The 57,464-nt window shown below is 65.0% G+C and carries 49 protein-coding genes and 1 tRNA gene (2 of these 50 running past the window's edge); 19 read left to right on the top strand and 31 right to left on the bottom strand.

Features of this window, described 5'->3' with window-relative positions; all coding sequences use genetic code 11:
- The 4 genes from V6U71_RS07550 to V6U71_RS07565 form a co-directional block, all read left to right on the top strand.
- On the top strand, window positions 1-326 hold the end of the coding sequence (locus V6U71_RS07550) for a M14 family zinc carboxypeptidase (protein ID WP_411341672.1). It extends 988 nt beyond the left edge of the window; 326 of the gene's 1,314 nt are visible here — the last part of the coding sequence; its start codon lies beyond the left edge, outside the window; the stop codon is at window positions 324-326.
- A gap of 156 nt (window positions 327-482) precedes the next feature.
- A complete protein-coding gene (locus tag V6U71_RS07555; RefSeq protein ID WP_411341673.1) occupies window positions 483-2,537 on the top strand; it encodes an alkaline phosphatase D family protein in 2,055 nt (684 codons plus the stop codon).
- A gap of 246 nt (window positions 2,538-2,783) precedes the next feature.
- Window positions 2,784-3,674, top strand: a complete 891-nt coding sequence (locus V6U71_RS07560) for an SDR family NAD(P)-dependent oxidoreductase (RefSeq protein WP_411341674.1) — start codon at window positions 2,784-2,786, stop codon at window positions 3,672-3,674.
- 126 nt (window positions 3,675-3,800) lie between these two features.
- A complete protein-coding gene (locus V6U71_RS07565) occupies window positions 3,801-6,350 on the top strand; it encodes a TonB-dependent receptor (RefSeq protein WP_411341675.1) in 2,550 nt (849 codons plus the stop codon).
- An 89-nt stretch (window positions 6,351-6,439) separates the two neighbouring features.
- Here the strand turns inward: V6U71_RS07565 and V6U71_RS07570 are convergent, their stop codons facing one another.
- The 4 genes from V6U71_RS07570 to V6U71_RS07585 are packed head-to-tail and all read right to left on the bottom strand — an operon-like array spanning window position 6,440 to window position 11,104.
- Complete coding sequence (locus V6U71_RS07570) at window positions 6,440-7,294, bottom strand: sugar phosphate isomerase/epimerase family protein (RefSeq protein ID WP_411341676.1); 855 nt, start codon at window positions 7,292-7,294, stop codon at window positions 6,440-6,442.
- Window positions 7,284-8,183: an ROK family protein gene (locus V6U71_RS07575; RefSeq protein WP_411341677.1), complete on the bottom strand. Its 900-nt coding sequence runs from the start codon at window positions 8,181-8,183 to the stop codon at window positions 7,284-7,286. Before V6U71_RS07575 ends, V6U71_RS07570 begins: the two co-directional genes overlap by 11 nt.
- Window positions 8,180-9,325, bottom strand: coding sequence for a Gfo/Idh/MocA family protein (locus V6U71_RS07580; protein ID WP_411341678.1), 1,146 nt, complete (start codon window positions 9,323-9,325; stop codon window positions 8,180-8,182). The genes V6U71_RS07575 and V6U71_RS07580 overlap by 4 nt, the downstream gene beginning before the upstream one ends.
- A gap of 6 nt (window positions 9,326-9,331) precedes the next feature.
- The gene (locus V6U71_RS07585; protein WP_411341679.1) at window positions 9,332-11,104 is read right to left on the bottom strand and encodes a thiamine pyrophosphate-binding protein; all 1,773 of its coding nucleotides are present in this window, start codon (window positions 11,102-11,104) and stop codon (window positions 9,332-9,334) included.
- A 193-nt stretch (window positions 11,105-11,297) separates the two neighbouring features.
- Between V6U71_RS07585 and V6U71_RS07590 the strand changes: the two genes are divergently transcribed.
- Window positions 11,298-13,832 carry a beta-mannosidase gene (locus V6U71_RS07590; protein WP_411341680.1) on the top strand — a complete coding sequence of 845 codons (2,535 nt, stop codon included), beginning with the start codon at window positions 11,298-11,300 and terminating at the stop codon, window positions 13,830-13,832.
- A 142-nt stretch (window positions 13,833-13,974) separates the two neighbouring features.
- Here V6U71_RS07590 and V6U71_RS07595 read toward each other — a convergent pair whose 3' ends face one another.
- Genes V6U71_RS07595 through V6U71_RS07610 form a run of 4 tightly spaced genes read right to left on the bottom strand, consistent with a single transcriptional unit; the run spans window position 13,975 to window position 17,952 of the window.
- Window positions 13,975-15,255, bottom strand: coding sequence for a cytochrome P450 (locus tag V6U71_RS07595; protein ID WP_411341681.1), 1,281 nt, complete (start codon window positions 15,253-15,255; stop codon window positions 13,975-13,977).
- Window positions 15,252-16,550 (bottom strand): acyl-CoA dehydrogenase family protein, encoded by a 1,299-nt coding sequence (locus V6U71_RS07600; protein WP_411341682.1) that lies wholly within the window; start codon window positions 16,548-16,550, stop codon window positions 15,252-15,254. Before V6U71_RS07600 ends, V6U71_RS07595 begins: the two co-directional genes overlap by 4 nt.
- A gap of 1 nt (window position 16,551) precedes the next feature.
- Window positions 16,552-16,947, bottom strand: coding sequence for a DUF6285 domain-containing protein (locus V6U71_RS07605; protein ID WP_411341683.1), 396 nt, complete (start codon window positions 16,945-16,947; stop codon window positions 16,552-16,554).
- 3 nt (window positions 16,948-16,950) lie between these two features.
- The gene (locus tag V6U71_RS07610) at window positions 16,951-17,952 is read right to left on the bottom strand and encodes a phosphotransferase family protein (RefSeq protein WP_411341684.1); all 1,002 of its coding nucleotides are present in this window, start codon (window positions 17,950-17,952) and stop codon (window positions 16,951-16,953) included.
- Between the two features lie 156 nt (window positions 17,953-18,108).
- Here V6U71_RS07610 and V6U71_RS07615 point away from each other — a divergent pair, with 156 nt between their 5' ends.
- The 7 genes from V6U71_RS07615 to V6U71_RS07645 all read left to right on the top strand — a co-directional run bounded on the left by V6U71_RS07615 (window position 18,109) and on the right by V6U71_RS07645 (window position 26,606).
- Complete coding sequence (locus V6U71_RS07615) at window positions 18,109-19,962, top strand: AMP-binding protein (RefSeq protein WP_411341685.1); 1,854 nt, start codon at window positions 18,109-18,111, stop codon at window positions 19,960-19,962.
- Window positions 19,963-20,052: 90 nt separating this feature from the next.
- Window positions 20,053-20,709 carry a TetR family transcriptional regulator gene (locus V6U71_RS07620; RefSeq protein ID WP_411341686.1) on the top strand — a complete coding sequence of 219 codons (657 nt, stop codon included), beginning with the start codon at window positions 20,053-20,055 and terminating at the stop codon, window positions 20,707-20,709.
- A gap of 159 nt (window positions 20,710-20,868) precedes the next feature.
- A complete protein-coding gene (locus tag V6U71_RS07625) occupies window positions 20,869-21,744 on the top strand; it encodes a phytanoyl-CoA dioxygenase family protein (protein WP_411341687.1) in 876 nt (291 codons plus the stop codon).
- 252 nt (window positions 21,745-21,996) lie between these two features.
- Window positions 21,997-23,508 carry an MFS transporter gene (locus tag V6U71_RS07630; RefSeq protein WP_411341688.1) on the top strand — a complete coding sequence of 504 codons (1,512 nt, stop codon included), beginning with the start codon at window positions 21,997-21,999 and terminating at the stop codon, window positions 23,506-23,508.
- 30 nt (window positions 23,509-23,538) lie between these two features.
- Complete coding sequence (locus V6U71_RS07635; RefSeq protein WP_411341689.1) at window positions 23,539-24,276, top strand: phytanoyl-CoA dioxygenase family protein; 738 nt, start codon at window positions 23,539-23,541, stop codon at window positions 24,274-24,276.
- Complete coding sequence (locus V6U71_RS07640; RefSeq protein ID WP_411341690.1) at window positions 24,273-24,761, top strand: hypothetical protein; 489 nt, start codon at window positions 24,273-24,275, stop codon at window positions 24,759-24,761. Before V6U71_RS07635 ends, V6U71_RS07640 begins: the two co-directional genes overlap by 4 nt.
- A gap of 138 nt (window positions 24,762-24,899) precedes the next feature.
- Window positions 24,900-26,606, top strand: a complete 1,707-nt coding sequence (locus tag V6U71_RS07645; RefSeq protein ID WP_411341691.1) for a DUF885 domain-containing protein — start codon at window positions 24,900-24,902, stop codon at window positions 26,604-26,606.
- Between the two features lie 145 nt (window positions 26,607-26,751).
- Here V6U71_RS07645 and V6U71_RS07650 read toward each other — a convergent pair whose 3' ends face one another.
- The 7 genes from V6U71_RS07650 to V6U71_RS07680 all read right to left on the bottom strand — a co-directional run bounded on the left by V6U71_RS07650 (window position 26,752) and on the right by V6U71_RS07680 (window position 33,894).
- Complete coding sequence (locus V6U71_RS07650) at window positions 26,752-27,582, bottom strand: 23S rRNA (adenine(2030)-N(6))-methyltransferase RlmJ (RefSeq protein ID WP_411341692.1); 831 nt, start codon at window positions 27,580-27,582, stop codon at window positions 26,752-26,754.
- Between the two features lie 353 nt (window positions 27,583-27,935).
- Window positions 27,936-28,011: transfer RNA gene (locus V6U71_RS07655), tRNA-Lys, on the bottom strand.
- A gap of 113 nt (window positions 28,012-28,124) precedes the next feature.
- On the bottom strand, window positions 28,125-29,231 hold the full coding sequence (gene rodA / locus V6U71_RS07660) for a rod shape-determining protein RodA (protein ID WP_411341693.1): 1,107 nt from the start codon (window positions 29,229-29,231) through the stop codon (window positions 28,125-28,127).
- Window positions 29,228-31,147, bottom strand: coding sequence for a penicillin-binding protein 2 (gene mrdA, locus V6U71_RS07665; protein ID WP_411341694.1), 1,920 nt, complete (start codon window positions 31,145-31,147; stop codon window positions 29,228-29,230). Before mrdA ends, rodA begins: the two co-directional genes overlap by 4 nt.
- Before the next feature lie 271 nt (window positions 31,148-31,418).
- On the bottom strand, window positions 31,419-31,940 hold the full coding sequence (locus V6U71_RS07670; protein WP_411341695.1) for a rod shape-determining protein MreD: 522 nt from the start codon (window positions 31,938-31,940) through the stop codon (window positions 31,419-31,421).
- Entirely contained in the window at window positions 31,937-32,830 is an 894-nt protein-coding gene (gene mreC, locus V6U71_RS07675) for a rod shape-determining protein MreC (RefSeq protein ID WP_411341696.1), read from the bottom strand. Before mreC ends, V6U71_RS07670 begins: the two co-directional genes overlap by 4 nt.
- Before the next feature lie 17 nt (window positions 32,831-32,847).
- Window positions 32,848-33,894, bottom strand: a complete 1,047-nt coding sequence (locus tag V6U71_RS07680) for a rod shape-determining protein (protein ID WP_411341697.1) — start codon at window positions 33,892-33,894, stop codon at window positions 32,848-32,850.
- A 195-nt stretch (window positions 33,895-34,089) separates the two neighbouring features.
- Here V6U71_RS07680 and mutL point away from each other — a divergent pair, with 195 nt between their 5' ends.
- Both mutL and V6U71_RS07690 read left to right on the top strand, forming a co-directional pair.
- A complete protein-coding gene (gene mutL / locus V6U71_RS07685; RefSeq protein ID WP_411341698.1) occupies window positions 34,090-35,919 on the top strand; it encodes a DNA mismatch repair endonuclease MutL in 1,830 nt (609 codons plus the stop codon).
- A gap of 127 nt (window positions 35,920-36,046) precedes the next feature.
- On the top strand, window positions 36,047-36,559 hold the full coding sequence (locus V6U71_RS07690; RefSeq protein WP_411341699.1) for a hypothetical protein: 513 nt from the start codon (window positions 36,047-36,049) through the stop codon (window positions 36,557-36,559).
- 21 nt (window positions 36,560-36,580) lie between these two features.
- Here the strand turns inward: V6U71_RS07690 and V6U71_RS07695 are convergent, their stop codons facing one another.
- The 4 genes from V6U71_RS07695 to V6U71_RS07710 all read right to left on the bottom strand — a co-directional run bounded on the left by V6U71_RS07695 (window position 36,581) and on the right by V6U71_RS07710 (window position 41,685).
- Complete coding sequence (locus V6U71_RS07695) at window positions 36,581-38,149, bottom strand: alkaline phosphatase D family protein (protein ID WP_411341700.1); 1,569 nt, start codon at window positions 38,147-38,149, stop codon at window positions 36,581-36,583.
- A gap of 67 nt (window positions 38,150-38,216) precedes the next feature.
- Entirely contained in the window at window positions 38,217-39,269 is a 1,053-nt protein-coding gene (locus V6U71_RS07700) for a copper resistance protein B (protein ID WP_411341701.1), read from the bottom strand.
- A complete protein-coding gene (locus tag V6U71_RS07705; RefSeq protein WP_411342322.1) occupies window positions 39,266-40,945 on the bottom strand; it encodes a copper resistance system multicopper oxidase in 1,680 nt (559 codons plus the stop codon). The genes V6U71_RS07700 and V6U71_RS07705 overlap by 4 nt, the downstream gene beginning before the upstream one ends.
- A gap of 2 nt (window positions 40,946-40,947) precedes the next feature.
- Entirely contained in the window at window positions 40,948-41,685 is a 738-nt protein-coding gene (locus V6U71_RS07710; protein WP_411341702.1) for a MauE/DoxX family redox-associated membrane protein, read from the bottom strand.
- 41 nt (window positions 41,686-41,726) lie between these two features.
- On the opposite strand from V6U71_RS07710, the gene V6U71_RS07715 reads away from it, so the two are divergent.
- The gene (locus V6U71_RS07715) at window positions 41,727-42,125 is read left to right on the top strand and encodes a MerR family DNA-binding protein (protein ID WP_411341703.1); all 399 of its coding nucleotides are present in this window, start codon (window positions 41,727-41,729) and stop codon (window positions 42,123-42,125) included.
- A gap of 49 nt (window positions 42,126-42,174) precedes the next feature.
- Here the strand turns inward: V6U71_RS07715 and V6U71_RS07720 are convergent, their stop codons facing one another.
- The gene (locus V6U71_RS07720; protein ID WP_411341704.1) at window positions 42,175-42,474 is read right to left on the bottom strand and encodes a GIY-YIG nuclease family protein; all 300 of its coding nucleotides are present in this window, start codon (window positions 42,472-42,474) and stop codon (window positions 42,175-42,177) included.
- Window positions 42,475-42,527: 53 nt separating this feature from the next.
- Window positions 42,528-43,625 (bottom strand): redox-regulated ATPase YchF, encoded by a 1,098-nt coding sequence (ychF, locus tag V6U71_RS07725; RefSeq protein WP_411341705.1) that lies wholly within the window; start codon window positions 43,623-43,625, stop codon window positions 42,528-42,530.
- Between the two features lie 126 nt (window positions 43,626-43,751).
- On the opposite strand from ychF, the gene V6U71_RS07730 reads away from it, so the two are divergent.
- Complete coding sequence (locus V6U71_RS07730; RefSeq protein ID WP_411341706.1) at window positions 43,752-44,417, top strand: CAP domain-containing protein; 666 nt, start codon at window positions 43,752-43,754, stop codon at window positions 44,415-44,417.
- Between the two features lie 47 nt (window positions 44,418-44,464).
- Here the strand turns inward: V6U71_RS07730 and V6U71_RS07735 are convergent, their stop codons facing one another.
- From V6U71_RS07735 to V6U71_RS07780, 10 genes are all read right to left on the bottom strand, one after another.
- Window positions 44,465-46,339, bottom strand: a complete 1,875-nt coding sequence (locus tag V6U71_RS07735; protein ID WP_411341707.1) for a PhoX family protein — start codon at window positions 46,337-46,339, stop codon at window positions 44,465-44,467.
- A 145-nt stretch (window positions 46,340-46,484) separates the two neighbouring features.
- Entirely contained in the window at window positions 46,485-47,477 is a 993-nt protein-coding gene (locus V6U71_RS07740; protein WP_411341708.1) for an SDR family oxidoreductase, read from the bottom strand.
- Window positions 47,478-47,532: 55 nt separating this feature from the next.
- Window positions 47,533-47,943, bottom strand: coding sequence for a GNAT family acetyltransferase (locus V6U71_RS07745; RefSeq protein ID WP_411341709.1), 411 nt, complete (start codon window positions 47,941-47,943; stop codon window positions 47,533-47,535).
- On the bottom strand, window positions 47,940-48,509 hold the full coding sequence (pth, locus tag V6U71_RS07750) for an aminoacyl-tRNA hydrolase (protein ID WP_054725677.1): 570 nt from the start codon (window positions 48,507-48,509) through the stop codon (window positions 47,940-47,942). Before pth ends, V6U71_RS07745 begins: the two co-directional genes overlap by 4 nt.
- A 66-nt stretch (window positions 48,510-48,575) precedes the next feature.
- Window positions 48,576-49,217: a 50S ribosomal protein L25/general stress protein Ctc gene (locus V6U71_RS07755; protein ID WP_411341710.1), complete on the bottom strand. Its 642-nt coding sequence runs from the start codon at window positions 49,215-49,217 to the stop codon at window positions 48,576-48,578.
- Window positions 49,218-49,327: 110 nt separating this feature from the next.
- Entirely contained in the window at window positions 49,328-50,227 is a 900-nt protein-coding gene (locus V6U71_RS07760; RefSeq protein ID WP_411341711.1) for a TraB/GumN family protein, read from the bottom strand.
- Window positions 50,224-51,150 (bottom strand): TraB/GumN family protein, encoded by a 927-nt coding sequence (locus V6U71_RS07765; RefSeq protein ID WP_411341712.1) that lies wholly within the window; start codon window positions 51,148-51,150, stop codon window positions 50,224-50,226. The genes V6U71_RS07760 and V6U71_RS07765 overlap by 4 nt, the downstream gene beginning before the upstream one ends.
- Window positions 51,151-51,214: 64 nt before the next feature.
- Window positions 51,215-51,838, bottom strand: coding sequence for a hypothetical protein (locus tag V6U71_RS07770; RefSeq protein ID WP_411341713.1), 624 nt, complete (start codon window positions 51,836-51,838; stop codon window positions 51,215-51,217).
- Window positions 51,828-52,043, bottom strand: coding sequence for a helix-turn-helix transcriptional regulator (locus V6U71_RS07775; protein ID WP_054725688.1), 216 nt, complete (start codon window positions 52,041-52,043; stop codon window positions 51,828-51,830). Before V6U71_RS07775 ends, V6U71_RS07770 begins: the two co-directional genes overlap by 11 nt.
- 184 nt (window positions 52,044-52,227) lie before the next feature.
- The gene (locus V6U71_RS07780) at window positions 52,228-52,539 is read right to left on the bottom strand and encodes a UrcA family protein (protein ID WP_411341714.1); all 312 of its coding nucleotides are present in this window, start codon (window positions 52,537-52,539) and stop codon (window positions 52,228-52,230) included.
- 272 nt (window positions 52,540-52,811) lie between these two features.
- Between V6U71_RS07780 and V6U71_RS07785 the strand changes: the two genes are divergently transcribed.
- From V6U71_RS07785 to ppdK, 3 genes are all read left to right on the top strand, one after another.
- Window positions 52,812-53,693 carry a glycine--tRNA ligase subunit alpha gene (locus V6U71_RS07785; RefSeq protein ID WP_411342323.1) on the top strand — a complete coding sequence of 294 codons (882 nt, stop codon included), beginning with the start codon at window positions 52,812-52,814 and terminating at the stop codon, window positions 53,691-53,693.
- Entirely contained in the window at window positions 53,690-55,891 is a 2,202-nt protein-coding gene (glyS, locus tag V6U71_RS07790; protein ID WP_411341715.1) for a glycine--tRNA ligase subunit beta, read from the top strand. Before V6U71_RS07785 ends, glyS begins: the two co-directional genes overlap by 4 nt.
- A 112-nt stretch (window positions 55,892-56,003) precedes the next feature.
- A protein-coding gene (gene ppdK / locus V6U71_RS07795; protein WP_411341716.1) for a pyruvate, phosphate dikinase crosses the window boundary here: on the top strand, window positions 56,004-57,464 show its 5' portion. It continues 1,200 nt past the right edge of the window; 1,461 of the gene's 2,661 nt are visible here — the first part of the coding sequence; it begins with the start codon at window positions 56,004-56,006; its stop codon lies beyond the right edge, outside the window.

Below are 57,464 nucleotides of genomic sequence, written 5' to 3' on the forward strand. Positions count from 1 at the left end.
TTGCGCTGCGCGAAGCGGCCGCGCTTTCCGACACACAGCTTGCTGCCGCCGAGGCGCAATTGAAGACCGCCGAAACGCAGCGGCGCGAGAGTCTTGCCGACCTTGTGCAGCTTGAGCCCGGAACGACCCAGATGCGTGCGCCCGCCATGCTTGCGCGACTGGCCCGGCGACTGGGCGAGCCTGCTTTGGCTGCGGCCGCAGAGGCACTCACTGCCGACTATATCGGCGAATATCTGCGCCGGTCGTCGCTGCGGCCGGTACCGGTCGCTCGTTCTATCGCGCTCCAGATAGAATCGATCATTCTGTCGGCCCGGCAAGCCGGATAGCCATCGTCGCATCGGCTGTTGCAACGGCCGAGCCGCACCTGATCGGCGTTTCGTCGAAAAGTTACCGGCGCTTGTGTGCTTGTCCTTTCGTGCATGGTCATCGCGGCTCATGCCTTGCGGCACGAAATCGACTTGGGTCGGGATTGGGGGTGAGCGATGGACCGGCGGCAGTTTCTGGCGGGCGCGGCTTCGATCGGGATCAGCGGCATCTGGGCGTCGCGATCGTCCGCCGCGGCTTCGCGTATCGCATGGACGGAAGATCGCGATCTCTTTCCTCAGGGCGTCGCGTCTGGCGACCCCGACGAACACAGCATCGTCCTTTGGACCCGAAGGCCCTTTGACCAGGGCGAACGACATGAACTGACGGTGGAAGTGGCGCTGGACCCCGACTTCCGCAGCGTCGTAGCCGCTGCGCGCGCACCGGTGCTGGCGGCGGCCGACTGGACGTGCCGTGCGCTGGTCGGCGGGCTCTCGCCAGCGACCGCCTATTGGTACCGTTTCACCGATGACGGCGGCGCGGGCAGCCGGATCGGACGCACCCTCACCGCGCCGCGCGCCGACGACACACGCCCGGTTCGTTTCGCCTTCGTGTCGTGCAACAGCGTCAACGAGGGCGCGCAAAACGCCTATCGCCGGATGATCTGGGAGGACGAGCGCGCGGCCGCCGACCGCAAGTTCGGCTTCGTCCTGCATCTCGGCGACTTCATCTATGAGGTGGTCGAATATCCCGAGGAAACCCCGAACCGCTATTCGCGCACCGTCTACGATCTCGGCCATATCCCCGACGCGCGCAAAGTCGGCAATTTCTACGTGCCGACCAATCTCGCCGGATATCGCCACGTCTATCGGGCGCATATCGACGATCCGGACATTCAGGATGCCCGCGCGCATTTTCCGTTCGTGTGCATCGGCGACAATCACGAATTCTCGTGGCAGGGCTGGCAGAGCTTCACCAAATTCGGCGGTCAGATCGAGCCGGCGCAGCCGCTGCGCGTCGCCGCCAACCAGGCATGGTGGGAATATATTCCCTCGCGCGTCCGCAAGGCATCGGGTCCCGGGCTGGAGCAGTTCGATCCGCCCGCGGTCGAAAAGGCGCCGATCGACACATTCGATGATGACGGCTTTGGTACCGAAGCGAACAACCGCGCTGCGGTCGGCAGCATGACGGCGTACCGCGCGCTGCGTTACGGCAGGCATGTCGATCTGGTCCTGACCGACCTCCACAGCTATAAGGAAGCGGACCCGACCGACCGGCCGGAGGCGGCGGCGCTCGATTCGGGCGAGTATCCGGTTGTTCCGCAGGAGTGGATGGAGATCGTCGACGGCGGAAAGGATTATGCCGGCGGTAAGCCGCCAGCGACAATCGCGGTCGGCGAAAAGAGTATCCCCAATTATCGCAAGGACGAGCCCGCATACACCGCGCTCGGCCGCGAGCAGAAGGCGTGGCTGAAGGAGCGGCTGACCCGATCGACCGCAACCTGGAAAATCTGGGGCGCGACCAACGGCCCGCTCGACATGCGCACCGATCCGCAGAATCTTCCCGCCGGGCTGGTCGAAGGGAAATGGCCGGGCCGAGATTACGGGACTTTCGGCGGCGGCGACTTGAGCGGAGCCTTCGCCGAACGTGCCGAGATTTACGATATGGTGCGCGACAACAAGGTGTCGGGCTTTGTCACCGTCTCGGGCGATCGCCACAGCTTCTGGGCCGGCTATGCCGCACCCGCTCTGCCGCCTGCCGCGTTCGCGCCGGTCGGGCTCAGCTTCATCACCGGTTCGATATCCGCGCCGGGCCTTGGCGAAGCCGCCGAATATTGGAAGGATTCGCCCCTGCTGCCGCTCTTCGTCCGCAAGCAGGCGGGCGCCGCGCCCGAGCATACGATCAACCTGACGATCAAGCGCGGAGTGCGCGCGGCGCTCGAATATGCGGCGAGCGGCGATATCGTAAAGGCGCGGGCGATGACCAATCCCGACGTCGCGCCGCATCTGGAATTCGTCGATATGGCCGGGCATGGCTATACCGTGGTCAGCGCCGGTCCCGACGCGATCGAAGCGGAGTTCGTCTGCATCGTCCGCCCGATTGCGCGTGCCGCAACAGCCGATGGTGGCCCGCTTCGCTATCGCGTATCGCATCTCGCACAAATGTGGGAGCCGGGTACACGGCCGAAGCTGGAACAGCGAATTTTGGAAGGCGATGCCAAGCTGTCGATTTGAGGCCGGGCTGGCGCTCTTCTTGCCAGCAATGTCGGGGCTCCGACAAATCGCTTTGTTCGTCGACCAGGCACGTCTCCATTTTCCGGTTTCGCGTTGGGGTCGGCAGGCCGCCATTGAGCCAATGACGTCCCCGGAGATTGCCCTGAACGGACAGTAATGCAATTCGTATTGAATTATCGACTAAGATAGATATTATTCCCGGCATAATGATTCCGGGAACGCGGTCCTCCCGGCGGGGAGGTATGGATGACAGGCAGCAAGCGGCTGGAAGGCAAGGTGGCGCTCATCACCGGCGGCGCGTCGGGGATCGGCCTCTCCACGGTAGAGCGCTTCGTTGCGGAAGGCGCCAAGGTGCTCTTTTGCGATCTCGATCCGGGGCAGGGCAAGGCGCTGGCCGGGCAGATCGGCGATGTGGCGTCCAGCTTGCACCACCGGCGCCGCGAGGTCGGCGGCGACAATGACGGCCATGCGATCGCCCGGCGGCTGGGCCCTGCTGCGAGCTTCATGCCGTGCGACATTACCGATCCCGCAGCGCTGGGCGCGGTTTTCGAGGCGGCGCAGTCGCACTTCGGCGGTCTCGATATTCTCGTCAACAACGCTGGCGTCGGCGGCGGCGAGATCAGCATCGAGAAATGCGATCAGGCGCTTTTCGACCGTACGATCGACGTCAACCTCCGGGCGGTTTGGCAGGGTATGAAATATGCTTTTCCGATGCTCCGGCGGCGCGGCGGGGGATCCATCGTCACGACCTCTTCGATATCGGCGTTGCTCGGCATGCCGGGGCAGGGTGCCTATGGCGCGTCGAAGGCTGGCGTTCTGCAACTGACCCGCGTCGCGGCGATGGAAGGCGCGCGCGACCTCATCCGCGCGAATGCCGTGTGTCCCGGCGGCATCGTTACCCCGATCATCTATGACAGCCCGCTCATGACGGACGGGTTCGGCAAGGCGGCCGTCGAACAAGGTCTCGCGGGTACGCAGCCGCTGCCGATCGCGGGTCAGCCCGAAGATATCGCGAACGCCATATTGTGGCTGGCCTCGGACGAAAGCCGGTTTGTCACCGGGCAGTCGATCGCGGTCGACGGCGGGCTGACGGCGGAGTTCGATTCCCGACATCGGGCTACCGCCCCGGGCAGATAAAATATATCGATGAAGATAATACTATACGAATAGAATTTTATTCGATACCAAGTGTCATCGGGCGAAGACCCGAAAGTGGGATAACGAGCCTCCACCTCTGGCGGAGAGCATCGGAAGGGAGAGATTATGCGCCTGACCAAGCTGTTTCTGTTGTCGACCGCCCTGACCGGGCTTGTGCCCGTCGCGCATGCCCAAACGGCGGATGCGGCGCCGGTAGACGAGGATGCGCGCACCTATCGCGACAACGAGATCGTCGTCACGGCCCAAAAACGCAGCGAGCGCCTCAACGACGTCGCGGAGGCGGTGACCGCCTTTACCTCCGAGACGCGCGAAATTATCGGCATCTCCGATCTTGGCGATATGGCGCAGTTTACGCCCGGGCTGAGCTACAACGCCGGTTCCGACCGGGTATTCCTGCGCGGGATCGGGCGTCAGACCAACACGGCGGGCAGCGATCCCGGCGTCGCCACTTATGTCGATGGTATCTACGACTCGGCGACCACGTCGATCGCCGGCAGCGATTTCTTCGTCGACCGGGTCGAGATTCTTCGTGGTCCGCAGGGGACGCTTTACGGGCGCAACTCGATTGGCGGTGCGATCAACGCGGTCTCGAAACGCCCGACCCGCGAACTGTCGATCGAAGGCCGCGCGACGATTGCCAATTACGACGCCTATGCGATCCAGGGCGCGATCTCGGGGCCGGTCACCGATGGCCTGCGCGTCAAGCTCGGCGGTAGCTGGGCCGACCAGAACAAGGGCTATTTCCGCAACATCGCGGGCGGGCGCAGCGAAGGCGGCGTATCCGAAGGCTATTATATCGAGGGGCAGGCCGAACTCGACCTCGGGCCGCAGGCGACATTATGGCTGAAGGCGACGACGTCGCGTGCCGATCAACGTCCGCGGTCGGTGAACTCCGACACGCCATGGGATTATGCGCCTTATCCGAGCGGCGCGCTGACGCCCGGGTCGCAGTTCGGTTTCCTCTTGCCCGGCTATCAGGCGCTTGGATCTGCGACGACCAATCCCGGCGTCGACAATATCCGGGAAATCTCCACCGACACCGAGGGACGCGCGCGGATTCGCGGTGCATTCAGCGTGCAGGGCCAGCTCGATGTCGAGCTCGATCCGTTCGATATCCGCATTCTCGGCGGTTACCGCGAGATACGCTATGATTCGATCACGGATCTCGATGGCAGCAGCATGAAGTCGTACAATTTTCCGCTCGCGGCGGGAGCCGTCTGCGGCTTTATTCCGGGTTGTACCGCGCTGACCGTCAATCCTTCGGCGACCTTCGGCTATGTCGAGAACCGCTCGTTCGGAAGCGCCGAAATCAACTTCCTGTCGAAGGGCGACGGCCCGCTGAACTGGATCGCGGGCCTCTATTATTACGGAGAAATCCTCGATCAGGAGTCGCACTTCGGCATGCCCGAGCAAGCACAGATGAAGGCGCCTGCCAATGGTCCTGCCAATCCAACCGGCGATACGGTCTTTGCGGGGACCAATCTGGAAGCCGCATCCTATGCGGCGTTCGGACAACTCGACTGGGACGTGACCAGCACCGTCAGGCTCACCGGAGGGCTGCGCTACTCGATCGACGAAAAGCGGGCGATCGAGAGCTTCCGCGCCGTCTGTCTCGGCTGCGCAGCCGGCCTGACCGCCGATCAACTCGGGTCGTTTACGCCCGCACTCGACATCACCTCGTCCATCGCGTCCTTCCTCCCGGCCGACGGGGTCGCCAGTGCGACGACGATCGATCCGGCGACCGGCAGGGCCCGGCGCGTGCTCGACGATACGTGGAAAAGCCTCAGCGGTACCGCGGGGATCCAGTGGCGTCCTTCGGAAGATAGCCTTGTCTATGCCAGCTACAGTCGCGGTTATAAATCCGGCGGTTTCAACGCCGGCGGTATCACCGCTTCGCCGCGGACGGCCTCGGAGCATGTCAACGCCTATCAGGTCGGCGCGAAGCAGGGCTTCGGGCGGGTGCAGCTCAATGTCGCGGGCTATTATTACGACTATCGCGGGCTTCAAATTCCGCTGAGCATTCCCACGCCGCTGATCGATCTCACGGGCTTTTTCAATCTCGAGAAGGCCAAATCCTGGGGCGCCGAGGTGGAAGCGAGCTGGCAGCCGGTCGACGGCCTGCAACTGATCCTGAACTACGCTTATGCAGATTCGAAGATCAACTCGTGCTGCTACTTCGATGGTGCGGACCCGACGGCGACGGCGCCGGGCGCCCAGCCTTCGGGGCCGGTCGTCGGCACGCGCCGCTTCCAGACGCTCGATGGCCAGGAACTGCCGTTGCAGCCGCGGCACAAGATTGCAGCCAACGCCAACTATACGTTCGACGTCGGTCCGGGAGCGGTGACGCTGTCGGCGAGCTATAGCTGGCGCGACAAGATGTGGGCGAGCGTCTTCAATCGCAGCTACTATCGCATTCCGACATCGGAAAGTGTCGATCTGCGCTTGTTGTGGACCGGCAAGGACGACCGTTACCGCATTATCGTCTTTGCCAAGAACCTCCTCGACAAGACGAACTACGACAATATCGGCGGTTTGCCCGGTTCGAGCGTTGCATCGCCCTATGTCTTGCCGCTGACGCCAGGCTATCTCGTCAACCGCAGCGTCGGTGTTGAGGCGCCGCGCACCTATGGCGTGCAGCTTTCGTTCAAGATCTGACGGGCGCTGCCGTGGATTTGATGGGCGCCGGCCGCGTCGCCGGCGCCCTTCCTGTTTGCCTCGGAATTTCCGCCGTCTGTGGGTTCCGATTAGCCGTACGAGATCTCGCGTTCGTCGAGTGATTGCCTGAATTTCCGCAATCCGGCGAGCCCTTTGGACAGGCAATCCAGAGCGTCGGCCTTGGCGTCGTAGCAGGCAAGCCCGATAGGACCGTGATATCCGGCATCGAGCAAGCTCGTCAGCATGCCGAATTCCAGCTCACCCTCGCCAAAGGCGATCGGGCGCGGGTCGGAGGCCGTGACGCCGCCCAGATTGACCGCGTGCAGCCGTGGCAGCAGCGCCGCGGCATGCGCGGCAAATCCGGCGACGTCGTCCTGCGCATGATGGAAGTTGTAGACGATCCCGACATTCGGGCGGTTCGCGGCCGTGACGATCTTTCGAAGCGATCCCGGGCGAGAGAACCAGCCATCGTAATTGTAAAGCGCGACCGTACAGCCAAGCCGCGCTGCCCGGTCGGCAAGCCGCGTGACGGCCTCGCAGGTCAGATCGACCTTCTTGCTTTCGCCCCATTCGTCGATGTCGTGGGGATGCATGAGCGTCGTCCAGAGCGAGATTTCGAGAGCATTGCGCTCGATGAAGCCGAACAACAGATCGAGGTGACCGTCGTTGAGCGGGTAAAGCGAGATCGGCGCCCAGATCGCAGTCGCGGAGACATCATGCCGTCGCAACGCGGACAGCTCGTCGTCGAGCGTTTCGAGTTGCGCGTAACGCCAATCGATCGCGGCGCGGCGGATGCCCAACGTGTCGAGCATCGCCGCGCGCGCTTCGGGATCGCGGCGGCAGACATCGTTCCTGACGGCACCCCATGCGTGGACCGGCCCCGCGTCGAGCTGTGCAATCAGATCCGCCGAGGGCCTTTTGGGGAGCGGACGATTAGTCGTCACGGGGCATTGCCAGAGTCCGTGCCATCAGCAGCGCGCCTTCCAGCCCCGCGTTTTCGAGCGCCGCCCGGCGGAGATAGGTTGCGGGATCGAGGGCGTCTGCGCCGCCGTAGGTCCCGAGTTGGGCATGGAGTGCCGCACGCGTCCGGTCGAACAGGCCCGTGACACCCAAGACGCCGCCGCCGACGACGATACAGTCCGGCGACCAGGCGAGGGTTATGGTGGCGCAAAGCTGAGCAAGATAATCGGCCGCCAGATCGAGAAGTTCGGGCGTATCGGAGAAGTGGGGGGCACCGGCCAGCCGGCGCCCGAGCGCAGGGCCCGCGATTAGACCTTCGGCGCAGTCGGCGTGAAAGGGGCAGGTGCTGGCAGCATGGTCGCCGGGAGAGCGGACGAGGCGCACATGCCCGATCTCGGGATGCGACGACCCCTTGAATGTGACGCCGTTCATCGCAAGGCCACCGCCGATGCCGGTTCCGACCGTCACATAGGCGACCGAGCGTTCGCCTCGTCCCGCGCCGATGGCCTGCTCGGCCAGCGCCGCGGCATTGGCATCGGTGTCGAGCGCGATCGGCGCGTCGAGTGCACGGCCGATGGCGCCGCGAAGATCGTAGCCGCCCCATCCGGGCTTCGTCGTCGTAAGCATGCGCCCATAGGCGGGCGAAGCCGGATCGATGCCGATCGGACCGAAGCTGGCGATGCCGACCGCAGCCAGCTCCCGATTGCGCGGCAGCAAGTCTCGGATCGCCTTGGCGAGAAGAGCAACCGATGTTTCCGGCTGCGCCGTCTCGAACCGTCCTTCGCCCAAGGTCTCTCCCTCGGCGGTTGCGACGCGGTAGAGTAGTTTGGTACCGCCGGTCTCGATGGCGGCGACGATCGGTGCTCCGCTCACAGGGGTTCCGGCCGTACCGGCCGTGACAGCACGTCGACAGCGGTTCGCTCGCGGGCCGACCGGTCGACGGCGAGGATCGTCTCCAGCACATGATAGGCCAGCTCGGCACCGGCGCGCGGGGCTTTTTCCTGGCCGATCGCGATTGCCATTTCAGCCACGCCCAGCCCGCGCGGGCCGCCGAGCGGCGCGAATTCCATGTCGCGCGGATCCGCGTCGGGCTGGCCCGGCAGATCCTGCCACTGGCCACCCTCGACGCTATACTGCGCCTTTTCCGGTGCCAGATAGCCGCCGATGAAGAAATTGGCGTCGGGACAGGCGAGCGTGCCGGTTTCGCCATAAATCTCCAGCGACGGGCGCCGATGTTTCCACACATCCCATGACAGGGTGAAGGCGATGTTCGCACCGCTTTCCATCAGGAGCGCGCCGTTCACGCTCGTTGCGACATCCACCGGAATGTCGCGCTCGGGGCCGGGCTGGCTCGTCACCCGGCGGGTTGCAAAGGGCATCGAAGCGAAGGCGGTCACCGCCGCGACCGGGCCGAGCAGATTGACGAGCTGGGTCAGGTAATAAGGGGCGACGTCGAGCATCGGTCCGCCGCCGGGCAGGTAGAAGAACTCTGGCGTCGGATGCCAATATTCCATGCCGTGCGATGCCATCGTCAGCGACCCGCCGACCGGCCGGCCGATCAGCCCGGCGTCGATCGCGCGCCGCGCCGCCTGATGCGGTGTGCCGAACCAGGTGTCGGGCGCGCAGCCGAGCGCGAGCCCTTTGTCGGCTGCCAGCGCGATCAGGTCGCGCGCCTCGTCGAGGCTGTGCGTCAGCGGCTTCTCGTTATAAAGATGCTTGCCCGCTTCGAGCACCCGGCGACCGATCGCATGGTGGACGAGCGGCGGGGTCAGGTTGACGACGATGTCGATCTCGGGATCGGCGAGCAGTTCGTCGATCGACATCGCGATGCCGCCGTAAAGTGCAGCCTGCGCGGCATTGGTCATGTCGTTGCGCCCTGAACAGCCTTTCAGTGTCAGGGTCGGCGAGGCATTGATCGTGCGCAGGTAGACATGGCTGATGTTGCCGCAGCCGATCACGCCGACGACGGCGGGACGCGCTCGCGATCCCGCCGCTTCCACCAGGGCAAAGCTCATCGCTGCTTACTCGACATTCTCGTAATAGGGCATGACGACCTTGTCGCCTTCGCTTTTCGTCGCGCCGTTCTCGGTCGCCTTCGGCTTGGGCTTTTCGCCCGGCTTGATGCCGACCATGTTCATCGTGACCGGGTTGATGATGCTGCCGTCGATGCGGACGTTGATGCAACTCGGCACGCCGCCTTCGAGCGCGCCCTTCATCGCGGCGGCGATGTCTTCGATCGTGTCGGCGCGCCAGGCTTTGCCGCCGAATGCCTCGGCGACCTTTTCATAGGCGCTGTCGGCGAGCTCGACGATCGCACGCTTGTCCTGACCATAGATCAGGTCCTGGCCGTTCTGGGACATGCCCCAGCAGGCGTTGTTGAGGACTATGGTGTGGACGTTGAGTCCGTGACGGACCATCGCGTCGAACTCCTGGATGTGGAAACCGACGCCGCCGTCGCCCGCGAACAGGAAGACCGGGCGGTCGGGAAAGGCGCGTGCGGCGCCGATCGCGAAACCCTGTCCGACGCCGAGCGTGCCGAGGTAGCCGGTGATGTGGAACGAACCGGTGCCCCGGGGCCGGATATGGTCGCGGACCCACACCGAGGATTCGCCACCGTCGCAGACGATGATCGCATCCTCGGGCAGCGCGGCGGCGAGCGCCTTGCAGGCATGATAGGGGTGGAGCAGCCCTTCGGCGCTCGTAACCGGCGCTTCGAGCCACTGCTGATGCGGGATCATGCGCGCGGTCTGGAGCGCCCCGGCCCATTCGGCGCGATCCGCCCAGTCACGGCCCTGCGCGGCTTCGGTCAGGGCGAGCAGGGTTTCGCGGCAATCGGCCATGATCGCGAGGTCGATCGGACCGCCGCGCCCGGGTTCGCCGCCGTCGATATCGACCTGCGCGACCTTGGCGCCAGCGGGCAGGACGCCATAGCGGCCGCCGGTGAACAGGCCGACGCGCTGGCCGAGCAACAGCACGACATCCGCCGGCGCCCCGATCGCGGCGGCAATCGGCACGCTCACCATGCTGCCGCCGTATAGCGGGTGATCCTGCGGCATCAGGCCTTCGCCCTTCATGCCGGTGGTGACCGGAATGCCGGTTGCTTCGGCAAAGGCAAGCAGCGCCTCGCCGCTGCGCGACAGCGTCGCGCCGCCGCCGGCGATCACCACCGGACGCTCGGCCGAGGCGAGCAGGTCGATCAAGGCCTCGACCTGTTTGCCGCTGGGCGCCGGGCCGCCTTCGCTGAGCGCGAAATTGCCCAGTGCCTCGATCCGCGGCGGCGCGGCGATCGGCGTGAACATGACTTCGATCGGCACTTCGAGCAGCACCGGTCCCGGGGTTCCGGTCATCGCACGGCGGATCGCCTGTTCGACGATCTCGGGAATGCGGGCGCCGTGGCCGACGCGATAGGCCCATTTGGTGACATGGCTGGCGGCGGCGATCTGATCGATGCCGCCTTGCAGCGTGTTGAGATCGCCCTCGCGCGTCGATGGCGCGCCGACGATGAAGACGACGGGCATCCGGTCGAGATAGGCGTTGGCGAGCGCGGTGTAGGCGTTGGTGAAACCCGGCCCGGCGGTCAGCACGGCGACGCCGATCTTGCCCGTGGCGCGCGCATAGGCCTCGGCGGCATGTCCGGCCGACGCTTCGTGCCGCGTATCGGTCAGGCGGATGCCATGATCGCGGCAGGCGATCAGAAAGGCATCGAGATGGCCGCCGTGGAGCGAGAAAACCTCTTCGACGCCTGCGACCTGCAATGTGCGGGCGATCAGCGCGCCCCCGGTGATCTGGTTCATCAATCCGCTCCTGTCTCTCTATCTTGGGCAGCGGGCGCGTTCGGGGCAAAAACCACCTCCACTCCCGCGATCCGCATCCGGCAGGGAATCGAGTGCCACAATCACGGTTGATATACAATCATAGAATAATCTATGAAAGATGATAATATAGGCGGACGACGTTCGATGTCGACGCAAAACGGGAGACGGATCGGTGGCTTTCGACGATTGGATGGTTTCGCATTTCGAACCCGGTGCCGGTGTGCAGAGCGGTGCCGCCGGTCGGGAAAGCGCAAAAGGCGACTGGCTGCCGGTCAAACTGCCGGGCGATATTCATGAAGCGCTCTTCGCTGCCGGTGCGATCCCCGACTATCATGGCGAAGGCGGCGAGGAGGCGTGCAAATGGATTGCCGACAGGGAATGGTGGTGGCGGCACCGCTTCGATGCCGATGCGGCGAGGTCCGGAGAACGGCTGACGCTCGTCTTTCACGGGCTCGACACCTTTGCGACCATCTATCTGAACGGGACCGAGATCGGCCAGTCGTCGAACATGTTCCTCGGCAAGGAAATCGACGTGACCGACGCGCTGGTCGCGGGCCCCAATATTCTCGCGATCCGCTTCGATCCGGTGCCGCTGCGCCTTGGTGACCGCGAAGCTCTCGACTGGCCCGGCCTCGGGACCGGGGCGCGGCTGAGCCGTCGCAATCTGGTGCGCAAGGCGCAGTTCGGCTGGGGCTGGGACTGGGGGCCGTGCCTGCCGACCGTCGGCGTCTGGCAACCGGTCGAGCTGCGGCGGCAACGGATCGCGGCGATCGACGCGCTACAGTTCCGGACCCTGGCAATCCACGCCGATGGCGGCGCCGACATTCGCGTCGATGCAGAGATCGAGGCGTTGGGCGACGAGGGGGAACTCGCTCTCGCGATCGAGGTGCGTAATCCGGCCGGAGCGCTGATCCTTTCGCACACATCATCGATTGCCGACGGCCGCGGCCATCTGGCGGCCGCGCTTGCCAATGCCGAGCTGTGGTGGACGGCCGATCTCGGCGCGCAGCCGCTCTATCGTGTGACGGCGACCCTGATGGCGGGCGGGGAGAGGATCGATCGCACCGAATTGCGCGTCGGCATCCGCACGATCGAACTCGACACGTCGCCCGACCCCGACGAACCGGGTACCTCCTTCTTCCGCTTCGTGCTCAACGGCCGGCCGATTTTCGCGAAGGGCGCGTGCTGGATTCCGGCGCATTCGCTGGTCGGCGTGCTGACTCGCGACCATTACCGGCCGCTGATCGAAGCGTCGGCGCGCGGCGGTATGAACATGCTGCGCATCTGGGGCGGCGGGATCTACGAGCATGATGCCTTTTACGACCTATGCGACGAGCAGGGGGTGCTCGTGTGGCAGGATTTCATGTTCGCCTGCGCGCTCTATCCGGAGGACGATGCGGACTTCAATGCCAGCGTCGCGGCCGAAGCGGCGTGGCAGATCAGGCGCCTGCGGCATCATCCGTCGATTGCTCTGTGGTGCGGCAACAACGAGAACCAGTTCATCCAGTCGTTCGTCAACGAGGCGACGGGGCAGGATACGCCCGTCCTCGGCGCGCTCTTTTACGACGACATCATTCCGCAGCAGGTCGCAAAGCTCGACCCCGCGACGCCCTATTGGCCGGGCAGCCCGTTCGGCGGGCCGCACGCGAACAGCATGAAGGCCGGCGATCTTCACAACTGGACGGTCTGGCACGGATTGCCGTCGGTGCCCGATGACCGGTCGACCTCGGCAGTCGACCGCAGCCCCGAGGGCGTCGCCTATCAGCGCTACGCCGAGGACATGGGGCGCTTCATCAGCGAGTTCGGAATCCAGGCCTCGCCGGTGATGGAAACGCTCCGCCGCTCGGTGCCCGCCGACCAGTTGACGCTCAAGAGCCCGGCGATGGAAAACCGGATCAAGGACAATCCGAAGAACAAGGTCGACGCGATGATCGAGCCCGTGACGGGGCTGCCGACGACGATCGGGGACTATGTCGACTTCACCCAGATTGCGCAGGCCGAAGGGTTGAAGTTCGGCATCGAACATTATCGCCGCCGCAAGCCGCATTGTTCGGGCACGCTGATCTGGCAGCTCAACGACTGCTGGCCGGGGGTGAGCTGGAGCCTGCTCGATTTCTATGGCTTTGCGAAAGCCGGCTACCATTATGTCCGCCGCGTCTATGCGCCGCTGCTCGCATCGTTCAAACCGCTGGACGACGGCTCGGTCGAGCTGTGGATCACCAACGATCGCGCCGGGCATGCGTCGGGCGAACTGACCGTCGCGCTGCTCGACATGCGCGAAGGCGAGGGCGGCGCGACGCTGTGGTCGGAGACGGTGCAGCACTATGCCGTTCCCGACAATGGCAGCCAGCCGGTTTGGAGCGGTGCTGCCGAACGGATCGGCGCCGATCCGTCGCGGGTGCTGATCGTGCGCGCGAAGGACGACGCCTTTCCGGCGAACCGGCTCTTCTTCGCGGCGATCAAGGATCTGGTGCGCAACAAGATGGCGCAGCCGCAGGCGGAGTTCCGCCAAGTGTCGCCGAACGAGGTCGAGGTGACGCTCACAGCGCCCGCCTATCTCTATTTCGTCCAGATGCTGCTTTCGTCGGAGAGCGCGATCGTCAGCGACAATTATTTCGATATGGCGGCGGGCGAGCAGCAGACGATCCGGATCATCGACCCGGCGCGCCCGCTCCACGCGGAGGATATCGTCGTTCGCAGTTGCTAGGGCAGGGGGCCACCGGCCCGGTCATTGCGAGGAGCGAAGCGCCGCGGCGATCTCCAGCTATCGTTCGTCCCGGACGATAGCTGGAGATTGCTTCGCTCCGTTCGCAATGACGATTGCGGCGGGATGCTTATGGCTTCGCAGCCTATTCGATCTCGAAGCGCAGCGGCAATTGGCGCGGACCATTGACAAACCAGCTGTGCGTGAAACTCGTCTCGCCGTCGAGGCTGACGCTTTTCAGACGCGGCAGCAGTTCCTCGAACAGGCATTTGAGTTCCAGCCGCGCCAAATGCTGGCCGATGCAAAGGTGCGCGCCATAGCCGAAGGCGAGTTGCTTGTTCGGCTTGCGATCGAGGCGGAAGGCGAAAGGATCGTCGAACACCGCCTCGTCGCGATTGCCCGACGCATAGCAGAGCATCAGCCAGTCGCCCCTGGCGATCCGGCGCCCGGCGAAGCCGGTGTCTTCGGTCGCGGTGCGCATGAAGGTCTTGACCGGGGTCGTCCAGCGGATCGCTTCTTCGATGAAGGCGGGGATCAGCGACGGATCGGCCTTGAGCCGTTCGAGCAATTCCGGATCGCGCGCCAGCACGCCCATGCCGCCGGCGAGCGACGAGGATGTCGTGTCGTGACCGGCGGTCGCGACGATGGTGAAATAGCCGGTCGCCTCGCGGTCCGAGATCGGCTCGCCGTCGATCATCGCATTGGCGATGACGCTGGCGAGATCGTCCCGCGGGTTCGCGCGGCGGTCCTTCGCGATCTTCATGAAATATTTCGTGAAGTCGGCAAGGAAGGCTTTGACGAGATATCGGTAGATGAACCCGGGCAACGCCGCGAGCTTCTTTGCCCTCTTGTCCTTATCGACATCCTGCCCGCCGAAAATATCCTGCGTCAGCGTCAGCATCTTCGCCTTGTCGGCCATCGGAACGCCGAGGATATTCATGATCACATGGAGCGGATAGCCGAGCGCGACGTCGGCCATGAATTCGCACCGCCCGTCCATATCGGCCATGCGGTCGACCTCCTGCCGCGCGAGCCGGCGGATGTCGTCCTCGAGCTTCTTGACGCTGCCGGGTGCAAACCATTTGAAGGTGAGCGCCCGATATTTGGGATGGTCGGGCGCGTCCATCTGGACGAGCGAGCGGACGAAATGCGGGCTTCCGGTAATCTTGCGCACCAGCGCGTCGTCGGCCTGCCGCGTCAGCGTCGTCGAGCGGTCGCCATTATGGAACAGCGCGTTCTGCCGGCTGACCTCCAAAATGTCTGCGTGGCGGGTGACGACCCAGAAGGGATCGAAGCCGGGGACTGCGGCGCGGCCGAGCGGATTGTTCGCGCGCAGCCATCGATAGGCATCGTGAATCCGTTCGTCGGCATAGGCTGAGGGGTCGACGAGGGTCCGGGCAATCGTGTCGGGAATCGCTTCGTTCACGCACCGGCCTCCGCGAACCCCGCCTTGCGCGGTCCCATGAAGCCGAAGAGGAAGGCCGCCACCTTACGCATCTGGATTTCTTCGGCGCCTTCGGTGATCCGGTAGCGGCGGTGGTGGCGATAGATATGCTCGAAGGGCTTGTGGCGCGAATAGCCGATACCGCCATGCACCTGCATCGCGCGATCGGCGGCCTCGCAGCAGAGGCGGTTCGCCCAGTAATTGCACATACTGACCTTGTCGGAGAGCGTGCGCTCGACCTCCTTGTGATCCATATGGTCCATCTGCCAGGCGGTCTTGCGGATCAGCAGGCGCAGCATCTCGGCCTGTGTCGCGAGTTCGACGAGCGGCCACTGGATCGCCTGGTTCGCGGCGAGCGGCTTGCCGAACGGCTTGCGTGTCCGGGCGTATCTGACGCTTTCCTCGATGCAATAGACCGCCGCGCCGAGCGATGACGCCGCCTGCCGGATACGGTTCTGGTGGACGAAGCTCTGCCCGAGACCGAGCCCGCGATCGACCTCGCCCCAATAGCTGTCTTCGGGCAGCCAGACGTCGGTGAAGCTGACACGCGGATGGTCGGTGGGCATGTTGAAGGTCCACAGCCACTCCTCGATCTTCACCCCCGGCGCATCGGCGGGAACGATGAAGCAGGTAATGCCCTTTGCATCGCCGTCCTCGCCCGAGGTGCGCGCAAAGACCATGACGTGCGTCGCCACATGCATGCCGGTCGTCCACATCTTCTCGCCGTTGATCAGCCAACCGGGCTTGCCATCGCGGTCCTGCCGCACGGCGCGCGTTTCCATATGGGTGGCGTCGGAGCCATGGTCGGGCTCGGTCAGGCCGAAGGCGGTGAACATCTGTCCGGCGAGCAGCTTCGGCCCGTCGCGGGCGTCCTGCTCGGGCGTCGCGAATTCGCGGAACATGACGATGAAGGGGTTGTTGCCGACGATGCTATGCTCGTTCTGCAAATCATTGTGGAGGCCGAGCCCCTTGGCGGCGAGATGCTCGCGGATCACCGCCATCGCCAGGTTCGATCCGCCCTTGCCGCCATATTCCTTTGGCCAGGCGAAGCGGAGGTGTCCGGCGGCGTCGGCGCGCTGGCGGGCTTCCTTCAGCAGCGCTTCCCATTCGGGGCGCGGCAGGCCATCATTGTCCCAGTCGGTGCGCGCATGTTCGCGGCGATGGTCGAAGAAGCGGATATTGTCGCCGGTCAGTTCGAGCGGTCTGATCTCGGCCTCGATGAAGGCGTCGAGCTCGGCGAGATAGTCGGTGAGGTCCTGCGGGACGGAGAAATCCATGTCAGTCTTCCTTCCTGGCATCGGCGTCCTCGCGCAGGGCGGCGCGGTAGCCCGAATAATGGGGTTGATCAACCGCGAGCTTTTCCAGCGTGGTCGCGCGGAGATGGTCGACGAGGCCGGGTGCCCCAAGCCCGAGTGTCCCGTCGGCGAGGGCATCGGCGAGTTGCTCGTTGAGAATATCGAGCGGCGCGCTGACCCCGAGCAATGCGATCAGGCGCTGCTTTTCGACTTCTTCGCCCGAGGCGCCGAATTCGATCTGGCGCCAGACCAGTTCGAGCGCGCTGGCGGCGACGCGCGCCTGAAATGCGGTTCGCGGACTCGCTTCGGGGACGACGGTGTCGCGCAGAAAGTCGATGACGCTGCCGAGCAGCTCGTCGGGGGCGGGTGTGTCTTGCATCGGTCAGCTCGCAATCAGGCGTAGAAGGTCGATTTCGGTCTCGGAGGTGCGGCGCGCGATCATCGCGCGCTCCATCGTCGCATCCTCGCCGCGGAAGGCCGCGACCGAGCTGGCGCAGATGATGCCCCAGCGGATCGTTCCGTAGACCTGCCACCAATGGATGGCGGCGCGGTCGAGCCGCGTATTCGAAACGCGTTCATATCCGGCGAGCAGGTCTTCGAGGGTGCCGAAGCCGCCGACCGGCAGGTCGATCCGGCCGAAGCGCCAGCTGTTGACGCAGATCCAGCCGAGATCCTCCATCGGATCGCCGATATGCGCGAGTTCCCAATCGAGAACCGCGCGCAGACCGTCCGCTCCGATCATCAGATTGCCGTTGCGAAAATCGCCATGGACGAGTGCCGACGCGGCGGGAGGCGGCGGCGCATGGTCGGCGAGCCAGCGCAAGGCGAGGTCGAAGACCGGGCGCCGGATCGGGGTGGCGCGATAGGCGAGCCGTTGCCGCTCGACCAGCTCGGCGGGCGTCGCGCCGGTCAGGGTGGGAAAGTTCGAGACCTTGATCTGGTGGATTTTGGCGAGCGTTTCGCCGCACTCGGCCGCGAGCGTCTGGCGCGCTGCCCGCAGATGGTCGGACTTGACGATGCGGCCGCCCAGCGTCTCGCCTTCGACGAAGCGCATGACGAAGCCATATCCCAGACCGTCTTCCGGTGTCAGGACATGGGCAACCTCGGCAACGGGTACGCCCGCCTTTGCCGCCGCTTCCATCAGCCGGGCTTCGACTTCGAGGCCGACGCCTTCGGTGATGCGCGTCCCGCCGGGGGCGCGGCGGAGAATATAGCGCCCGAGGGGGCCGCGCGGTCCGTGCAGGTCGAAGCGCCAGATTTCCTGCGTTGCCCCGCCGGACAGGCGCTCGATGCCGGAAATGTCGCAAGCCGCAGCATCGATCTTTCGCGCGATGTCGCGCAAGCCGGCCTCGACCGGTACACCCGTGCTTTCCGTCAACGCCATACAGGATCCTCACCGCGTCAGGAGGCGGTGATCCCGCGCTCTCGATTCTCAAATTAATGTAGAATATAAAAATCAAGTCGTATAGTGTAAATGCCAGCGAAGACATTCGGGACACGCGGCACATCGCAAGCCGCGGACGACATGGGAGAGTGAGAAGTGAGCGAAAGCGCAAACGCGTCGCAGGCCGGGATCGCCTTCAAGCCCTTGGGCATGCTTCCGCCATCGGTCGAAGTCGAACATCGCGGGGACGGAACGATCCTGATGCGGTCGCGCCACGCGCCCGCTGCAGCCCCGCAATCGATTCCGCATCTTCTGAAAGCGCGCGCGGCCGAATATCCCGACAGGCCCTTTATCAAGGAACGCGAAGCCGGGGACGGCGACTGGCAGGCGCTCAGCTATGGCGAGGCGCTCCGCCTTTCGGGAAATGTCGCGCAGGCGCTGATCGACCGGGGGCTGGGGGAAGGGGATGCCGTGCTCATCCTGTCGGGGAACTCGACCGAGCAGGCGATCCTCATTCTCGGTTGCATGACGGTCGCCGTCGCGGCCGTGCCGGTCAGCGCATCCTATTCGCTCGCGTCGAGCGACCATGGGCGGCTGCTCCACTGTGCGTCGATCGCCCGGCCCGCCATCGTCTTCGCGCAAAGCTATGCGCCTTTCGCTGGCGCCATCGAAGCGTTGCGCGGCGCGCTTCCCGATATCGAGACCGTCACCGTCGATGGCGGCGACGGCTGCACGCTGCTGTCCGATCTGTGCGACCGCAAGGCGGGCCCGGATGTCGAGGCGCGGCGCGAGACGCTCGGCCTGCGGACAATCGCCAAGATCCTCTTTACCTCGGGCTCGACCGGGATGCCGAAGGGCGTACCCCAGACGCAGGGCATGATGACCGCCGTCCTCGCCGGCACCGCTGCGCTGCGCAGCCAGGCGGGCGAACCCGAAGAACTGGTCGAAATGCTCGACTGGATGCCGTGGAGCCACATTTCGGCCGGCAACATCAATTTCAACAGCGTGATCAACGAGGGCGGGACGCTCTATCTCGACGGCGGTCGTCCGATCCCGGGCATGTTCGAACAGACGATCCGCAATCTCTACGATCTCTCCCCCGTTACCTTCGCTTCGGCGCCGATCGCCTTTGGGATGCTGGCCGACGCGCTCGAAAGCGATGCCGATCTGCGCCGGTCCTTCTTTCGCAAACTGCGCTATCTCGGCTATGGCGGTGCGACTCTGTCCGACGATCTCTTCGATCGCCTGCAGGCGCTTTCGATCGCCGAGACCGGCGAGCGGGTGCCGATCCTCACCATGTATGGCTCGACCGAAACGCAGGGCATCACCATGACGCACTGGGCGACCGAGCGCGTCGGGATGATCGGACTGCCGCTGCCGGGCATGACGCTGAAGCTCGTTCCGAACGGCGCGAAGCTGGAGGTACGGGTCAAGGGGCCGACGGTGATGACCGGCTATATCGGCGATACCGCCAAGAGTGCGGCGGCGTTCGACGAGGAGGGCTATTATTGCCTCGGCGATGCGGTGCGTTTCCTCGATATCGACGATCCGGAAAAGGGCCTCGTCTTCGACGGCCGCGTGACCGAGGACTTCAAACTCGACAGCGGCACCTGGGTGTCGGTCGGTACGCTGCGGCCCGATATCGTCGCGGCGTGCAGCCCCCATGTTCAGGATGCGGTGATCGCGGGGCAGGACAGGGGATATGCAAGCGCCATCCTGTGGCCCTCGGCGGCGGCCCGCAGCGAGTTCGCCAGCGATAGCGGGCTCGATTTCGACAGGCTGGGCGCCGTTCTCGCCGAGCGGCTTGCCGCCCACAATCGCGGTGCCGGCGGCTCGTCGCGGCGTATTCGCCGCATTTTGATCGCGGCCGAGCCATTGTCGGTCGAGCATGGCGAAATTACCGACAAGGGCTATGTCAACCAGCGCGCCGTTCTCGATCGCCGCGTCGACCTGGTTGCCGGGCTCTACGCCCCGCATCCGGCCGGCGCGGTGATCGACATCGGCAGTTGAGTGGCATTGTTGGACTTTTCGACATGTCCCCGGTAATGATCATTCAAGACGCATTGATTATTGCAGTGATTCAAGGGCATCGGGGGTAGAGTGAGCGAAGAAGCCGATATCGCGCCGGAACAGGACAGCGCCGAACGTTTCCCGCGCCGGTCCGCGCGCCGCGCCCGGACGCGCGCCCGCATCCTCGAGGCCGCATCGACCGAATTCAAGAAGGCGGGTTACGCCGAGGCGACGATGAATGCGATCGCCGAGGCAGCGGATATTCACGTCACCACGCTCTTCACCCATTTCAAGACGAAGCGTGACCTTGCCGCAGCGCTGTCCGATCAGGAAATCGACCAGTTTCGCGAGCTTATCGACGCGGCGAAAGGGAAGGTGCCGTTTTTCGACTTCTTCCGCCAACTCGTGCTGACAACGGCGGCGACGCGTCAGAAGGACGGCGACCCGAAGACCGGGCTGACCCAGGAAGTGCAGCGCGACCCCGAACTGGCGCTGAGCTGGCTGCGCTACGAGGAAACCGAGGTCAGGCTGGTCGCCGAATATATCGCGCACGACTATGGTCTCGACGCCAAGGAGGATTATACCCCCTATCTCGCCGGTCAGGTTCTTATCGCCAGCGGCGTGACATCCTATACCCGATGGGTGCGAACGAAAGGCGCCGATCTGGTGAAGGAGACCGAGACCGCTCTCGATCTTGCCGAGCGCATGGCGCGCTCGATCCTGCCGGCGCATCCCGTCAAACGATAGGGCGCCGGCGGCGCTGCTCCATTCACCGCGCTTTCAAGCGACCCCGTTTGTCGCGCGCAGAATCGTGCCCGATTTTTGAATAACTCTATTTGACTAGAATAATCGACTCTGATACATATTTTGTCGAGAGGCAAACGCCCGCTATCGATGGAGTATGGAATGACCGATCAGGCGACCGTCGTGGATCCCAATCAGGCCGCGGCGAATATTTTGAACGCGTTGCAGGCGGGGCGGACGAACGACCCCAAGGATCATAGCCATGACCTGAGCCTGCTGACGCCCGACCAGGCCAAGAGCTGGATGGAAAAGGGCTATTTCATCCTGCGCGGCGTTCTCGATCAGGAGACCTGCAACGAGATGACGCGCCGCGCGATCGAGATTTTCACGCGCGCCGAGCAAGGCAGCGAAGCCACGGGCGGTCATCATGTCGGCGACGACGGTGCGATCGCGGTCGAAGAGGCTGCAAAGGTCAATTCGGGCGAAGCGCCCGATATGCGGATGTCGAAGCTGTTCAACCTCCACCGGACGGAGCCCTTTCACAGCTTCGCCAAGCATCCGGCGATCCGCAACATCATGCATGCGATCCTCGGGCCGCGCGTGTCCTGCTTCAACTCGCAATATATCTTCAAGAACCCCGGCGTCTGGGGTCAGCCCTGGCATCAGGACTCGCTCTATTATGTCTTCGACCGCATGCCGCAGGTTGGCGTGTGGCTGGCGACGAGCCGCGCGACGATCGAGAACGGCTGCCTCTTCGTGGCGCCGGGATCGCATAACGAGCCGATTCATGCGGTGGTTCCGGATGCCCGGCCGGGATCGAATCTCGGCTATCTCGAGGTTGTCGATTATGACTTTTCGGACGCCGAGCCGGTGCTGATGGAAACGGGCGACGTGCTGATCTTCCACAGCTTTCTAATGCACATGTCGAACGACAATAGCTCGAACGAACGGCGTTCGGCGCTCGTCTATCATTATGGCCATTCGGATACCACGGTACCCGAACCCAAGTCGGCAACGGTCGACTTCATGGAGGTCTGACCCGCGCGATCGAAGCCCGGGCTGGCACGATATCTTTCCCACTCCTCCTCTCTGGGAAAGCAGGGATGGGGTGCATCGACCTTGCTACGACGCACCCCATCCTCCTTTTGCCTTTACCGGCAAAGCGCAGGTGATCCGAAATAGATATATGAAGCTATATTAATCATTCGATATTGTCGAAACTGACGGTAAGATAGCTGGCACGCCACGGCAGATGGGCGGCACAGCGGCGCACGACGCCAAGGAGAGATGATGACGGTCGACAGTCGCCGCCTCGGGCGGACTACGCGATGGGCATTCGGGATCGGCGCGCTGTCCAGCGGATTGGCGGGGCAGGCCATCACCGTCCTCGCGCTGATCTTCTATAATCAGGTGGTCGGCATGTCGGCGGCGGCGGTCGGCCTCGCGCTGATGATCTCGCTCGTCTTCGATGCCTTCTGGGACCCGGCGATCGGGCTCTGGTCCGACCGGACGCGATCGCGCATCGGGCGGCGGCACCCCTTCATGTATGCGTCGATCATTCCGGCGGGCCTTGCTTTCTGGACGCTGTGGAGCCCGCCGGCCGGCATGACGGACGGCGCCAATTTCGCATGGCTGCTCGCCTCGCTGATGGCGGTACGCTTCTTCATCAGCCTCAGCGAAATCCCCAGCACCTCGCTCGCGCCCGAAATGGCGCCCGATTATGATGCGCGGACCAGCCTGATCGCCGGCCGCTATTTCTGGGGGGTGATCGGCGGCGTGCTGGCGAGCATGCTGGCATTCCAGGGATTTCTGTCCGACCGCGTCGGCGGCGTGACCCATATGGCGGGCTATGTGAAATACGGCCTGGCCGGCGGCGCGATCATTGCGATCACCGTTCTGATATCTTCGCTCGGCACGCACCGGGAAATTCCGCATCTCACGCAGGCGCCCGACCAACCCTTTTCGGGCCGCGATCTGCTGCGCGAAGTGGTGTCGGCCTTCACCAACCGCAACTTTGCCGCGATCATGATCGCGGCGCTGTTCTCGGGCATGAATGCGGGCATTTCCGGCGGCCTCAACGTCTATTTCAACCTCTATTTCTTCGAGCTTTCGACCGACCAGATATCGCTGCTCGTCGGCCCGGTGCTGCTCGCGTCGCTGGTCGGCGTGTTCGTTGCGCCGGTCTGTTCGCGGCGGTGGGGCAAGAAGCCGGTCGTGATGGTAAGCTTCGCGCTTGCCATCTTTACATCGACGATGCCGATCGGCCTTCGCCTGCTTGGCATATTGCCGGGCAACGACTGGCCTTGGCTGCTCACCTTCCTTGTCGTCGAAACCTTCTTTGCGACCACCCTCATTCTGATCGGGCTTGTCGTCAGCACGTCGATGCTGGCCGATGTCGTGGAGGATAATGCGGCCCGGACCTCGACACGCTCGGAAGGGCTCTTCTTTGCGGCCAATTCGGTGCTCAGCAAGGCCGTCACCGGGCTGGGCACGCTGGTGTCCGGCCTGATGCTGACATGGATCGATTTCCCCGTCCACGCCCGGCCGGGGGCCATCGACCCGGCGCTGATGCATCAGCTCGGCTATGTCTATGTTCCGGTTGGCGTGACGCTGAGCCTTATATCGCTTTACGCGCTCAGTTTCTTCAACATCGACCGGGCGGCCCACGAAGCCAATCTCTCGAAACTCGAAGCAGCGGCGCTTGCCGAGATCGGCACAATCGAGAGCGGTGCCCCGGTGCCTCCGCCCGCCGCCACCCTTGCAGGCACGCCAGGATTGGCGCGACCCAAAGCCAGCACGTAACCGACACTTTGCTCAAAAGGCCGTAAAAAGATGACCGAAGCCGAAACCCGCGACAAGCTTGCCGAGCGCTTCCGAAAGGACGGCTTTGCTGTTGCGAACGACCTTGCCGACGCCCGCCTGCTGAACGAGATGCGCGCGGTTTATGACGGGATGCTCGATGGCTCCATCCCGTGCCCGGGCACCGACCGCGACCTCGGCGGGCTGACGCGCCAGATCATGCTGCCGCATGTCCATCATCCGCTGTTCGCCCGCAATGCCGCGGTCGACCGCGGCAGGGAAATTGCCGCCGATTTGATCGGCTGCCCCGATCCGCAGTTCTTCTTTTCGATGCTGATCTTCAAACCGCCCGGTCATCCGCACGAGACCCCTTGGCATATGGACATGTCGTACGCAGCCATGCCGATGACCGCGGCGGGCACGTCATGGCCGAACGATGTGGTCGCGCAGTTCTGGCTGGCGCTCGACGACGTCGATGTGGACATGGGCTGCATGGAATTCATCCCGGGGGTGCAGGACCGGCCGATGCCGGCCCATCGCGTCGCATCGGGGGCGCCGGACGATGACGGCCGTCTGCTTGCGATCGAGAATCCGGCCGCCCATCTCCCGCTCGCGTCGGCGGTAAAATGCCCGCTTCCCGCGGGCTCGGCCACGGTGCATGGCTATGCGACGCCGCATTATACCGGGCCGAACCGTTCGCAGCGGGGGCGCCGGGCCTATATTTTCAGCTTTGCCGACATGGACAGACTTGCGACGTTGACCGCAGCATGAGCGGCGGCTTTCTGCCGCCTCCCGGCGCTCCGACGATCGAGACTGCCACGCTGGTGGCCGCGCCAATCGACGCGCTATGGACGATCCTGACGTCGTTCGAGTCTTACGGCAATTGGAACGCCAGTATCCGGAAGGTCAACGGACCCGCCCGGGCCGGCGCCACGATCGTCGTGCGTTCGGCGGGCGAGGCCGACAAGCCGGTCAGGATCGAGGCACTGTCGCCTTACGTGATGCACTGGGTCGGCAGCTCCGAGGATCCCGCAGACTTTCGCGGCGATCATTTTTTCGAGCTTGAGGCGGTTTCGGCAACCGAAACGCTGTTCCTCCACCGCGAATATTTCACCGGACTTCATGCCGCGGCCGTTGTCGCCCGATATGGCGACGCCATCCGCGCAAGCTTCGAACTCCTGAACGCCTGCCTGAAGGCGGAAGCGGAGAAGGTGACAGGCATCCACGTGTCGACCAATGCCCGCGTTGCTCGCTAGGGCGCGGTCGGTACGTCAAGGGCAAGGAGCTTCAGAGCGCGCATCACCGTTGCCTCGCCTTTCCAAGCCTCTCCATCTCGTCTACCGCTGACTGAAATCGGGAGGTTGTCTATGCGTTGCGGGTCGGGAATGCTTCAAATGGCGGCGTGGCTGCTCGCGGCGGCATCGCCCGCGGCGATGGCGCAGGATACGTCGGGTGACACAATGGCAAAGATTGGCGACGACGTCGTCGCCAACCGTCTGGTCGCCAACCCCTTTCTGCCGCTCTATACGGGGATCGCAGGCGGGCGGAACGACGTCCTGAACGACGTCAGCCCGGCGGCGATCGCGCGCAACAATGACGAGGTCGACAGGCTGCTCGCCCGGCTCGATGCGCTCGATGCGAAGGCGATGACCGACCGCGCCGAAATCCGCGATTATGCGATTGCGCGCGAAATGCTCGAGGCGGATCGGGGATTGCGCGTCTGCCACAGCGAGCTCTGGAGCGTCTCGCACATGGAGGGCTGGCCGAGCAATTTTCCCAACCTGATCGAGCGCCAGCCCGTCGCCACCGCGCAGGACCGCGCCGATGCGCTCGCCCGCTGGGGCGGCATGCCCGCCTATATCGCCGCCGATATCGCCAATCTGAAACAGGGCATCGCCAAGGGCTATGTCGTGCCGCGTTCGGTGGCGGTGCGCGTCTTGGCGCAAGTCGAGGGGCTGATTGTCGAGACGCCCGAGGCATCGCCTTTCTACGCCCCCGCCAAGAGCGTCGACGATGCCGCATTCAAGACCGCTTTCGCGGCGCTGATCCGCGACCAGATCACCCCGGCGATCCGCACCTATCGGGACTTTCTGCGCGATACCTATATTCCCGCCGCGCGCGAGAGCCTGTCGGTGCTCGATTTGCCCGACGGCCGGGCCTGCTACAATGCGATGCTGCGGTCCTACACGACGCTCGAGCGGCCGGGCGAAGAGGTCGCGGCGCTCGGCGAGCGCACCGTCGCCGCCAATGTCGCTGACGTTCGTGCCATCGGCAAGGCGCTCTATGGCACCGACGATTTCGCGCAGATCGTCGCGCGGATGAAAGCGGATCCCGAAGAGCGTTTTGCCTCGAAGGACGAGGTCGTCGCCTATAACCGCGAAGTCGTGGCCCGTGCCCGCGACGCCGTCGCGGCACTGATCGACAATGTGCCGCAGCAGCCGCTGGAAGTGCGGCCGATGACCGATGCGATGGAGGAATCGGGCGCCAGCTCCTTCTACATGCCGGAAGCGGACCCGGAAAAGCCGGCTCTCTATATGCTGCAGGTCGGCAAGATCGAGGATGCGCGCCGTGCCGACATGGCGATCACCGCGGTGCATGAGGGCTATCCCGGCCACCATCTGCAACTGGCCTATGCGGCACGGCTGCCCAACAGCCGGCTTGCGAAGATCGGCTTCAATTCGGCCTATATCGAAGGTTGGGCACGCTATGCCGAACGGCTGTCGGAGGAGATCGGCCTGCTCGATACCCCGCAGGCGAAGATTTCGCGCCGGGCATGGCCGGCGCGCGGGATGGTCGCCGACCCGGGGCTGCATCTCGGCAAATGGGACCGCGAACGGTTGGTCGCCTATCTCGCCGAAACCGGTCGCTTTCCCCCCGATGTGGCGCGCGGCATGGCCGATCGTATCGCGATCATGCCCGGACAACTCACGGCTTATGATTCGGGCGGGCTCGAGATCGTCGCGCTGCGCGAACAGGCGAAAAAGGCGCTGGGCGAACGTTTCGATATCAAGGCATTCAATGCCGTGGTGCTGGGCGACGGCGTCGTGCCGCTGGCGCTGCTGCGCAAGAATGTGGAGGCATGGATCGCCGCCGGGAAATAGGGGTGGGGCGCGATTGCAGGCATTCCGCAGCCGCTCAATCGCCGCCGCGGAGCGTTGATGCCAACGGCGAACGAGCGCAATTGTCTGGAGCACTCCGAAGCGCGGCCATTCCTCCCTTGGGAGCAGGGCAAGATGAGGGTCTATTTCAATCGCCCAACCAATCGGTTGTGATCTTGCCCCTATGCCCCTCCGGCGCCAGCGCGGCGCGCAGGGCTTCCAGCAGAGGCGGCAGCGCCTGCGTGAAGGCGTAGGGCGGGTTGATGATAAAGAGGCCCGCGCCGTTATAGATGTCGGGCTGATCGCTGTCGTACAGCCAATGCTCCACCACCAGAAACTTCGGGATGCCGAGCTTGCGTAACTGCGCCTTCCATCGCACATGCGTGGCGCGGTCTTTCAGCGGATACCAGATGACCGTCACGCCATGCGCCCATTTGCGGGTAGCCGCGGCGAGGGTGGCGGTGATACGTTCGCGTTCGTCGGTCTGCTCGTACGGCGGGTCGACCACCACGACGCCGCGCGCGGTGCGGGGCGGCAGCATCGCCAGCCAAAGCTCGTAGGCGTCGCGTTGATGCACGGCGGCGGAAGTGTCGCGCATTGCGCCGCGCAGGGCATAGGCGTCGTCGGGATGTTTCTCGTTCAGGATTAGAAAATCCTGCGGACGCAGAAGCTGCGCCAGAAAGCGCGGCGATCCGGGGTAGAGGCGCGGCTCTTCCCCGGCGTTTACCGCCCGCACGGCGGCGCGATAGTCGTCCAGTAACGGGCTCGTGTCGGCAAAGGCGCGCACGACGCCTTGTGTAGCCTCGCCGGTGCGCCTCGCCTCATCGCCGCCAAGGTCGTACAGTCCGCAACCGGCATGGGTGTCGATCAGGGTGAGCGCGCTCTCTTTGAGCTGCAACGCACGCACGAGGGCGATCAGCAGGCTGTGCTTTACGACATCGGCGCTGTTGCCGGCATGAAAGCTATGGCGATAATTCATTGTAATTCAGAATCCCGGCGATCTGTCTTCATACGAACGGCTGGCCGTGGAAGCCAAGCGCGAGGCGATGGAAGCAACCAGCCCGGTGCCCGTATAGCGTCGGGCGGAAACGTTCAAAGCATTCTGCGCAAGGCCTCAACCCCGCGTCAGCGATCATCAACCAGAGGCGGAAACACAGACCTCCCCGCCACGTAGGAATGGTCGATCATCGAGGAGCCGGATGCGATTGGCATTGCCGCGAAGCCGATTTCGCAGCGATGGATTTGTGGTTTATGCAGAGTTTTCCGCCCTAATTCGGGCGCGGTTGGGACCGAGTTTGGGGTCTGCGAAAATTCGCGATGATTTCAAGAAAATGGTGGACGCACTAGGGCTCGAACCTAGGACCCGCTGATTAAGAGTCAGCTGCTCTACCAACTGAGCTATGCGTCCACATGCCGTTTTCCGGCGCGCCTTGCAGCATCGAGAGAGCCTCTTTGCTGCTAAGCGAGCGGCCCGCTATCATGGCGTTGCGGGGATGGCAATGGGCTGATTGAAGTTTTTTGTCAGTGGAAGCGGCGGGTGCCGGTTTTGCTGTCGTTTTCGATCGCGAGAATGATGCCGATGCATGCCATGATCGTCAGCATCGACGAGCCGCCATAGGAGAAGAGGGGCAAGGGAATGCCGACCACCGGCGCCATGCCCATCACCATCGACAGGTTGATCGCGATATAGAAGAAGATCGTCATCGTGAGCCCCGCCGCGACGAGCTGGCCGAAGCGCGTCCGCGCCCGGAGCGCCACGCGCGTCGACCAGCGCAGCAGCAGGAAGAAGGCGAATAGCAGCCCGATGCCGCCGATCAGCCCCCATTCCTCCGCCATCGTCGCGAAGATGAAGTCGGTGTGTCCTTCGGGGAGATAATCGAGATGGCTCTGCGATCCGTTGAGAAAGCCTTTGCCGCCGATCCCGCCCGAGCCGATCGCGATCTTCGACTGGCTGATATGGTAACCGGCGCCCAAGGGGTCGCTTTCGGGGTCGAGAAAGATCAGCACGCGCTTCTGCTGATAATCGTGGAGCATCGAGAACAGCACCGGCAAGGCAGCCGCCCCGGCGATGCCGGCGCTGCCGAACCACCAGAAGGGCAGGCCGGCGACGAACATCACGATGATGCCGCTCGCGCAGATGGCGAGCGCGGTACCGAGGTCGGGTTGCAGCATGACAAGCGCGGCGGGAAGCCCGATCAGGATCAGCGCCGGCCATAGCGCGGTCCAGTTCCGCGTCTCGCCGGGCGGGAGCTGTGCGTAGAAGCGCGCGAGCGCGAGCACGATCGCCACCTTCATGAGCTCGGACGGCTGCAGATTCATGAAGCCGAGGTTGAGCCAGCGCTGGCTGCCGCCGCCGACGAAGCCGAGGAGTTCGACCGCGACGAGCAATATCAGCACCGCAACATAGCCGATATAGGCGAAATCCTCGAAAATCCGCAGCGGGAAACGGCCGATCACCAGCGCGATGCCGAGGAAGATGAGGAAGCGGACGCCCTGGTTGAGCGCCCATGGCGTGAAGCTGCCACCCGCTGCCGAAAAGAGGACGAGGAGGCCGAAACCGGTGATCGCGGAAAGCAGCGCGATCAGCTTCCACGGAATGCGCTGGATCGCTGGCGGGACGGGGATCATGCCGGCGGCTCCGGGTCGGGACCGCGAGAAGCGCCCGATTTCCACGCCGCATAGTCGCGGTCCATGCGTTCCTTGATCGTGCCGCCCCAGCCGGCCTCGAAGCCTTCGAGCGCTTCCATCGCCTTTTCGCGGTCGAACAGAAAGGTCATGAAATCCTTGGCGACCGGCGCCGCCGCGCGGCTGCCGCCCATGCCGTGCTCGATGACCACCGCCGTGGCATAACGCGGATTGTCGACCGGCGCGAAGCCGATGAACAGGCCGTGGTCGCGGAACTTCCACGTCCCGCTCTTGCCGTTGCCGGTGCCGAGCCCGCGCACCTGCGCGGTGCCGGTCTTGCCAGCCATGGTGATGCCATCGAGCGGCAGGCGGCTGCGCACCGCGGTGCCGGCACCGTTGACGACCAGATCCATACCGTGGCGGGCGGTGGCGAGCGCTTCGGCCGAGAAGGGCAGCGGCTCATTCTTGTATTCGCGGTTGATCAGGCGCGGATACAGTCGGCGCCCCGATGCGATCCGGGCAGCCATCACCGCGAGCTGGAGCGGATTGACGCTGACATAGCCCTGACCGATCACCGCATTCAGCGAATCCGATGCAGACCAGGCCTGCTTGTATTTCTTCATCTTCCACGCGCTGTCGGGGATGGTGCCGTAACGCTGGTTGCTGCCCGCGAGCTGGAATTCCTCACCGAGCCCCATCAGGCGCGCGGTCGGCGCGATGGCGTCATAGCCGAGACGGTGGGCGAGCCAGTAGAAATAGCTGTTGCAGCTTTTCATGATCGCCGACGGCATGTCGAGGCTGCCATGCACGCCGAGGCAGCGGAAGAAACGGCTGCCAAGGCGATAGCCGCCGATGCAGGTGTGGCGCTCGCTCGGGTCGACGCCATGTTCGATCGCCGCGATCGCCGCCATGGGCTTCAGCGTCGATCCCGGGGGGTAAAGGCCGCGCGTCGCCTTGTTGATCAGCGGCTGATGATCGTCGGCGCGCAGCCAGCTATATTCGTTGCTGCTGATCCCGTCCGAAAAGCTGTTCGGATCGAAACTGGGCATCGAGCAGAAGGCGAGGATGTCGCCGTTCTGGCAATCGATGACGATCGCCGCGCCCGATTCGCGCCCCATGCGCCGCGCGACATATTCCTGCAGGTCGGCGTCGATCGTCAGGTGGACGGTCTTGCCCTGTGTGTCGGGGGTCGTATCCAGTTCGCGCACCACCTTGCCGCGCGCGGTGACCTCGACGCGCTTCGCACCGGGTTTGCCGCGCAGCATCGGCTGGAAATATTTCTCGAGCCCGTCCTTGCCCGTGCGAAAGCCCGGAGTGATGTAGAGCGGGTCCTTGACCTTCTCATATTCCTCGGCGGTCGGCGCGCCGACATAACCGATCAGGTGGCCGACTGCGGCGCCGGTCGGATAGTTGCGCGCGAAGCCGCGCTGCGGCGCGATGCCGGGCAGTTCGGGCAGACGAACGAGGATCGACGAATATTCGGCCTCGGTCATGTCTTCGGCGACCGCGACCGGCTGGAAACCCGATGCGGCCTTCAGGTCGCGCTCGATCCGCTCCATTGCATCGCCGTCGAGCCGCAGCAGCGTCTTGAGTTGGCCGAGCACCAGATCCTTGTTGTGAAGCCGGTCGGGGATAATGTCGACGCGCAGCGACACGCGATTGTTGGCGAGCGCCTTGCCGTTCCGGTCGACGATCCAGCCGCGGCGTGGTGGTACGAGCGTCAGGTTGACGCGATTGCTTTCGGATTCGAGCACATAGCGATCATTGTCGATGACCGAGATATAGCCCATCCGCGCCGCGAGCGCGGCGCCGACCGCCACCTGCGCACCGCCGACGACCAGCGCCCGGCGGGTGAAGGTAATACCCCGCCACGCCTCGGTGATCGGCGGACTCTTGCGCTGGTTCTTGCGGCGAAACATTGGGGGGTCAGGACCAGTCTATTGCACGTTCGAGGCGCCGAAATGGCGAAGATATCGGCTTCGGGTGGCCGTCGCGGATGGTGGTTCCATCTGCAAGGCCGCACGGAGGCGAGATCGAAGCCATTTCGGCGTCCCTCCGGGATTTGATCGATTTTGTCCATGGCTGCGTCAGCGAGCCTTGGAATATACTCATATGCCTGCGTCTCGCTTCCTTGCCCTGAACAAAATCGCTTCAAACCTCGAACGTGCAATAGACTGGTCCTGACCCCGCTTATCTGCGTTTCAGGCGGAAATTGTCAAACTTGCCGGTGAGGCGAAGGAAGAGCGGGACGAGCAGTGCGGAGATGACGATCTGCGGCACGACGAGCCCCAGCACATGACCGTGCGCCGCATGCGGATGGGTGATCAGCGCCGCGAGCGACTGGATGATCGCGATCAGCAATGCAGCGATCGCCCAGTCGTGGAAGAAGCCGCGCCAATAGATGCGCTGCGACGAATAATGGATCGCGATGCTTGCCAGCGTCCATAGACCGACCGCCGTGCCGATCGGCGCACCGCTGAACAGATCGTCCCACAGACCGAGCGGCAGTCCGACCCATACCGGCCACATTTCGGTGCGCAGGAGCTGCCAACACAGAAAGAAGAGCAGGCCGAGCGGCGGCAGCACGGGCGAATTGGCGATCAGCGGCAACATCAGCGGCAGTGCGGACGCGACCATCACCGTCGCGACCGGAACGATCCGCATCCGCCACAGCGATGCCGGTTCGCCGAGGCGAGGGCCCTTCTGGTTCATGGCGCAGCGGCGGGCGGCGGCGCCGGTGCGGCCTGCGCCTCGATATTGTCGGGCGTGTAGGGGCGCAGCACTGCAACCGCATCGACCTTGCCGGGGTCGGCGAGCGGCCGCGCCAGCGCGCCGTCGTCCTGGCGGCGCACGACGATCGCGACCGGGATATTGGGCGGATAGAGGCCGCCGGTCCCCGAAGTGACGAGGATGTCGCCGGGCTTGAACGGGTTGTTGGCGATGTTGAGCGTCCGCACGTCGAGGTCGCCGTTGCCGCGGCCGGTGGCGAGCGCGGGCAGGCCGTCGCTGGCGCGGCGGACCGGAACGACATTGTCGACGTCGGTGAGCAGCAGCACCTGCGACACCGACGGACCGGCGCTGAGTACGCGGCCGATCAGTCCGTCGGCACCGCGCACCGGCTGTCCCGCGGAAACGCCAAGGTTGCGGCCGATGCTGAGCAGCGCGATGCGCTTGCTGCTCGTCGAGGTTGAGGTCAGCAGATAGCCGTTGGCGAGCGCTGCCTTGTCGATCTGCTGCAGTTCCAGCAGGCCCTTGAGTTGCCGGTTCTCTTCCTGCAGCGAACTTGTCGCGACGAGCTTGCGGCGCGTTTCGGCGAGTTCCTTGCGCAGCCGCCGGTTCTGCGACCCGGCCGCGACATAGGCACCGACGCTGTCGTCGATCCCCGAAATCGAGCCCGTCACCGATCGCGTCACGCGCGCGATGGGCGCGGTGACTTCCTGGCTCGCCACGCGCAGCGCGGCGAAGCCGACGGGATCAACGACCGAAAGGATCGCGAGCAACAGCCCCGCCACTGCCCCGGTCACCGCGATGACATAGGCAGCGAACAGGCTGTACTGGGCCTTTCGGGATTGCCCCGGACGTCGATGTGCCGGGCGAGCCATGGTTCAGCGCCTGGGTATCAGGCTTGCTGCAGCACGCCGCGGAAGGCGGGATCTTCCATCGCGCGGCCGGTGCCGATCGCGACGCAGGTCAGCGGATCCTCGGCGACGGTGACGGGCAGGCCGGTCGCGTCGCGCAGCAGTTCGTCGAGCTCGCTGATCAGCGCGCCGCCGCCGGTCAGGACGATGCCCTGGTCGACGATGTCGGCGGCGAGTTCGGGGGCGGTGTTTTCGAGCGCGATGCGCACGCCTTCGACGATCGTGCCGATCGGTTCGGACAGCGCCTCGGCGATCTGCGCCTGGTTGATCGAGATTTCCTTGGGCACGCCGTTGACGAGATCGCGGCCCTTGATGTGGATCGTCATGCCGACGCCGTCGGCGGGGATGCGGGCGATGCCGAAATCCTTCTTGATCCGCTCGGCCGTCGCTTCGCCGATCAGCAGATTATGATGGCGGCGGACGTAGGAGACGATCGCTTCGTCCATCTTGTTGCCGCCCGCACGGACCGAGGTGGTGTAGGCGAGACCGCGGAGCGACAGCACCGCGACTTCGGTGGTGCCGCCGCCGATGTCGACGACCATCGAGCCGATCGGTTCGGTGACGGGCATGTCGGCGCCGATCGCGGCGGCCATCGGTTCCTCGATCAGCCACACTTCGCTGGCACCGGCGTTCGACGCGGCGTCTCGGATCGCACGGCGTTCGACGCTGGTCGAGCCCGAGGGAACGCAGATCACGATTTCGGGGCTGCGGAACGCATTGGGCTTGCCGCCGTGCACCTTGGTGATGAAGTGCTTGATCATCTGCTCGGCGACGTCGATGTCGGCGATGACGCCATCGCGCAGCGGGCGGATCGCCTCGATGCTGTCGGGGGTCTTGCCCATCATCAGCTTCGCGTCGTCGCCGACCGCCTTCACCCGCTTGATCCCGTTCAGCGTCTCGACCGCGACGACAGAAGGTTCGTTCAGCACGATACCTTTGCCACGCACGTACACGACGGTGTTCGCGGTGCCGAGGTCGATAGCCATGTCTTGGGAATTGAATTTGAACCAGCGAGAAAAGAAGGACATCGATACTGCTTCCTGTCATCGAAGCCGCGCCCCGAACGGAGTGCGCCCCTGTCGTGATTTTTACCCGCGCGCCCGGCCGGCGACAGCAGCAATCAGGGGAAGATTCCGGCTCGTCCACGGGGGCTGGCTGGACAAAATGATCGGGGCTGTGCGGGTGGGTCGCGATTTGCGTCCGACTGCGCTACGAGAGCGTCTATGTCAATACGCCGCCTGCCGGAAAAGCTAGTAAATCGGATCGCAGCCGGTGAAGTGGTCGAAAGACCCGCCGCGGCGCTCAAGGAACTGGTTGAAAACGCCATCGACGCCGGTGCGACTCGCATTTCGGTGCGAATCGCCGAGGGCGGAATATTACGCCTTGAAGTCGAGGACGACGGCTGCGGCATGACTGCCGCCGACATGGCGCTGGCGCTCGAACGCCATGCGACGTCGAAGCTGCCCGACGGTGCGATCGAGGATGTCACGACGTTGGGCTTTCGCGGCGAGGCGTTGCCGTCGATCGCGAGCGTCGCGCGGCTGACGCTTGAAAGCCGCGTCGCCGGCGGCGACGGCTGGAGGCGCATCGTCGATAACGGCGTGGTTGTTGCCGAAGGGCCCGCGGCATTAGGGAAGGGCACGCGCGTCCTCGTCGAGGACCTGTTCGCGCGGGTGCCGGCGCGGCGCAAGTTCCTGCGCAGCGGGCGTAGCGAATATGCCGCCTGCCTCGACGTCGTGCGGCGGCTCGCGATGGCGCGGCCTGATGTGGGCTTCACCGTCGAGCATGACGGGCGCCGTGTGCTGGACGTGCAGAGCGGGCAGGACCGGCTGGCGCGCGTCGCGGCGCTGACCCAGCGCGAACTCGCCGCGAACAGCATCGGCGTCGATCTCGACCGCGGCGAGGTGCATCTCGGCGGCGTCATCAGCCTGCCGACCTACAATCGCGGCATCGCCGATCACCAATATCTGTTCGTCAACGGGCGGCCGGTGAAGGACCGGCTGCTCGTCGGCGCGCTGCGCGGCGCCTATGCCGACCTGCTCGCGCGCGACCGCCATCCCGTCGTCGCCTTGTTCCTCGACGTGCCGACCAGCGAGGTCGACGTGAACGTCCACCCCGCCAAGACCGAAGTGCGCTTTCGCGACCCGCAGCTTATCCGCGGCATGATCGTCGGCGGACTTCGCCGCGCACTCGACGAACATGGCTTTCGCAGTGTCCAGCGGCCCACCGAAGCGGCCGCGGCAGCCTGGCAGCAGGAGCCGGTGGCGCCGGCCCCGACATTGTTCGCGGCGCATTTGCCGCATCCGCATGCGCCCGCGACACATCTGTTCGGCGCCGACGGCGACACCGCGACGATGGCGCTGTTGCGCGATCGGGTCGTCGATTTTGCGCCGCCGCCGGGCGCGCTGCCGCGAGAAGCCCTGCCAATGGGACGCGCCGAAGCTGCAACCGCGCCGGTGCCGCACGTCGCCGAGCATCCGCTCGGCGTCGCGCGCGGTCAGATCGCGCGCACCTATATCGTCGCCGAGGCGGAGGACGGGCTCGTCATCGTCGACCAGCATGCCGCGCACGAACGGCTGGTGCTCGAACAATTGCGCCGCGGGATGAGCGGCCAGCGCGTGCCCTCGCAGGGGCTGCTGCTACCCGAGGTCGTCGAACTTGACGAGCCGGCGTGCGACCGGGTCGAGGCGGCGACGGCCGAACTCGCTGCGCTGGGCGTCGAGGTCGAACGCTTCGGCCCCGCCGCAGTGATGGTGCGCGCGACGCCCGCGATGCTCGGCGCGGTCGATTGCCAGAAGCTGGTCACCGACATCGCCGACGATCTTGCCGGCTATGACGCGGCGCTCGGCCTCAATGAAAAGCTCGAACTCGTCGCCGCCACGATGGCGTGCCACGGATCGGTGCGCGCCGGCCGGACGCTCAACGTTGCCGAGATGAATGCGCTGCTCCGCCAGATGGAAATCACCCCGCATTCGGGCCAGTGCAATCATGGCCGTCCGACGTGGGTGAAGCTGGCGATGGACGATGTGGAGAAGCTGTTCGGGCGCAAGTAAAGGCCCTGCGCATCGGCGCAACCACGGTATTGCGCGCCTTAACCTCGATCGTTAGTAAGCTCAGCGTCGTCGGAACGAACGGGCTCCCCTTGCTCGCCAGTCCCCCGACCAAAGGAGAAAAAAGTCGATGAAATCCCCTCTTGCGGCGCCGCTGTGCGCCTTGCTTCTGCTTGCCGGCTGTTCGGGCGAACGCCAGTCCGAGGCCAAGACACCCCCCGCCAAGACCGAAACCGCCGAGAAGAAGCTGCCCGACACAGGCGGCGATACGCCGATCGAGCTGAAGGCGATCGGCAAGGGCGAACTGCTCGCGCTCAAGGGTGAACTCGGCTGCAGCTTCACCGTCAAGGGACAGGATGGCGCGGCGCTGGTCGCCAAGGCCGACGTCGGTGCAGACGCCCTGACCGAGGGTGCGGTGAAGATCGGTGATCGCGTCCAGCGCGTCGCAGGTTCGGGCGGTTTCGGCGCGCTCGAAAAGGGTATGGAATTGTCGGGCCCCGGCCTGAAACTGGCCATCGCGCGGACGTCGGAAACCTCGAAGAAGACCGGCAACGAGCAGACCGTCTATCCGGCCAAGCTGGTTGCCAGCCGCACCTATGGCGGCGAGCAGAGCTTCGACGGCGAGTGGGCCTGCGGCGCCTGACGCCGCCGGATCACGCCGGGGTCACGCCATCGTGATCCCGGCGCGGCCATTCTCGACCACCCCCGTCGCGCGCTTCGACAGCGTGTTGACCGGCGTCGTCACCTTGTCGACGACCATGAAGTGCGTCTGCCAGGCCGCGCGGCCGACCTCGCAGACCATATAGCCGCGCTGGTCGTTGGCGAATTTGAGTTCGGGGTTGAGCGCGAGCCATTCGTCGCTGCCGTTGCGCTTGTCGCTGCCGTCGCCGCCGCTCGAAATCGAGGTGCCGACGAATTCGCCGCCGACGACCCGGTCCTTGTGGATCAGGTCGCCGCAGAAATTCTGGTGCTCGTCGCCAGTCAGCACGACGACATTCTTTAGCCCGCCCATGCGCGCCAGCATCCGCTCGCGCGGCGTCTCGTAACCCGCCCAGCTATCGAGGTTCAGGATCTTTGCGGGCTCGGCCGGGTCGCGGCGGCGGTCGAGCGACATCATCGTCACCTGCTGCGCCAGCGCATTCCACGTTGCGCCCCCGGTGCCGAGATTGCGGTTGAGCCAGTCTTCCTGCGCCTTGCCGAGCACCGCGGCATTTTTGTCATAGACGCCGGGGCAGGCCGGTTTGAACCCGTCTTCGCACGGCTGGTCGCTGCGATATTGCCGCGTATCGAGCAATTGCATCGCCATCAGGTCGCCGTAACGAAGCTCGCGGTTCAGCGCGACCATGCCGCCGCGCGGCAACAGCGCGCGGCGCACTGGCATATGTTCGTACCACGCCTGCATCGCCGCCTGCTTCTTCAGCATGAAGACTTCGGGCGGCGGCGCGTCGGGATCGTTGGTGTCGAGGCCGAGCTTCCAGTTGTCGATGTCCGAAACCCAGTCGTTGCGGATTTCATGATCGTCGAAGCTCGACAGAAAGGCATGGGTGCAGCGTGCCGCCTGCAGGTCCATGTCGCCGAGCTGTTGCGCATAGGCGAGCCGGTAGTCGCCGAGGTCGACGAGATTGCGGAACGCATGTTTGCGCACCGGACGGCTCGGCAGGCCGTCGCTGAACAGATAGTCCTGGCTATATTCGTAGATGAAGTCGCCGTAATGATAGACGAAAGCGAGTTCCTCGCGCGCGAGGTGGCGGTAGGCGCCGAAAAAGCCGCTTTCGAAATGCTGGCAGCCGCAAACGCCGAACTTGAGCGGATCGGCCGGCGCGCCGACCCGCGGCAGGGTACGCGCACGGCCGCGCAGGCTGCGTTCGCCGCCGGCGGTGAAGCGGTAATAATAGGGCCTGTCGGGTTGCAGTCCGGCGACCTCGACATGGACGCTGTGGCCGAGTTCGGGCCGCGCCAGTTCGGTGCCCGTCGCCACGATTTCGCGAAAGCCGCTGTCGTTCGCGACCTCCCAGTCGACCGGTACCGGCACAAGCGGCATGCCGCCGTGCGGCGCCATCGGCTCGGGCGCGAGGCGGGTCCAGATGACGAAGCCGTCGCTCGCCGGATCGCCCGCCGCGACGCCGAGGCTGAACGGGAACTCGCGGAACAGGCCGCCCTGGGCGCGGAGGATCGCGGGGGCGGCAAGCCCCGCGAGCGTCGCAGAGGCAAGGAAATGGCGGCGGCTGACCATGGCGGCTCCGTGGAGGTGCGAATCGATGGCTTTCGCTAGACGAGCCGAAAGTTACATCAATGCGTCGTCAGAACCAGAAACGAATGCCCGCGACGAAGGCCGGGCGCGATACGTCGTCGCCTGTCGCGCGCGCCAGCCGTGCCGTCTTGCCGAGCTTGCGCTCCCACGCGACGCCGACATAGGGCGCTAATTCGCGGTCGATTTCGTAGCGCAGCCGGACGCCGAGCTCGATGCTCGAAAAGCCGCCGCCGATGCCGCGCTCGGCGACATCCTGAAACGCCGCCTCGACTTCGGCCATCGGTTGCAGGATCAGCCGCTGGGTGATGCGCTGGTCATAGCTGCCCTCGAGGCGCGCGGAGACGTCGCCCTTGTCGGACAGGAACAGCGCGCCTTCGACGTCGAACCAATAGGGTGCGAGGCCTTCGAAGCCGAGCACGGCGTGCGTCGGCGACGGGCCGGGGCCGAAATCCTGCCTGACCCCGGCCTGCACGTCGAAATAGGGCCCGACCGCATGGCTCCACAGCGCCTGAATCTCGGCGTCTTCCAGCCGGCCGCCGAAATCGCCTTCGCCTTCGGATTTGATCGCCAGCTTGTCGATGTCGCCACCGAAGCGCGCCTCGGCATCCCAGACATAACTGTCGCCGCCCTTGCCGATGCGCGCTTCGGCCATGTCGACCATGACCTGCGAGATCGTGCCGCCGCCATGTTCGGCGTAGAGCTGCGCGCGCGCGGCCGCCATGGCGTCGGCGCCGAAGATTGCATCTGCGGCGCCGACGCGCGGCGCGGGCGGGGGAGGGGCGTTGCCCGCGCCGGGGGTGGTGGGTGTTTCGGGGAGCGTGCAATGACCCATCGCGGCATGTTCCGCGGTGCAGGCGGGCGGCGGCGGCGGCGCAGGCACCGGCATCGTGCAATGCCCCATCGCCGCATGCTCGGGCGTGCAGGAAGGCACTGGCGGTGCTGCTGGCGGCGGGGGCGGCGCTGGCGGCGCCTTGGGCTCGGGCAGGGTGCAATGTCCCATCGCGGCGTGCTCGGGCGAACAGGCGGGCGCGGCGGGTTCGGGCGCCGGCATCTCGTGCTGCTGGTGCTGCGCGGCAAGGAGGAGCAGGGCGAGCAGGCTCATGCCGCTTCCCCCGCTGGCCGGACCGTCGCCACCTGCATCATCCCGGCGTGCATGTGATAGAGCAGGTGACAGTGGAACGCCCAGTCGCCCGGCGCATCGGCGGTGAGGTCGAACGTCACCTTGCCGCCCGGCTGGACATTGACGGTATGTTTGCGCGGCGCATGGTCGCCCTTGCCGGTCACCAGTTCGAAGAAATGACCGTGCAGGTGGATGGGATGCGTCATCATCGTGTCGTTGACCAAGGTCACGCGGACGCGCTCGCCCTCGGTAAAGGGGATCGGCGCCTTGACCTCGTTCATCTTCACCCCGTCGAACGCCCACATATAGCGCTCCATATTGCCGGTGAGGTGGATCTGCAGCTGCCGCGACGGCGTGCGCGTGTCGGGGTTGCGGTCGAGCGCGACGAGGTCGCGATAGGTGAGCACGTCGGGTTCGCCGTCCAGACCCTGTCCGGGATCGCCGGTGCGGTCGACGGGCATCGGCGAGATGCTCTGCACGGTCGGCGTGTCCTTGACCGCGGGGGCAAGGCTCATGTCGCGCATGCTGTGCTTCATGGTTTTCCCGCCATGGCCCATTGCGCCATGATCCATGCCGCCCATCCCCATGTCCCGCATCGTCGCGAGCGGGCGCTGGCGCAGCGGCGGAACCGGCGCCGTCATCCCGGCGCGGGGCGCCAATGTCGCGCGCGCCATGCCCGAGCGGTCGGAGCTTTCGGCGATCAGCGAATACGCCCCGTCGCCGGGGGCGACGACGACGTCATAGGTTTCGGCGACCGCGATCTGGAATTCGCCGACCTTGACCGGTCGTACATTGAGACCATCGGCCTGCACGACGTCCATCTTCAGCCCCGGGATACGGACGTTGAAGGTCGTCATCGCCGAGGCGTTGATGATCCGCAGCCGCACGCGCTCGCCGGGCCGGAACAGTCCGGTCCAGTTGTCATCGGGGCCGAGGCCGTTGACCAGATAGGTATAGGCGGCGCCGGTGACGTCGCTGATATCGGTCGGGTCCATCCGCATCGCACCCCAGGCGATGCGGTCCTTCAGCGGCTGGTCCTTGCCCGCGAGCAGCCCGGCCAGCGTCTGTTTCTGATGGTTGAAATAACCGCCCATCTGCTTGAGCTTCTTGAAGAGGACATGCGGATGAAGCGGGCTGTGATCCGACAGGACGATCACATGCTCGCGGTCGTAGGCGACCGGGTCGGTACCTGCGGGATCGATGACCAGCGGGCCGTAATGGCCCATCTGTTCCTGCAACCCCGAATGGCTGTGGTACCAGTAGGTGCCCGATTGTTTGACCGGGAATTCGTAAGTGAAGGTCGCGCCCGGTGCGATGCCGGGAAAGCTGATCCCCGGCACCCCGTCCATATGGAAGGGCAGGATCAGCCCGTGCCAGTGGATCGAGCTGTCTTCATCGGGCAGCGCGTTGGTGACGTGGATGCGCGCATCCGTGCCTTCCTTCAGCCGCACGAGCGGGCCGGGGATGGTGCCGTTGATCCCGATCGCATGGCTCGTCTTGCCGTCGACGGTCAGCATGCGGTGCGCGATCTTGAGGTGGATGTCGCTGCCATCGACGGTCGGGAGGCCCGACGATATCGGCTGCGCCCAGGCGGGAAGCCACGGCACGAGCGCCGCGGCGCCGCCCGCAGCGAGGAGCGATCGCCGGTCGATAACCATGCTCACATCATCCTCCCGAGCATCCACAGCGCCATCGCGATCATCATCACATTCTCGGTCAGCGACACGAAACCCAGCGGCACCTTGCTGCTGCCGCCGACGCACGCGCATTTGATGTCGCGCTTGTCGATATAGACCGCCTTGAACACCGATACGGCGCCGATGCCGCCGATGAACAGCGCGACCGGGATCGACAGCCAGGGCAGGGCATGCGCGGTCATCAGCACGCCCGCAAGCCCCTCGGCAAAGGGGTAGATACTCGCATAGGGCACCCAGCGCCGCGCGAGCAGGTCGTAATTGAGGAACATCGTTGCGAACCTGTCGACGTCCTGCAGCTTGAGCAGCGCGAGCACGACCATGCTGAACGAGATGAACCATTCGGCGGCGCGGATGGTCAGGACATGCCCCTCGACCGCGAAGCTCGCGGCGGACGCCATCATTGCGGTCATCGCGAACAATGCGATCACCGGCGTGTAGCTGGTGGCGTCGGGATCGGCGACCTTCAGACCGAAATGGCGGCGCAAATCGTCGTGGCCGCCGATGCGCACCCCGTCGATGAAGGTCTGCGGCGTCGTCCTGATGCCTTGTTCGGCCTTGAACGCGTCGGTCGCTTCGCGCGTCGTCAGCCAGCGGTCGTCGACCGCGAAGCCCTGGCTTTCGAGGAGGTGTTTCGACTTCAAGCCATAGGGGCAGATATGGCCGGGCATGACCATGCGATAGAGTGTTGCCTGTTTCGTCATCCACCCCATATAGCTTCCGTACCATGGTACGGAGTCAAGCGATGCAATTTACGATCGGCAAATTGGCGCAGGCCGGCGATGTCGGCGTCGAGACCGTCCGCTATTACCAGCGCCGCGGCCTGCTCGATACGCCGGCCCGTAGCGGCGGCGGCTGGGGCGGCGGGGTTCGCCGCTATGGCGGCGACGACCTGCGCCGCCTGAAGTTCATCCGCGCGGCGCAAGCTTCGGGATTCACGCTCGACGAGATTTCCGAACTGCTGGCGCTCGAAGCGAGCGACGATCGCGCCCGCGTGCGCAGCCTCGCACGCCAGCGGATCGACGCGCTCGACGCCAAGATCGCCCAGATGACCGAAACCCGCGCCGCGCTCGCACGCCTCGCCGACCAATGTGCGGCGAGCGAGAAGGGGCCGTGCCCGATCCTTGCGGCGTTCGAGCCGTAGACGTCATTGCGAGGAGCCGCAGGCGACGAAGCAATCTCCAGCTATCGGCCTATTCGCCCGTCAAATCGAGATATAGGTCGCGCCATGCCGGATTGCCGACTTCAATAAGAGCGATTTTCCTCGCCCGCGATCCCGCTTTAATCTGCTTCTCGCGACTAATGGCCGAATACATATCGTCATGCATCTCGAACCAGACCAGCTTGTCGCATCGATAGCGCGCCGAAAAGCCGCTACGCTTCTCTCGATGCTGCCATACGCGACCGATCAGGTTCGATGTCACGCCCGTGTATAGCACGCCATCTTTTCGATTGGTCATGATGTAGACTGCAGGCTGGGCGTCCGGGCGCATGGCTGGAGATTGCTTCGTCGCTGCGCTCCTCGCAATGACGAAGTTCAGGCAGCTTAGCTATGCAGGAAGTGCATCACATCGCCGTCATGCACAACATAGGCCTTGCCTTCGGCGCGTAGCTTGCCAGCTTCGCGCGCGCGCGCTTCGCCGCCCAGCGTGACATAATCGTCATAGGCGATGGTTTCGGCGCGGATGAAGCCCTTCTGGAAATCGCTGTGGATTTCGCCCGCGGCCTCGGGTGCCGTGGCGCCGGTATGGACGGTCCAGGCGCGCGCTTCCTGCGGGCCGACGGTGAAGAAGGTAATGAGGTGGAGCAGTTCGTAGCCGGCGCGGATGACGCGCGCGAGGCCGGTTTCGTGCAGGCCCATTTCTTCGAGGAACTCGAGCCGGTCGGCCATGTCCATCGTCACCAGCTCGCTTTCGATCGCGGCCGAGACGACGACCGCCTGCGCACCCTCGCTTGCCGCCTTGGCGAACACCTTTTCGGAGAAGGCGTTGCCGTTCGCGGCGCTGCCTTCGTCGACGTTGCAGACATAAAGGACGGGCTTCGAGGTCAGCAGTTGCGCAGTGCGCAGGACACGGGCTTCCTCGACATCCTTCGGCTCGACGAGCCGCGCGGGCTTGCCGTCGCGCAGCAGGTCGAGCGCCTGACCGAGCACCGAGGCGGCGATCTTCGCTTCCTTGTCGCCCTGCGCCGCCTTCTTGGCAAAGGCGGGAACGCGCTTTTCAAGGCTTTCGAGGTCGGCGAGCAACAGCTCGGTCTCGACCGTCTCGGCGTCGGCGACCGGGTCGACCTTGTTCTCGACATGCTGGATGTCGTCATCCTCAAAGCAGCGCAACACGTGGACGATCGCATCGACCTCGCGGATATTGCCGAGGAACTGGTTGCCCAGCCCTTCGCCCTTCGATGCGCCGCGGACGAGCCCGGCGATGTCGACGAAGGCAAGCTGCGTCGCGATGATCTTCTTGCTGCTCGCGATCGCCGCCAGCTTCTCGAGGCGCGCGTCGGGCACCGCGACATTGCCGATATTCGGCTCGATCGTGCAGAAAGGATAGTTGGCCGCCTGCGCCGCCGCCGTTTCGGTCAGCGCGTTGAACAGGGTGGACTTGCCGACATTGGGCAGACCGACGATCCCGCATTTGAAACCCATAAAAACTCCGTAGATCGGCAAGAGGCCGGTGTTGCAGCGCCCCTAGCGCCAAGTGCGCCCCGGCGCCAGCCTTCCGCGCGCAATATGGTTGTGGCGCGTTCAGCCTCGCGCCTTTATCGCCATAGCATGATCAGATCGTCCCGATGGATCGCCGCAGCGCTGCTGCTGACGATCGGCGCGGCCGGCGCCGCAGCCGCACCCAGCCGCTTCGAGGCCGACGTGCTCGCCGAACTCAATTATTTTCGCGAGGATCCTGCGGGCTATGCCGATATCCTGCGCAGCTATCGCCCGCGCTTCGACGGCAAGATATTGCTCGCCGAAGAAGGCGGCGAGATCGACATCATGACCAACGAAGGCGTGGCGGCGGTCGACGAGGCGATCCGCGACCTTCGCCACCAGAAGCCCTTGTCGCGCCTCGCGCAGAGCGACCTGCTCGCGCGCGCCGCTGCCAGCCATGTCGCCGACCAGTCGCGGTCGGGCGCGGTCGGCCATTATACAAAGGGGCGCGGTCCGGGCGAACGGATGAAGGCGCTCGGCGGCGGGCCCTATGTCAATGAGGTGATCACCTATGGCCATCACAGTCCCGAAGGCGTGATCCAGCAATTGCTGATCGACGACGGGGTACCCGATCGCGGCCACCGTCACAGCCTGCTCCGGCCGACGCACCTTTATGCCGGCATCGCGTGCGGCCGGCATCCGGTGCACCGGACGATGTGCGTGACCCTGATGTCGCAGACCGCCGACGGATCGCCGCCGCCGCCACCGAGAAGGCCTGCGGCGAAAGCCGAATAAGCGGAGGACGGGGCCGGTCTCGCGATGCGAAGCCGGCCCCGGTCCGGTCAGTTGCCGACCGGCTGGCTGTCAGTGCGCCGCACCACGACGGTCGATGAGCGCGGTTCTTCGCCTGCGATCGGCCAGTCGCCCGTCGGATGCTGGATGTTCACGAAGAAGGTCGTGAGATCGGGGGTATAGGCGAGGCCGGTGATCTCGCAGCCGACGGGGCCGACGAGGAAGCGCTTCGACTTCTTCGTCGTCTGGTCGACATAGAACATCGCATTGTGGCCGAACGCCTGATCGATCGTCGTTCCCGCGACGCCTGAATTGCCCGGGACGCTATGGTCGGTCTGCACCCACAGGCGGCCCTGCGGGTCGATCCGCAGCCCGTCGGGGCTGGAGAAGGTGTCGCCGTCGATATTGCCGACCAGGTTGCTGCCCCCCGACGCCAGCGCGGGATCGCCTGCCAGCAGGAAGATTTCCCAGCTGAACTTCGTCGCCAGCGGCGAATCGCCTTCCTCGCGGAACTTGACGATATGACCGTGGAGGTTGGTCACGCGCGGATTGGCGGCGTCGGTGACCTTGCGGCCGCTGTTGTTGGTCAGCGTTACGAACACGGCCTTGTTGTCGGGGGCGACGGTCAGCCATTCGGGGCGGTCCATCACGGTGCCCCCGGCGACGCGCGCCGCCGCCTGGCAGTTGATCAGCACGTCGGCCTGGTTGTTGAAATCGACCGTCACTGGCGTCGGCGGCGTCGTGCTCTGGCTGACGTTGCCGGGGTCCGACGCGCCTGCGACCAGGCCGTTCTCACCGACGACAAGCGCGCGCCATTCGCCCGATCCGTCGGCGTTGAAGCGCGCGACATAGAGCGTACCATAGTCGAGCAGATCGGTGTTCGCCGCCCGGTTTGCGTCGCTGTACGCACGTTCGGGGATGAATTTATAGATGCAGCCCGGCGTCGTATCGTCGCCCATATAGAAAGCGACGCGGCGGTCGCTGTTCGCCATGAAGGCGACATTCTCGTGGTTGAAGCGGCCCATCGCAGTGCGCTTCGTTGGCTGCGCCAGTTCGCGCAGCGGATCGATCTCGACCACCCAGCCATAGTTGGTCGCCGGCTGCGTCGGATCGAAATAATTGTTCATCGTCTCTTCGCACGTCAGATAGGTGTTCCACGGCGTGCGGCCGCTCGAACAATTGTTGAGCATGCCCTTGATCGTGCCCGACAACAGACCCGCAGCGGGGCCGCCGGCGCGATAACTGCTGTTGCCGGTGTAACGCTTGTTATAGGTCGAACCCGACTTGACGGCCCATTTGCCGTCGCTGCCCTTGGCGACCTCGACGACGCCGATCCCGACCGCCGACAGCGCGAGCGCCTTTTGCTCGGGCGTCGCGGTGGCCGCGTCATAGGCGTCCGCCATCAGGATGTTGAAGTCGGGATATTCGTAATTCATCGCCAGCAGGCCGCCGACATTGGGATCGACGCCCGACAGCGCGAAATATTCCATCCCGTCGTGGTTGCCGCCGGCCCATTTTTCGGCGACCGCTGGGGTCGGGTAGCTGCCCGCATAGGCGGTGCCGCTCTCGATCGAATCGCCCGCCTTGAGAAGGACGTCGACGCTATAGCCCTCGGGTACGGTGACGGTGTCATTCTGGTTCGCCGCGACCGACGCGAAGCTGACCGTATAGCTCGGCGGCGGGGTGGGGGTCGGCGTCGGTGTCGGGGTGGGCGTCGGCGGGACGGTGACCGGCGGTTCGCTGCCATCGCTGTCGCAGCCCGCCAGCACGGCGGCGGGAATCACCGACAGGCCGAACAGGCCCTGGCGGAGGATCGAACGGCGCGACGGATTTTCGGCGACGATCGCCTCGAGGCTGCCGCTGCTGCCGAGATCGGCGGTTTCGCGGCGATAAGGCGCGCGGGCCTCGTCGGTAAGATGTGACATGCAGATCCCCTGTTTTCGGTGGGCCCCGGGGCCTGACTGGTCCCGGTGGAGCCCCCCGATTGCAGAGGCAGGTGTCAGCAGCATTGCTCCGGCATGTCGGGACGATGCGACTTTAGTGACGATCCTGTGACAGGAGCCGCCCGGTTCAGTCGTGCACCGCCTTGATGAGCGGTCCCAGCGGCGATCCGCCGAGCCAGGCAAGCTGAACCTCCGACGCGACCTTGTTGATCGCTTCCTGCGGCTTGGCACCGGGATGGACGGCGCGGCGGAGCGGGCGCGTGCCGGCCGGCATCGCCATGATCTCGGCGATCGCGCGCGGTACATCGGCGGGGTCGGCGCTGCGCCCGCTGCCGTCCTCCTCGCCCATGCCCTTGGTGAAAGGCGCATAGGCGGCAAGCAGCGCCGGATCGCTGCGGTCTTTCAGTGCCCCGGTATAGACGTTGCGGTTCTGCCACACGCGCGTCGGATAGCCGCCGGGCTGGATGATCGTCACTTCGATCCCGTGCGGGACGAGTTCATAGGCAAGCTGTTCGGACAAAGCCTCGACCGCGAACTTGGTCGCCGAATAATGGCCGCCGCCGGGCACGATGACGCGGCCGAGCTGCGACGAGATGTTGAAGATCTGTCCGCTTTTCGCCGCCCGCATCTGCGGCAGGAGCGCGCGAAGCATGCGCTGGATACCGAGGACGTTGGTGTCGAAGATCAGCTTCGTCGCCTCCATATCCTGCACCTCGACGGGGCCGGTGATGCCGATCCCGGCATTGTTGATCAGCGTGTCGATGCGCCCACCGGCAAGGTCGAGCGCCTTCGCAGTGCCCGCGGCGACCGATGCGTCGTCGGTCACGTCGATCTCGACGATGTGCAGGTCCAGACCGTCTTTGGCAGCCTCGGCCGCCAGCGTCTCGGCCTCCGGACGCGGGATCCCGCGCATCGTCGCGATCACCCTGGCGCCCGCCCGCGCATAGAGCAGCGCACCGACGCGGCCGAAACCGCTCGATGCACCGGTGATCAATATGGTGCGTCCTTTCAGCGACGGCGCATCGGGGACAGCGGCGTGGAGCAGGGCGGGGGCGGCGGCGGTGAGGGCGGCGGCGCCGGCGATCAGTTCGCGGCGGCTGGGGCGGGAAGGCTCGGTCATGACGGGCTCCTTTCCGGCCCATCATGCATCACTTTCGCGAGCGCTCCAAATCGCCTCAGGCCAGCCAGCGCGCGAAGACGTGCACCGGCTGCCGTTCCCAGCCGAGATGCTCGTACAGGCCCGCCGCGGGGTTGCCTTCGCGCACCATCAGTTCGACCTTCGGGCAACCGCGCTGGCGCAGCCAGTCGCACGCGGCGTCCAGCAACTGCCGCGCCATACCGCGACCCTGCCGGTCGGGCGCGACGCCGAGATAATAGATCCAGCCGCGATGTCCGTCGAAACCGGTCATCGCCGTGCCGACGATCCGTCCGTCCTCTTCGGCGACGATCACCGTCGCCGCGTCATGACCCAGCGCCCGCCGGAAATCGGCGACGGGGTCATTCCACGGGCGGGTGAGCCCGCACGTTTCCCAGACCGCCACCACCGCGTCGCAATCGCCCGGCGTCGCGGCGCGGATGCCGATCATCCCTGCAGCCGCAACGCAAGATCGCTGGCGAAGCGCACATCGTCGCCGTCGGCAAGCCATTTTGCCTCGGCGGCGATCGCGCCGAGCAGGTCGATCAGCGGTTCCGTCTCGCTCTTGTGATAATTGCCGAGGACGTGGCCGGTGACGCGGTCCTTGTGCCCCGGATGGCCGATGCCGATGCGCACGCGACGGAAATCCTCGCCGATATGCTGGATCATGCTGCGGATGCCATTATGGCCCGCCGCGCCGCCGCCGCGTTTCACCTTGACCTGCATCGGCACAAGATCGAGCTCGTCGTAAAAGACCGTCACGTCCTGCGGCGTCAATTTGTAGAAATCGAGCGCGGCGCGCACGCTGCGGCCGCTTTCGTTCATGAAGGTAGCGGGTTTGAGCAGCAGGATGCGCTGCGACCCGATGCGGCCTTCCTGGACCCAGCCCTGGAATTTCTTCGCGGGCGCCGGGAAGTCGTAGAAATCGGCGATGACATCGGCGGCCATGAAGCCGACATTGTGACGGTGCATCGCATATTGTGGCCCGGGATTGCCGAGGCCGACCCAGAGCTGCATGGTGGTGCCTTTCCCGGGTCTGGTGGAAACGCCCCTCCCGCGCGGGGAGGGGCGATCCTGAAAAGCTTAGGCTTCTTCGCCGCCTTCGGCTGCTTCGCCTTCGCCGTCATCCTTCGTCGTGTCGCCATCGCTCGACTTGAGCGCCGACGGAGCGACGATGGTGGCGATGGTGAAGTCGCGGTCGGTGATCGCGCTCGCCACGCCCTTGGGCAGGGTGACGTTGCTGATGTGGATCGAATCGCCGACATCGAAACCGGTCACGTCGATCGCGATCTCGTCGGGGATCTTGTCCGCGTCGCAGACGAGTTCCAGCTCGTGGCGAACGATGTTCAGCACGCCGCCGCGCTTCAGGCCCGGCGAGGCTTCTTCGTTCTGGAACGAGACGGGCACCGCAACCTGAACCGTGGCGTCCTTCGCGATGCGCAGGAAGTCGGCGTGGATCGGGCGATCCTTTACCGGGTGGAAAGCGACGTCCTTCGGCAGGGTACGGATGGTCTTGCCGCCCACGTCGATCATCACGACCGAGTTCATGAAGTGACCCGTCATGAGCTGCTTCATCAGCAGCTTTTCTTCGACGTGGATCATCAGGGGTTCTTCCTTGCCGCCATAGACTACGGCGGGGACGCGGCCATTACGACGCAGGTCACGCGAGGCTCCCTTGCCTCCGCGTTCGCGCGTCTCGGCCGTCAGCGTCAGCTGATCGCTCATCATATTTCTCCGAGAAACAGTTACACAGTTCCGCCACGCCTCCAGGGATGACCATGACGGAAGCCGGGGCGCTTAGCGGGGAAGCGGCGGAATTGCAAGCGGCACGCGGCCTATTGCACGCGCTTCACTTCCAGCCCGTCGGCGCCGAGCATCGCGGGAACGCCGTCGGTGCCGACCAGATGGCCGGCGCCGACCGCCATCAACACCGTGCCGGGGCGGTCCAGCCGCTTTTTCACCCACGCGCTCCAGCGCCGGTTGCGGTCGGTCAGGATCGCCTGGCGCGCCGCCGGGACCGCATCGACATCCTCGTTGATCACCTTTTCGAGCGCGACGAGATCGCCGCGCGCCCATGATGCGGTCAGCGCCCGGACGTCCTCGACGGCCTTGTCCGTCCCCTTGACGGCGCGGGTGAGCAGCGTCCGCTGCGTTTGCGGGTCGAGCGTTTCGAACAGGTTCAGTTGCCCGTGCGCCGTTTCGAGGCCGCCGATCGGCTTGCCCGCCGCTGCGAATTGCGCGGTGAGACGCGATTCTACGCCGCGCGATGGATCGAATTCGGCATTTTGCGTCACGCGCTGGCCCATCAGGACCATGACTGCCCAGTCGTCGAGCGTATCGCCGCCGAAATCGCCGCCCGTCGCCTCGAGTGCGCGATATTGTGTCAGCGCTTCCGGCGGGAGCCGCTTGTCCATCGGCAGCGGCGCGGATCGCGGCGCCAGCGTCCGGAACACTTCCCCAGCCGCCGACAGTTCCTGCGGCGACAGTTCGAGTATCAGCTCGTCGGCCGCATCGGCGACGTCGGCGACCTTGCCGGCGTCCCACTTGGTGCCGGCGGGCAGAGCGTGCATCGTGCCGAGCATATAGATGCGCGTATCGTCATCCTCGACCAGCCACATCGCGGGCCGCGCGGGCGTTTCGGGTACAGCGGCGCCGCAACCGGCGAGCAGCCACGGCAAGAGGACCGCCGCGAGGCGGCGGCCCCAAGGCCGGAAAGGAAGCGTGTCGGGCCTCAATATTCGATCCGCTCGGCGGTCAGTCCGCGTTCCTTCAGAAAATCCTGCACGCTATGCTCGCCTGCGAGATGGCCCGCGCCGACGGCGACGAAGACGGTGCCGGGTCGATCCATTCGCGCCTTGAGCAGGTCGGCCCAGCGCTGGTTGCGGTCGAACAGCAACACCTTGGCGAGTTCGGGGGTCGCGGCCATGCTTTCGTTCATCGCGACCGCCAGCGCCTCGGTGTTGCCCTTGCCCCACAGCACCACCGTCTTGTCGAGCGTCGGGCCGAGCTTGTCGATGTCCTTGACCACCGAATTGAGGAAAGCGAGTTGCTGCTTTTCGGGCAGGCCGTCGAAAAAGCCGAGCTGCTGATCGACCGTCTCGAGCCCCGACACCGGCTTGGCTGCAGCCTTCGCGGCGGCCGTGAGCTGTTTCTCGGCACCCTGTTCGGGATCGTAACCCAACTGGGCGAGCGGCGCGATCGACAGCGTCATTGCAGCGAACCACGGCTCGAACCTGTCGAACTGCGCCACCGGGATGCCGAGGCCGGTCATCGCCGCCTGATAGGCCTTGAGTTCATCGGCGCTGAGGCGCGACGAAATCGTCTTGCCGCTCTGGTCGAGCGCGAGCGGAATCATCTTTTGTGCCATCTCCGCCGGATCTTCGGGCAGCACGATTTCGAGCATCAACTGGTCCGACTTGTCGAAGGCGCGCTTCACAGCATCGTCGAACCAGCCGAGACCTGGCTTCAGCACATGGACGGTGCCGAAAAGATAGATGGTCGTGTCTTCGTCCTTCACCACCCACAGCGCGGGATCGACGTCGGTCACCGCCGCCGAGGATTCGACAGCGCGCGCCACATTGTGCCCGGGCGCCAGCGCGCATTGCGCGAAGGGGATGACGGCGCAGGAGATCGCGAGCGTCTTCAACCATTTCTTCATGGGGAATTGCCTTTCATTTTCGGCCTTCATGGCCGGGGCCGTGCGGGCAGGGAAGGTGTAATATTCAGCGGAACTTGAGCCAAAAATAGACCGCGGCATTGACCAGCAGCGCCGCGAGGAACAGCAGCATCGCATCGACCGGCGGCACCAGCCCGGCGCGGTGCAGCACCCACCATGCGGGGGCCGGAATGATGAAGGCGTAATAGCCGGCGAGCCCCGCGCGCCAATAGGCCTGCCGCTCGTGATCGTCGATCGAGCGTTCGTAGAGCGGGATCAGGACCGCCAGGCCGCCCGCCCACAACAGCGCCAGCGCGATGGCGACGGCCGGCGACAAGGCGCCGTTACCGAACAGCGGATCGCCGGGATTGCTTGTCCCGCTGCGATCGAGGATCCCCGACAACACGCCGATCGTCGCGGCGACGGCGAGGGAGATCCAGTAGAGCCGCTTGCGTTTCGACCACCCCTCCCAGAACTTGCCGACCCGCCGCAGGTAAAGGCCCATCGCGGCCATCCCGGCGAGCAAGGCCAGCCCGGCGCCGACGGCGGCCGGCGGCGCGTTCTTGCCCGCCTCGCGCATCGCGTCGAGATATCCCGCCGCGAGGCCCATCAGGAATATCGTGACGAACACGATGACCACCGGCCAGATCAGGCTGGGGCGTTTGCGCTTTCCGGCGGGATCAGATGTCATGGCTGCTTCCTTCGGAACCATCGTCGAAAATCTCCTCGATCGGCATCGCGAACAGTCGTGCCAGCTTGAAAGCAAGCGGCAACGACGGGTCATATTTCCCTGTTTCGATTGCGTTTACTGCCTGCCGCGAGACGTCGAGCCGGTCGGCGAGTTCGGCCTGGCTCCAGTTCCGCATCGCGCGCAGCACTTTCAGCTTGTTGTTCATTCGGCGCCTCGCCAGCCTTCGCGTCGGGTTTGTTCCGGCATGGGCAAAATCCGGCGGAGTGCAACGGAAAGTTTCGCCAAGAGACTGGAGCGCTGCCGTGTAGTGCGGCGCTCCAGCTCAGGTCGCCGGCCGTTACCGGGGAGTACCGGCCGGAGCGAAAGTGCGAAACCTGCCACGCCGGCGATCAGCGCGCGGCGAGCCGGATGCCGCGATCGGCCTCGGCAACCGCCCGTTCGGCCTGCGCCCTGGCGCCGTTGGTCGCGGCCGCGATGCATTCGGTGCGTAGCGCCAGTTCGGCCGTGCCGCGCAGATCGCTGCGGCAGAGGCGGCGCGCGGCGCTAGCGATCCGCGCATCGAGTGTTTGCCGGTCGCTTGCCAGAGCGAGGTCCAGATCGCCGATATGGACATATTCGCTCGCGCTGTAGCTGGCAGGAGCGGCGACTGCGGGAGCGCCCAAGGCGAGCGAAAGTGCGAGGATCGCGGCGCGGGTAATCATGAGATCTTTCCTTTTCTGTCACGTTGGTCGCGTTCACCTGTCTTTGTGTCAGGTTTCCATGACCATATGTCGTGATTCGCTGACTATGTCAACAACACCTGACAAAAAGCCGTGCAACCGTGACATGGCTGGGCGTTTTCGAGGTGAACGGCAACGTCACGCGCCTTGACCCTGCGGCCCCGCTGCGCCAAGGGCGGCGGCAATTGTTGCACCTGCGAAAGAGCGGATTCGTGGCCGACCAGGCGGAAAAGAAATCCCTGAGCTTCCAGGACATGATCCTGACCCTGCACGCCTATTGGGCGGCGCGCGGTTGCGCGATATTGCAGCCCTATGACATGCGCGTCGGGGCGGGGACGTTTCATCCCGCGACGACCTTGCGCAGCCTCGGCCCCGAGCCGTGGAACGTCGCTTATGTCCAGCCGAGCCGGCGTCCGACCGACGGCCGCTATGGCGAAAACCCCAACCGGCTCCAGCATTATTACCAGTATCAGGTGATCCTGAAGCCGTCGCCCGCCGACCTGCAGGAACAATATCTGGGGTCGCTCGCCGCGATCGGCATCGACCCGCTGCTCCACGACATCCGCTTCGTCGAGGACGACTGGGAATCGCCGACCCTCGGCGCATGGGGGCTAGGCTGGGAAGTCTGGTGCGACGGCATGGAAGTCACCCAGTTCACCTATTTTCAGCAGATGGGCGGCTTCGACTGCAAGCCTGTCGCGGGCGAACTGACCTACGGGCTCGAACGCCTCGCCATGTATATCCAGAATGTCGACAATGTGTACGACCTGCGCTTCTCCGACGCGGTCGGCGATGTCGCGGCGGTGAGCTATGGCGACGTATTTCTCGAGAATGAGCGCCAGTTCTCGAAATGGAATTTCGAGGTCGCCGATACCGATACTTTGTTTGCCGGGTTCAAGGCCGCCGAGGAAGAGTGCAAGCGCGCGATCGAAGCAGGCGTGCCGCTCGCGGCCTATGATCAGGCGATCGAGGCGAGCCACCTGTTCAACCTCTTGCAGGCGCGCGGCGTGATCAGCGTGCAGGAACGCGCCAATTATATGGCGCGCGTCCGCGATCTTGCGAAGGGCAGTTGCAAGGCGTGGATCGACAGCCAGTCCGAACGCTGGACCGCGAAATATCCGGGGTGGACGCTGTGACAGACTTTCTTCTCGAACTGCGCAGCGAGGAAATTCCCGCCCGCATGCAGGCCGGCGCGCGCGCCGAACTCGAAAAGCTGTTCCGCGCGCAATTGAGCGCCGCGGGCCTCGAAGCGGGCGAGCTCACCATTTGGTCGACCCCGCGCCGCTTGGCGCTGATCGCGCGCGATCTTCCGCAAGCGACCGCCGCAGTCAGCGAAGAACTCAAGGGCCCGCGCAGCAGCGCGCCGCCGCAGGCGCTTGAGGGCTTCCTCCGCAAGACCGGCCTGACGCAGGACCAGCTCGAGGACCGCGACGGCGTGTATTTCGCGGTGATCGACAAGCCCGGCCGCGCGACCGCCGAGGTGCTGGCCGAAGCGATCCCGGCGATCGTCCGCGGCTTTTCCTGGCCGAAGTCGATGCGCTGGGGCAAGGGAAGCGCGAGCAGTGAAAGCCTGCGCTGGGTGCGCCCGCTGTCGGGCATCGTCGCGATCTTCGGCGAAGATCTGGTTGCGTGTGAAGTTAGCGGGATTTCCGCGGGCTTCGCGACGCGCGGCCACCGCTTCCATTGCCCGGGCGAGATCACCATCGGCTCGGCGGCCGACTATGCCGAGAAGCTGCGCGCCTGCCATGTCATCGTCGACCATGAAGAACGCCAGAACATCGTCCGCGACGGCGCCGCCAAGGCGGCGGCCGACGCCGGGCTGACGCTGGTCGAGGACGAGGGGCTGGTGATCGAGAATGCCGGGCTCACCGAATGGCCGGTTCCCTTGCTCGGCCGCTTCGACACCGCCTTCCTCGAAGTGCCGCCCGAGGTCATCCAGCTCACCGCGCGGGTGAACCAGAAATATTTCGTCGTGAACGGCGCCGACGGCAAGCTCGCCAACGGCTTCGTCTGCACCGCGAACATCGACGCGAAAGACGGCGGCGCGGAGATTGTCGCGGGCAACCGCAAGGTGCTCACGGCGCGGCTTTCGGATGCGCGCTTCTTCTGGGAACAGGACCAGAAGAAGACGCTCGCGCAGCACGCCGAAAAGCTCAAAAACATCACCTTCCACGAAAAGCTGGGCACCGTTGCCGACAAGGTCGAGCGCGTCGCGAAGCTCGCCGAATGGCTGGCGAGCGAAGGCATCGTGCCCAATTGCGACCCCGCGCTCGCGCGGCAGGCAGCCGAACTGGCCAAGGCCGATCTCGTCACCGAAATGGTCGGCGAGTTTCCCGAGCTACAGGGCCTGATGGGCGGCTATTACGCCCGCGCCGAAGACCTGCCCGACGCCGTCGCCGACGCGATCCGCGACCATTACAAGCCGGTCGGGCAGGGCGATGACGTGCCGACGGCGCCGGTGACGGTAGCCGTGGCGTTGGCGGACAAGCTGGATACGTTGATTGGTTTTTTTGCATACGGTTTGAAGCCAACTGGATCGAAGGATCCGTTTGCGCTTCGACGGGCTGCGATTGGGGTAATCCAGCTGCTTATGGCTGAAAATACTCGTCTGCGGTTAGGCGAGCCGCTGTTTCAGCACGCAATTTATTTGCTGAAAAGATCTGAACCTTCGCTTGGTAAAGTCGCTGCCGGATTATTTTCTCAGCTGAAGACCAGCTTTGGGGACTCTGCTGCGGACGCAATGCTTGCAGCAGGCTTGCGTACTTCCATGCCGAGCGCGACTGAAGAGGGGCGCAAGATTGTGATGAAGGCGGGTGAAGGAACTACAGACCTCCTCGACTTCTTTGCCGATCGCCTCAAAGTCCAACAACGCGAAGCCGGCGTTCGTCATGACCTGATCGACGCGGTGTTCGCGCTTGGCGGCGAGGATGATCTTGTCCGTCTGCTCGCCCGCGTGAAAGCGCTCCAAGCCTTCATGGCGACCGAGGACGGCGCTAACCTGCTTGCAGGCTACAAGCGCGCTGCGAATATCCTGAAGCAGGCGGGCGGGGTGAGCGGTACTGCTGCCGCGGCGGCGGCGCCGACCGAAGCCGATGCTGCGCTGCTAGCCGCGCTCGACGCTGCCCAGCCTGCGGCCTCCGCCGCGGTCGCTGACGAACGCTTCACCGACGCGATGGCGGCGCTCGCCAGCCTTCGTGCGCCGATCGACGCCTTTTTCGAGGGCGTGATGGTCAACGATCCCGACGAAGCGGTGCGCGCCTATCGCCTCGGCCTGCTCGGGCGATTTACCGGCGCGGTGCATGGCGTCGCGGATTTCTCGAAGATCGAGGGCTGACGCGGGCGTTATGTGCCGCAGCTTATAACGAACGAAGTAATTCTGAATCGACCAATTGGCTTTGCATACCTACCCAGCCGCAACCTCCTCCCCGGGGCAGCAGGAGCATGACATGACGAAGATGGTGCATTTGTTCGGTGGACCGGCCACGACGGCCGAACGCTCGAAGGAATTGCTCGGCGGCAAGGGGTCGAACCTTGCCGAAATGGCCTCGATCGGCCTCCCGGTTCCGCCGGGCTTTACGATCACCACCGACGTCTGCACCGCTTATTACGCGAACGGCGAACAATTCCCGGCCGGGCTGGTCGAGGATGTCGCGGCCGGCATCGCGCATATCGAGGGCATCACCGGCAAGAAATTCGGCGATGCGGCCGATCCTTTGCTCGTTTCGGTCCGCTCGGGCGCGCGCGTGTCGATGCCCGGCATGATGGACACTGTCCTCAACCTCGGGCTCAACGACCGCACCGTCGTCGGCCTCTCCGAAGCGTCGGGTGATCCGCGCTTCGCGTGGGACAGCTATCGCCGCTTCGTCCAGATGTACGCCGACGTCGTCATGGGCCTCGACCACGCTGAGTTCGAGGAAGCGCTGGAAATCGCCAAGGAAGACAAGGGCTTCTACCTCGACACAGAAATGTCGGCTGAAGACTGGCAGGCGCTGGTCAAGGAATATCAGGCAATCGTCGAGCGCGAGACCGGCGCACCGTTCCCGCAGGAACCGAACGACCAGCTGTGGGGCGCGGTCGGCGCCGTCTTCGCAAGCTGGGAAAGCGACCGCGCCAAAGTCTATCGCCGCCTCAACAGCATCCCCGGCGAATGGGGCACCGCGGTCAATGTGCAGGCGATGGTGTTCGGCAACATGGGCGACACCTCGGCGACGGGCGTCGCCTTCACGCGCGACCCCGCGACCGGCGAGCGCGCCTGGTACGGCGAATGGCTGATCAATGCGCAGGGCGAGGACGTCGTCGCGGGCATCCGCACACCGCAATATCTGACCAAGATCGCGCGCGAAAAGGCGGGCGCCAAGCCGCTGTCGATGGAAGAGGCAATGCCCGAGACCTTCACGGAACTCGGCCGCGTCTTCGACACGCTCGAGACGCATTATCGCGACATGCAGGACATCGAGTTCACCGTCGAACGCGGGACCTTGTGGATGCTCCAGACGCGCTCGGGCAAGCGTACCGCCAAGGCGGCGCTGAAGATTGCGGTCGACATGGCGGCCGAGGGGCTGATTACCGAGGAAGAGGCCGTCGGCCGCGTCGATCCGGGCGCGCTCGACCAGCTTCTCCACCCGACGCTCGATCCCAAGGCGCCGCGCGATGTGCTGACCAAGGGGCTTCCCGCGAGCCCCGGCGCGGCTTCGGGCAAGATCATGTTCGACGCCGACAGCGCCGAAAAGGCGGCCGGCATGGGCGAGGCAGTGATCCTCGTCCGCGTCGAGACGTCGCCAGAGGATATTCACGGCATGCACGCCGCCAAGGGCATTTTGACCGCGCGCGGCGGGATGACCAGCCACGCCGCCGTCGTTGCGCGCGGCATGGGGCGCCCCTGCGTTTCGGGTGCCGGTGGGCTCAGC

It is taken from the genome of Sphingopyxis sp. J-6 (assembly GCF_046603995.1).
Classification (GTDB): domain Bacteria; phylum Pseudomonadota; class Alphaproteobacteria; order Sphingomonadales; family Sphingomonadaceae; genus Sphingopyxis.

What these genes read in the sequence shown, in the direction of transcription:
- V6U71_RS07555 (WP_411341673.1), top strand. Translation starts at nt 483, where the DNA reads ATGGACCGGCGGCAGTTTCTGGCGGGCGCGGCTTCGATCGGGATCAGC.
- V6U71_RS07560 (WP_411341674.1), top strand. Translation starts at nt 2,784, where the DNA reads ATGACAGGCAGCAAGCGGCTGGAAGGCAAGGTGGCGCTCATCACCGGC.
- V6U71_RS07565 (WP_411341675.1), top strand. Translation starts at nt 3,801, where the DNA reads ATGCGCCTGACCAAGCTGTTTCTGTTGTCGACCGCCCTGACCGGGCTT.
- V6U71_RS07580 (WP_411341678.1), bottom strand. Translation starts at nt 9,325, where the DNA reads ATGAGCTTTGCCCTGGTGGAAGCGGCGGGATCGCGAGCGCGTCCCGCC.
- V6U71_RS07585 (WP_411341679.1), bottom strand. Translation starts at nt 11,104, where the DNA reads ATGAACCAGATCACCGGGGGCGCGCTGATCGCCCGCACATTGCAGGTC.
- V6U71_RS07600 (WP_411341682.1), bottom strand. Translation starts at nt 16,550, where the DNA reads ATGGATTTCTCCGTCCCGCAGGACCTCACCGACTATCTCGCCGAGCTC.
- V6U71_RS07605 (WP_411341683.1), bottom strand. Translation starts at nt 16,947, where the DNA reads ATGCAAGACACACCCGCCCCCGACGAGCTGCTCGGCAGCGTCATCGAC.
- V6U71_RS07610 (WP_411341684.1), bottom strand. Translation starts at nt 17,952, where the DNA reads ATGGCGTTGACGGAAAGCACGGGTGTACCGGTCGAGGCCGGCTTGCGC.
- V6U71_RS07625 (WP_411341687.1), top strand. Translation starts at nt 20,869, where the DNA reads ATGACCGATCAGGCGACCGTCGTGGATCCCAATCAGGCCGCGGCGAAT.
- V6U71_RS07630 (WP_411341688.1), top strand. Translation starts at nt 21,997, where the DNA reads ATGACGGTCGACAGTCGCCGCCTCGGGCGGACTACGCGATGGGCATTC.
- V6U71_RS07635 (WP_411341689.1), top strand. Translation starts at nt 23,539, where the DNA reads ATGACCGAAGCCGAAACCCGCGACAAGCTTGCCGAGCGCTTCCGAAAG.
- V6U71_RS07640 (WP_411341690.1), top strand. Translation starts at nt 24,273, where the DNA reads ATGAGCGGCGGCTTTCTGCCGCCTCCCGGCGCTCCGACGATCGAGACT.
- V6U71_RS07645 (WP_411341691.1), top strand. Translation starts at nt 24,900, where the DNA reads ATGGCGGCGTGGCTGCTCGCGGCGGCATCGCCCGCGGCGATGGCGCAG.
- V6U71_RS07650 (WP_411341692.1), bottom strand. Translation starts at nt 27,582, where the DNA reads ATGAATTATCGCCATAGCTTTCATGCCGGCAACAGCGCCGATGTCGTA.
- rodA (WP_411341693.1), bottom strand. Translation starts at nt 29,231, where the DNA reads ATGATCCCCGTCCCGCCAGCGATCCAGCGCATTCCGTGGAAGCTGATC.
- mrdA (WP_411341694.1), bottom strand. Translation starts at nt 31,147, where the DNA reads ATGTTTCGCCGCAAGAACCAGCGCAAGAGTCCGCCGATCACCGAGGCG.
- V6U71_RS07670 (WP_411341695.1), bottom strand. Translation starts at nt 31,940, where the DNA reads ATGAACCAGAAGGGCCCTCGCCTCGGCGAACCGGCATCGCTGTGGCGG.
- mreC (WP_411341696.1), bottom strand. Translation starts at nt 32,830, where the DNA reads ATGGCTCGCCCGGCACATCGACGTCCGGGGCAATCCCGAAAGGCCCAG.
- V6U71_RS07680 (WP_411341697.1), bottom strand. Translation starts at nt 33,894, where the DNA reads ATGTCCTTCTTTTCTCGCTGGTTCAAATTCAATTCCCAAGACATGGCT.
- mutL (WP_411341698.1), top strand. Translation starts at nt 34,090, where the DNA reads ATGTCAATACGCCGCCTGCCGGAAAAGCTAGTAAATCGGATCGCAGCC.
- V6U71_RS07690 (WP_411341699.1), top strand. Translation starts at nt 36,047, where the DNA reads ATGAAATCCCCTCTTGCGGCGCCGCTGTGCGCCTTGCTTCTGCTTGCC.
- V6U71_RS07695 (WP_411341700.1), bottom strand. Translation starts at nt 38,149, where the DNA reads ATGGTCAGCCGCCGCCATTTCCTTGCCTCTGCGACGCTCGCGGGGCTT.
- V6U71_RS07700 (WP_411341701.1), bottom strand. Translation starts at nt 39,269, where the DNA reads ATGAGCCTGCTCGCCCTGCTCCTCCTTGCCGCGCAGCACCAGCAGCAC.
- V6U71_RS07705 (WP_411342322.1), bottom strand. Translation starts at nt 40,945, where the DNA reads ATGGTTATCGACCGGCGATCGCTCCTCGCTGCGGGCGGCGCCGCGGCG.
- V6U71_RS07710 (WP_411341702.1), bottom strand. Translation starts at nt 41,685, where the DNA reads ATGACGAAACAGGCAACACTCTATCGCATGGTCATGCCCGGCCATATC.
- V6U71_RS07715 (WP_411341703.1), top strand. Translation starts at nt 41,727, where the DNA reads ATGCAATTTACGATCGGCAAATTGGCGCAGGCCGGCGATGTCGGCGTC.
- V6U71_RS07720 (WP_411341704.1), bottom strand. Translation starts at nt 42,474, where the DNA reads ATGCGCCCGGACGCCCAGCCTGCAGTCTACATCATGACCAATCGAAAA.
- ychF (WP_411341705.1), bottom strand. Translation starts at nt 43,625, where the DNA reads ATGGGTTTCAAATGCGGGATCGTCGGTCTGCCCAATGTCGGCAAGTCC.
- V6U71_RS07730 (WP_411341706.1), top strand. Translation starts at nt 43,752, where the DNA reads ATGATCAGATCGTCCCGATGGATCGCCGCAGCGCTGCTGCTGACGATC.
- V6U71_RS07735 (WP_411341707.1), bottom strand. Translation starts at nt 46,339, where the DNA reads ATGTCACATCTTACCGACGAGGCCCGCGCGCCTTATCGCCGCGAAACC.
- V6U71_RS07740 (WP_411341708.1), bottom strand. Translation starts at nt 47,477, where the DNA reads ATGACCGAGCCTTCCCGCCCCAGCCGCCGCGAACTGATCGCCGGCGCC.
- V6U71_RS07745 (WP_411341709.1), bottom strand. Translation starts at nt 47,943, where the DNA reads ATGATCGGCATCCGCGCCGCGACGCCGGGCGATTGCGACGCGGTGGTG.
- pth (WP_054725677.1), bottom strand. Translation starts at nt 48,509, where the DNA reads ATGCAGCTCTGGGTCGGCCTCGGCAATCCCGGGCCACAATATGCGATG.
- V6U71_RS07755 (WP_411341710.1), bottom strand. Translation starts at nt 49,217, where the DNA reads ATGAGCGATCAGCTGACGCTGACGGCCGAGACGCGCGAACGCGGAGGC.
- V6U71_RS07765 (WP_411341712.1), bottom strand. Translation starts at nt 51,150, where the DNA reads ATGAAGAAATGGTTGAAGACGCTCGCGATCTCCTGCGCCGTCATCCCC.
- V6U71_RS07770 (WP_411341713.1), bottom strand. Translation starts at nt 51,838, where the DNA reads ATGACATCTGATCCCGCCGGAAAGCGCAAACGCCCCAGCCTGATCTGG.
- V6U71_RS07775 (WP_054725688.1), bottom strand. Translation starts at nt 52,043, where the DNA reads ATGAACAACAAGCTGAAAGTGCTGCGCGCGATGCGGAACTGGAGCCAG.
- V6U71_RS07780 (WP_411341714.1), bottom strand. Translation starts at nt 52,539, where the DNA reads ATGATTACCCGCGCCGCGATCCTCGCACTTTCGCTCGCCTTGGGCGCT.
- V6U71_RS07785 (WP_411342323.1), top strand. Translation starts at nt 52,812, where the DNA reads ATGATCCTGACCCTGCACGCCTATTGGGCGGCGCGCGGTTGCGCGATA.